The 57,671-nt window shown below is 43.7% G+C and carries 45 protein-coding genes, 1 tRNA gene and 1 pseudogene (1 of these 47 running past the window's edge); 24 read left to right on the top strand and 23 right to left on the bottom strand.

Annotated elements, in window-relative coordinates; all coding sequences use genetic code 11:
- From AC1DXF_RS27035 to AC1DXF_RS27010, 6 genes are all read left to right on the top strand, one after another.
- Positions 1-168 carry the 3' portion of an NADAR family protein gene (locus AC1DXF_RS27035; RefSeq protein WP_477451805.1) on the top strand. Its footprint begins 591 nt before the window's first position, so 168 of the gene's 759 nt are visible here — the last part of the coding sequence; its start codon lies off the left edge, out of view; the stop codon is at positions 166-168.
- A 4-nt stretch (positions 169-172) separates the two neighbouring features.
- A complete protein-coding gene (locus AC1DXF_RS27030; protein ID WP_477451804.1) occupies positions 173-541 on the top strand; it encodes a DUF1801 domain-containing protein in 369 nt (122 codons plus the stop codon).
- Positions 542-567: 26 nt separating this feature from the next.
- The gene (locus AC1DXF_RS27025) at positions 568-1,308 is read left to right on the top strand and encodes a hypothetical protein (RefSeq protein ID WP_477451803.1); all 741 of its coding nucleotides are present in this window, start codon (positions 568-570) and stop codon (positions 1,306-1,308) included.
- 189 nt (positions 1,309-1,497) lie between these two features.
- Positions 1,498-1,998 (top strand): DUF3859 domain-containing protein, encoded by a 501-nt coding sequence (locus tag AC1DXF_RS27020; RefSeq protein ID WP_477451802.1) that lies wholly within the window; start codon positions 1,498-1,500, stop codon positions 1,996-1,998.
- A gap of 97 nt (positions 1,999-2,095) precedes the next feature.
- Positions 2,096-2,686, top strand: a complete 591-nt coding sequence (locus AC1DXF_RS27015; protein WP_477451801.1) for a GDSL-type esterase/lipase family protein — start codon at positions 2,096-2,098, stop codon at positions 2,684-2,686.
- 69 nt (positions 2,687-2,755) lie between these two features.
- A complete protein-coding gene (locus tag AC1DXF_RS27010) occupies positions 2,756-3,484 on the top strand; it encodes an esterase family protein (RefSeq protein WP_477451800.1) in 729 nt (242 codons plus the stop codon).
- A 183-nt stretch (positions 3,485-3,667) separates the two neighbouring features.
- Here AC1DXF_RS27010 and AC1DXF_RS27005 read toward each other — a convergent pair whose 3' ends face one another.
- Genes AC1DXF_RS27005 through AC1DXF_RS26995 form a run of 3 tightly spaced genes read right to left on the bottom strand, consistent with a single transcriptional unit; the run spans position 3,668 to position 8,720 of the window.
- Positions 3,668-5,932 (bottom strand): TonB-dependent receptor, encoded by a 2,265-nt coding sequence (locus tag AC1DXF_RS27005; protein ID WP_477451799.1) that lies wholly within the window; start codon positions 5,930-5,932, stop codon positions 3,668-3,670.
- A gap of 17 nt (positions 5,933-5,949) precedes the next feature.
- Positions 5,950-7,287 (bottom strand): HupE/UreJ family protein, encoded by a 1,338-nt coding sequence (locus tag AC1DXF_RS27000; RefSeq protein ID WP_477451798.1) that lies wholly within the window; start codon positions 7,285-7,287, stop codon positions 5,950-5,952.
- A 17-nt stretch (positions 7,288-7,304) separates the two neighbouring features.
- A complete protein-coding gene (locus AC1DXF_RS26995) occupies positions 7,305-8,720 on the bottom strand; it encodes a DUF3500 domain-containing protein (RefSeq protein ID WP_477451797.1) in 1,416 nt (471 codons plus the stop codon).
- Between the two features lie 278 nt (positions 8,721-8,998).
- Here AC1DXF_RS26995 and AC1DXF_RS26990 point away from each other — a divergent pair, with 278 nt between their 5' ends.
- Both AC1DXF_RS26990 and AC1DXF_RS26985 read left to right on the top strand, forming a co-directional pair.
- On the top strand, positions 8,999-10,141 hold the full coding sequence (locus AC1DXF_RS26990; protein ID WP_477451796.1) for a sensor histidine kinase: 1,143 nt from the start codon (positions 8,999-9,001) through the stop codon (positions 10,139-10,141).
- 2 nt (positions 10,142-10,143) lie between these two features.
- Complete coding sequence (locus tag AC1DXF_RS26985; RefSeq protein ID WP_477451795.1) at positions 10,144-10,851, top strand: LytR/AlgR family response regulator transcription factor; 708 nt, start codon at positions 10,144-10,146, stop codon at positions 10,849-10,851.
- A 192-nt stretch (positions 10,852-11,043) separates the two neighbouring features.
- Here the strand turns inward: AC1DXF_RS26985 and AC1DXF_RS26980 are convergent, their stop codons facing one another.
- From AC1DXF_RS26980 to AC1DXF_RS26950, 7 genes are all read right to left on the bottom strand, one after another.
- Positions 11,044-12,783: an alpha-L-arabinofuranosidase gene (locus tag AC1DXF_RS26980; protein WP_477451794.1), complete on the bottom strand. Its 1,740-nt coding sequence runs from the start codon at positions 12,781-12,783 to the stop codon at positions 11,044-11,046.
- Positions 12,784-12,847: 64 nt separating this feature from the next.
- Positions 12,848-13,759, bottom strand: coding sequence for an AraC family transcriptional regulator (locus tag AC1DXF_RS26975; RefSeq protein WP_477451793.1), 912 nt, complete (start codon positions 13,757-13,759; stop codon positions 12,848-12,850).
- A 70-nt stretch (positions 13,760-13,829) separates the two neighbouring features.
- Positions 13,830-14,372, bottom strand: a complete 543-nt coding sequence (locus AC1DXF_RS26970; RefSeq protein ID WP_477451792.1) for a hypothetical protein — start codon at positions 14,370-14,372, stop codon at positions 13,830-13,832.
- An 87-nt stretch (positions 14,373-14,459) separates the two neighbouring features.
- The gene (locus AC1DXF_RS26965; RefSeq protein ID WP_477451791.1) at positions 14,460-15,656 is read right to left on the bottom strand and encodes an IPT/TIG domain-containing protein; all 1,197 of its coding nucleotides are present in this window, start codon (positions 15,654-15,656) and stop codon (positions 14,460-14,462) included.
- A gap of 14 nt (positions 15,657-15,670) precedes the next feature.
- A complete protein-coding gene (locus AC1DXF_RS26960) occupies positions 15,671-17,305 on the bottom strand; it encodes a RagB/SusD family nutrient uptake outer membrane protein (RefSeq protein ID WP_477451790.1) in 1,635 nt (544 codons plus the stop codon).
- Positions 17,306-17,324: 19 nt separating this feature from the next.
- Complete coding sequence (locus AC1DXF_RS26955; protein WP_477451789.1) at positions 17,325-20,483, bottom strand: SusC/RagA family TonB-linked outer membrane protein; 3,159 nt, start codon at positions 20,481-20,483, stop codon at positions 17,325-17,327.
- A 1,048-nt stretch (positions 20,484-21,531) separates the two neighbouring features.
- Positions 21,532-25,686: a hybrid sensor histidine kinase/response regulator gene (locus AC1DXF_RS26950; protein ID WP_477451788.1), complete on the bottom strand. Its 4,155-nt coding sequence runs from the start codon at positions 25,684-25,686 to the stop codon at positions 21,532-21,534.
- 224 nt (positions 25,687-25,910) lie between these two features.
- Between AC1DXF_RS26950 and AC1DXF_RS26945 the strand changes: the two genes are divergently transcribed.
- Positions 25,911-25,982 (top strand) — tRNA-Arg (locus tag AC1DXF_RS26945).
- Between the two features lie 74 nt (positions 25,983-26,056).
- On the opposite strand, the gene AC1DXF_RS26940 is transcribed toward AC1DXF_RS26945, so the two are convergent.
- Positions 26,057-27,100 (bottom strand): ligand-binding sensor domain-containing protein, encoded by a 1,044-nt coding sequence (locus tag AC1DXF_RS26940; protein WP_477451787.1) that lies wholly within the window; start codon positions 27,098-27,100, stop codon positions 26,057-26,059.
- A gap of 538 nt (positions 27,101-27,638) precedes the next feature.
- Here AC1DXF_RS26940 and AC1DXF_RS26935 point away from each other — a divergent pair.
- Both AC1DXF_RS26935 and AC1DXF_RS26930 read left to right on the top strand, forming a co-directional pair.
- Positions 27,639-28,328 (top strand): VIT1/CCC1 transporter family protein, encoded by a 690-nt coding sequence (locus tag AC1DXF_RS26935; RefSeq protein ID WP_477451786.1) that lies wholly within the window; start codon positions 27,639-27,641, stop codon positions 28,326-28,328.
- Between the two features lie 370 nt (positions 28,329-28,698).
- Positions 28,699-30,741, top strand: a complete 2,043-nt coding sequence (locus AC1DXF_RS26930; protein WP_477451785.1) for a hybrid sensor histidine kinase/response regulator — start codon at positions 28,699-28,701, stop codon at positions 30,739-30,741.
- Between the two features lie 160 nt (positions 30,742-30,901).
- On the opposite strand, the gene ychF is transcribed toward AC1DXF_RS26930, so the two are convergent.
- Entirely contained in the window at positions 30,902-32,005 is a 1,104-nt protein-coding gene (gene ychF, locus AC1DXF_RS26925; RefSeq protein WP_477451784.1) for a redox-regulated ATPase YchF, read from the bottom strand.
- A gap of 231 nt (positions 32,006-32,236) precedes the next feature.
- Here ychF and mgtE point away from each other — a divergent pair, with 231 nt between their 5' ends.
- Together mgtE and AC1DXF_RS26915 are read left to right on the top strand one after the other, a co-directional pair.
- On the top strand, positions 32,237-33,607 hold the full coding sequence (gene mgtE / locus AC1DXF_RS26920; RefSeq protein ID WP_477451783.1) for a magnesium transporter: 1,371 nt from the start codon (positions 32,237-32,239) through the stop codon (positions 33,605-33,607).
- A gap of 84 nt (positions 33,608-33,691) precedes the next feature.
- A complete protein-coding gene (locus AC1DXF_RS26915) occupies positions 33,692-34,189 on the top strand; it encodes a DUF5362 family protein (RefSeq protein ID WP_477451782.1) in 498 nt (165 codons plus the stop codon).
- A gap of 77 nt (positions 34,190-34,266) precedes the next feature.
- On the opposite strand, the gene AC1DXF_RS26910 is transcribed toward AC1DXF_RS26915, so the two are convergent.
- Together AC1DXF_RS26910 and AC1DXF_RS26905 are read right to left on the bottom strand one after the other, a co-directional pair.
- Positions 34,267-34,599: a DUF3276 family protein gene (locus AC1DXF_RS26910; RefSeq protein ID WP_274213831.1), complete on the bottom strand. Its 333-nt coding sequence runs from the start codon at positions 34,597-34,599 to the stop codon at positions 34,267-34,269.
- A gap of 170 nt (positions 34,600-34,769) precedes the next feature.
- A complete protein-coding gene (locus AC1DXF_RS26905; protein ID WP_477451781.1) occupies positions 34,770-36,557 on the bottom strand; it encodes an ABC transporter ATP-binding protein in 1,788 nt (595 codons plus the stop codon).
- 250 nt (positions 36,558-36,807) lie between these two features.
- Between AC1DXF_RS26905 and AC1DXF_RS26900 the strand changes: the two genes are divergently transcribed.
- Positions 36,808-37,032 carry a DUF6965 family protein gene (locus tag AC1DXF_RS26900; protein ID WP_477451780.1) on the top strand — a complete coding sequence of 75 codons (225 nt, stop codon included), beginning with the start codon at positions 36,808-36,810 and terminating at the stop codon, positions 37,030-37,032.
- A gap of 131 nt (positions 37,033-37,163) precedes the next feature.
- On the opposite strand, the gene AC1DXF_RS26895 is transcribed toward AC1DXF_RS26900, so the two are convergent.
- Positions 37,164-37,658, bottom strand: a complete 495-nt coding sequence (locus AC1DXF_RS26895) for a nuclear transport factor 2 family protein (protein ID WP_477451779.1) — start codon at positions 37,656-37,658, stop codon at positions 37,164-37,166.
- A gap of 433 nt (positions 37,659-38,091) precedes the next feature.
- On the opposite strand from AC1DXF_RS26895, the gene AC1DXF_RS26890 reads away from it, so the two are divergent.
- The 6 genes from AC1DXF_RS26890 to AC1DXF_RS26865 all read left to right on the top strand — a co-directional run bounded on the left by AC1DXF_RS26890 (position 38,092) and on the right by AC1DXF_RS26865 (position 46,625).
- Positions 38,092-38,223, top strand: a complete 132-nt coding sequence (locus AC1DXF_RS26890; protein ID WP_477451778.1) for a hypothetical protein — start codon at positions 38,092-38,094, stop codon at positions 38,221-38,223.
- A gap of 67 nt (positions 38,224-38,290) precedes the next feature.
- Positions 38,291-40,084, top strand: a complete 1,794-nt coding sequence (locus AC1DXF_RS26885) for a hypothetical protein (RefSeq protein ID WP_477451777.1) — start codon at positions 38,291-38,293, stop codon at positions 40,082-40,084.
- A gap of 684 nt (positions 40,085-40,768) precedes the next feature.
- A complete protein-coding gene (locus AC1DXF_RS26880; protein ID WP_477451776.1) occupies positions 40,769-42,556 on the top strand; it encodes a hypothetical protein in 1,788 nt (595 codons plus the stop codon).
- 25 nt (positions 42,557-42,581) lie between these two features.
- Positions 42,582-43,802, top strand: a complete 1,221-nt coding sequence (locus AC1DXF_RS26875) for a hypothetical protein (protein WP_477451775.1) — start codon at positions 42,582-42,584, stop codon at positions 43,800-43,802.
- Between the two features lie 501 nt (positions 43,803-44,303).
- Positions 44,304-44,435, top strand: a complete 132-nt coding sequence (locus AC1DXF_RS26870) for a hypothetical protein (protein WP_477451774.1) — start codon at positions 44,304-44,306, stop codon at positions 44,433-44,435.
- 69 nt (positions 44,436-44,504) lie between these two features.
- A complete protein-coding gene (locus tag AC1DXF_RS26865) occupies positions 44,505-46,625 on the top strand; it encodes an autotransporter outer membrane beta-barrel domain-containing protein (RefSeq protein WP_477451773.1) in 2,121 nt (706 codons plus the stop codon).
- 214 nt (positions 46,626-46,839) lie between these two features.
- On the opposite strand, the gene AC1DXF_RS26860 is transcribed toward AC1DXF_RS26865, so the two are convergent.
- From AC1DXF_RS26860 to AC1DXF_RS26830, 7 genes are all read right to left on the bottom strand, one after another.
- Positions 46,840-48,048: an efflux RND transporter periplasmic adaptor subunit gene (locus AC1DXF_RS26860; RefSeq protein WP_477451772.1), complete on the bottom strand. Its 1,209-nt coding sequence runs from the start codon at positions 48,046-48,048 to the stop codon at positions 46,840-46,842.
- The gene (locus AC1DXF_RS26855) at positions 48,038-49,303 is read right to left on the bottom strand and encodes a heavy metal-binding domain-containing protein (protein WP_477451771.1); all 1,266 of its coding nucleotides are present in this window, start codon (positions 49,301-49,303) and stop codon (positions 48,038-48,040) included. Before AC1DXF_RS26855 ends, AC1DXF_RS26860 begins: the two co-directional genes overlap by 11 nt.
- Complete coding sequence (locus tag AC1DXF_RS26850) at positions 49,287-50,522, bottom strand: TolC family protein (RefSeq protein ID WP_477451770.1); 1,236 nt, start codon at positions 50,520-50,522, stop codon at positions 49,287-49,289. Before AC1DXF_RS26850 ends, AC1DXF_RS26855 begins: the two co-directional genes overlap by 17 nt.
- 3 nt (positions 50,523-50,525) lie before the next feature.
- Positions 50,526-52,418, bottom strand: coding sequence for an efflux RND transporter permease subunit (locus AC1DXF_RS26845; protein WP_477451769.1), 1,893 nt, complete (start codon positions 52,416-52,418; stop codon positions 50,526-50,528).
- Positions 52,415-53,689 carry an efflux RND transporter permease subunit gene (locus AC1DXF_RS26840; RefSeq protein WP_477451768.1) on the bottom strand — a complete coding sequence of 425 codons (1,275 nt, stop codon included), beginning with the start codon at positions 53,687-53,689 and terminating at the stop codon, positions 52,415-52,417. The genes AC1DXF_RS26845 and AC1DXF_RS26840 overlap by 4 nt, the downstream gene beginning before the upstream one ends.
- Positions 53,690-53,741: 52 nt before the next feature.
- Positions 53,742-53,987, bottom strand: a complete 246-nt coding sequence (locus tag AC1DXF_RS26835) for a heavy metal-binding domain-containing protein (RefSeq protein WP_439696620.1) — start codon at positions 53,985-53,987, stop codon at positions 53,742-53,744.
- Between the two features lie 136 nt (positions 53,988-54,123).
- On the bottom strand, positions 54,124-54,504 hold the full coding sequence (locus AC1DXF_RS26830) for an HYC_CC_PP family protein (RefSeq protein WP_477451767.1): 381 nt from the start codon (positions 54,502-54,504) through the stop codon (positions 54,124-54,126).
- A gap of 521 nt (positions 54,505-55,025) precedes the next feature.
- Here AC1DXF_RS26830 and AC1DXF_RS26825 point away from each other — a divergent pair.
- The 4 genes from AC1DXF_RS26825 to AC1DXF_RS26810 all read left to right on the top strand — a co-directional run bounded on the left by AC1DXF_RS26825 (position 55,026) and on the right by AC1DXF_RS26810 (position 57,064).
- Complete coding sequence (locus AC1DXF_RS26825) at positions 55,026-55,445, top strand: hypothetical protein (RefSeq protein ID WP_477451766.1); 420 nt, start codon at positions 55,026-55,028, stop codon at positions 55,443-55,445.
- Positions 55,446-55,537: 92 nt separating this feature from the next.
- Positions 55,538-55,861: a hypothetical protein gene (locus AC1DXF_RS26820; RefSeq protein ID WP_477451765.1), complete on the top strand. Its 324-nt coding sequence runs from the start codon at positions 55,538-55,540 to the stop codon at positions 55,859-55,861.
- A gap of 88 nt (positions 55,862-55,949) precedes the next feature.
- A complete protein-coding gene (locus AC1DXF_RS26815; protein ID WP_477451764.1) occupies positions 55,950-56,414 on the top strand; it encodes an SMI1/KNR4 family protein in 465 nt (154 codons plus the stop codon).
- A 155-nt stretch (positions 56,415-56,569) separates the two neighbouring features.
- Positions 56,570-57,064, top strand: a complete 495-nt coding sequence (locus AC1DXF_RS26810; protein WP_477451763.1) for a hypothetical protein — start codon at positions 56,570-56,572, stop codon at positions 57,062-57,064.
- A 411-nt stretch (positions 57,065-57,475) separates the two neighbouring features.
- Here AC1DXF_RS26810 and AC1DXF_RS26805 read toward each other — a convergent pair.
- Positions 57,476-57,671 (bottom strand): annotated as a pseudogene (locus tag AC1DXF_RS26805) (IS110 family transposase); the annotation flags it as partial.

Genomic DNA, 57,671 nt, shown 5'->3' with positions numbered 1-57,671 from the left:
TGGAAAGTGTTTCCGGGAGTTGAATCGATGGGCATGTTTTGGGGTATGGGAAAAGGCGAACACGTAGCGATGGAATATGCTCAATACTATTGGTCTTTGTCTGACAGGGATAAAACAATTTTAAAGCTAACCAGCCCTTCTCCCTACGATTGGAATTATTATGATTGATGACATGCTAACGCAACTGGATAATTTTTATCTGCAAAAAGATGAACCCGTAAAAAGCTGCCTGCTGGCCCTGCGCCAAATCATCCTGAAACAAGACGCCGATATAACCGCCGCCTGGAAATATGGAATGCCGTGTTTTTGCTACAAGGGCAAAATGTTTTGTTACCTGTGGGTGCATAAAAAATTGCTGCAACCTTATATCGGTATTGTTGAAGGCAAGCGTTTTGATCACCCGGGACTGATCCTCGAAAAACGGGCACGCATGAAAATTATGCTTTTTGATGCTGATGAGGATTTGCCGGTTGAAACTATTGAAGAAATTTTGAAGAAAGCTATTGATCTGTATAAAACGGGCGTAATAAAGACCAGGTAAATAAGTTATAGTGTTACTTAAACATCATGAAAAAAACCTTATTACTTCTTTTATCGATCTGCACTGTAGCCATCTCTTGCAAACCACAACACAAAACAGGATACGGATCTCCGTTGGTGGTATTGACAGAAACCGATCCATGGCTAATGGTTGTGGGGTCCGATTCACCTACCATCGCTATTTACGAAAACGGGCAAGTGATTTACAAAAAACCGGCAGATGATAAAGCCGAATACTACAAGGTTAATCTAAGCCACGAGGACCTGCTACAAACGATTAATAACCTGGGTATCAATGACTGTTTAAAGAGACTACCTAAACACATCGACGTTTCCAGAGCAACGGATCAGCCTACTGCTAAATTGTTCCTTAATCTCGATTCTGTGAAAATCATTAACGTTTATGGGCAGTTACGCCGGGCGCGCGATCGCGATAAAGCGCCAGCCTGTTTTATTAACGCTTTTAATAACCTTATCAAATATCAACATGACAGGGCTAAGGAATGGTTGCCGGATAGTATTGAGGTGATGCTGACAAACTACAGCTACTCTCCTGAGAAACCATTGGCCTGGCCAGCTGCGTGGCCCGACCTCAAAAACAAAACCACTATAAAAAGAGGCGACGATTTATTTAGCATTTACCTTGATAAAAAATACTATTCAGCTTTCATCAAGCTAAACTCGTCCTTAAAAGAAAACCAGGCTGTTTTAGTTAACGGACAAAAGTTTTCGGTTTCATACCGGATACCTTTTCCTAATTTGAAGTAACCTGCCTCCTGATGCCTAAATCATTAGGGGTTAAGTACACTTCTTATGGGTCAGTTCATCAGCTTCCAGGTTAAAATATACCAGGCCCCCCGCCGCCCGAACGCGCGGTCGTGGTAAATACCTGCTTGGTTAATATAGAAGATATATGAAAATACTATATTGCCCCCGAAATATATATAACCTTATATCATGACCAAAATCACATTGCTTGCATTTTTATTTCTTTCATTTTTGGGTTGCTTGAATGTTAGCGCTCAACAAACAGCCCCGCGGGTAAAGTTCACCGAAATAACCTTTGGCACGGCTACATCAACCACAGTTCTGAAAGAAGATATGGCCAACTCCCCTTCCGGCGATCATTCTGTGGTGGCAAACCAGGTGTTCACAAAAAAAACCGATAAGATTGAAGCCAAAAAGGGTATCGAGTTTGGTGTTGAATATAAATTGACAAGTAATAAAAATGATACCGCAAGGCTTGATATTGAATGGATCTTCCCTACGGCGATGACAGACCTGGAGAAAAAAACATCCTATAAAAGCTTAAGGTACCCTATTGATATGCCTTTAAATTCAATCAACGCAAGCACTTATGGGCTTGAAAATGATTTTGAGGTAATAAAAGGCACATGGCAACTTAATATCTATTATGCCGGCAAATTGATTTATGCCCGCAAATTTGAGCTTTATTAAGTAATGCAATTTTCATTTTGATGCAGGCACTGTAGGGTAATTAAATTAATTGAGTAATTTACAACCTTTAATTAATTGCACACGCTAAAATTGTTTAATGTACTGGTACGAAGAAGATATAAAGCAGCTTGAAAAAGTTAACAAGAACAGGGAATACGAGCCCGAAACTATTTTTTATGGCAGTTCGTCAATAAGAATGTGGACAAGCCTTAATGATGATTTTAAGGATTTAAAACCCGTTAACCTGGGTTTCGGCGGATCGACCCTGGCGGCATGCGTTTGGTTTTTTGAACGGGTAATGGAAAGCTACACCCCCAAACGGCTGGTAATATACGCTGGTGATAACGATCTTGGCGACGGACGCCATCCCGAAGAAGTTTTTATATTTTTTCAGCAACTGGTTGCCAAAGTACAACAACGTTATGGCGATTTGCCCTGCTATTATGTTTCATTAAAACCAAGCCTTAGCCGGTGGAACATTATTGATAAATTTAAGTACGCCAATAACCTTATCGAGACCGAAATTGTTAAAAACACCAATAACTGGCGGTTTATTAATGTATACAAAGAGATGGTTGACGCCAAGGGCTACCCTAAAAAAGAATATTTTGTAGGCGACGGGCTGCATCTAAGCCCGCTTGGTTACCAGTTATGGAAACAGGTTATTACAGCTAATATTAACAGGTAAGCATTACCATTTATTTAATTTTGATTAACATTTGTTTTGGAAATTTCGCAGCAAAAGGCCGGGCCACAAATGAACAGAGGATACCACAAATGGTTTAGCGCCAATTTGCATCGTACTATGGAGTTATTGGTATTTGGTCATGCCGGCAGGGCTGTGCTGTTTTTCCCTACCCGGATGGCACGGTTTTATGACTACGAAAACTGGGGGATAGTTGAAGCGCTGCAAACCAAAATTGAAAATGGCGAGCTGCAGCTTTTTTGTGTAGATAGTATTGATACCGAAAGTTTTTATAACCACTGGGTGCATCCCGCCACACGGATAGCGCGCCATTTGCAATACGAGCAGTATATTCTTACCGAGGTTATCCCCTTTATGCAAAGCCAAAATGGCGGTGACTGCCTTGAAGTTGCAGGGTGTAGCATGGGCTCGTTCCATGCCATCAACATAGCTATGAAACACCCGTCTGTTTTCAAAAAAGTAATATGCATGAGCGGGCGATATGATCTTACACTGCAAATAGACGATTTTAAAGATCTGTTTGATGGCTATCGCGATGAGGATGTTTACTTTAATATGCCCCAGCAATTTATGGCCAACCTACATGATGGGGCCATTTTAGACGCCATTCGTAAAGTCGAGATCATTATGGCGGTGGGCGAAACAGACCCCTTTGTACACAGCAACCGCGATTTTAGCGCCTTGCTTACGGGCAAAGAGATCCCACATCAGTTATACATTTGGGACAATTATGCGCATCGGCCACGATATTGGAAGCAAATGGTCAATTTGTACCTGTAAGGAAACACCATCTTCAAGTTTAGTCTACTACATATTCCCGGAGGCTTTTTTTAGTTAAAAATCAAAACTACGCTTGCAATAGTTGATATGGACAACCAGGCTACATCGCTATTTAAAAAAATAACTGAGATGCAGCAAAGCGGCGAACCTGGTTCCGGCAGTAAAAGCAATCAGGCTACATCGCTATTTAAAAAAATAACTGAGATGCAGCAAAGCGGCGAACTTCGTTCCGGCAGTAAAGGCAATCCCATCAACGGGTGCCTGGTTTTTTAAGCGGGTAACCGTTTCAAATTGGGTTTCTTTCCACTGCACATTAAACAGGTTATTTATAGTTAAGCCAATTTCGTATTTGGGCCTGGTGTAATTCAATACCAGGTCATTGATAAAATAACCTTTGGCAACCAGGCTATAGTCGGCATTTGCCGGGCGGTCATCCAGGTACCGGTAACGCAAACTGCCGTTGAAGCCGTTTTTAAATGTGTAAGTTATGCCGCCGGTACTGCTCCAAACCGGTGCTAAAGGAATATAATTTGCTCCGGCCGGGTCATCCAGCGACCTGCCATGGGCGTAATTTACATCTGCGTCGAAATACAAGGATTTAAATGGCTGGTATCGGCCAGACAGATCTAAACCAATGCGGCGGGTGCGGCCACTAAATTCTACCGAACCTCCATCGCCTGCGTATACATATTCTTTTTGCAGGTAACTATACCATAGGGCAGCGTTGAACAACAGTTTTTTGGCCGGTTTAAATACCATACCCAGATCGGCACCATATGCTGTGGGCAGGGTTTGCAAACCTCCCTGCGCCACTACCACCCGCGTATCATTAGAATGGAAGCCTTTGCCGGTTAATAAATACAGTTGGGTTTTATCGTTAACATGGTAGTAAAAATTTAGCTTGGGGCTAACTATATTATTATGGGCGGCATACACACCGATACCATTAAGCGTACTATCGGTGGCCAGCTTATTGTTATACCTGTAATAAAACTGATCAAACCTTAAACCGGTGTTCACCGAGAATTTTGAGCTGAACTGAAATGTTTCTCCCAGGTAGGCTCCGGCACTCAGTTCGGTAATATCACCCAATTTAACCGGATCGATAACCGTGAAGTTGTTGACCGTATGAGATAATTCTGAACCTTTAGTCATATCCAGCCGGGTATTAATACCCGCTTCCGTTGTCAGTTTAGTATTGCCAATATAGCCTTCATGCCGGTAGCTGCCATTATAGCCGTACAAATTGCGTGTTTCCCGCTGACGTATCTCGTCACCGTTAACTGTGTCTGCCAGGTAAAATGTAAAATTGGTATGCAGGTCAAATTTATAGCGCGAATAGTAGAGCTGGTTTTTGACGATGTCATGATTCGAAAGCCGGGTTAAAAGCTGGGCGTTCACATTGGTGCGCGATGTTACCCCGCCCTCGTTGGGGTCAAGCGCGCCGTAAAACCCAACGATACCCTTGCTTACCGCGCTTTCCGGGATCTGTCCGGATGCTTTCCAGGCACTGTAGAAAGTGGATGCGCTAAAGGTCAGCCAGTTGTTGGCATTTAGCCGGCCATGATATTTGGTAAAAAAGTTAAAGCGTTTAAAATGCTGCGGATTATCAAAATAACTATCGCTGTACCGGTATTCCGAAGCGGCATACCAGGACTGTTTATTGGCCTTAGCTTTTTGGCCAAGCAGGTTAACCATGCCAAGCACCCGGTAGGTATTAAACTGTCCGCCTTCTATTTTAACCTGGTTAGCGTCAATCGCGTTGGCAGTATTAAAGTTCACAAAGCCGGTCACGGCCAGGTCGCCTTTCTCCGCATTATACATCCCTTTTTGATAGTTGGTGCTTTCTATCGTTTCGGGGATAATAAAATGGCTGTCGGCATAACCCTGGCCATGTGCCTGCGAAACCATATTTACCGGCATATAATCAACGCTCAAATTGATATCGGTACCATGGTCATTGTCAAATCCCCGCAGGAAAATCTGTTCGGCTTTACCGCCACCCTGGTGCTGGCCTATGAACAGGCCTGGCACTATACGTAACATTTCCTGCGAGTTAGCTACTCCCCTCATTTTTATGTCTGTTTCGCTGATGATTTTATAAGGGTTGGCCGCATCGGCGGTTATAACCACATCGCTCAGCTGTGTTGGCTGCTGGCTAATAACAACTACCTGTCCGTTACTAAAATCGCTTAGCGACAACGTTTCTTTATGATAGCCAATTGCAGATATGGAAATGGTTTTAACCGATGCAGGTATGTTTTGGTATACGAAGCGGCCTGTTTCATCAGTAATACCGGTTTTGTTTCCGGGTTGCAATATTATAGTTACACCTTTTAACGGAACCCGTGTGGCGCTATCAATTACCCTGCCTGTTAAATGAGCGGTTTGCGAAAACGAGTGTTGGCTACAAATCAACAGAACAGCAATAAGCAGGTAATAACGCATACGATGGACAAGGTTTACTAAATAAACAGTGCTTTTTTCATTCGGGCCGATAAAAACACGGTAATAGAAAATACTGCAACAGCAAACACTAACCACAATTCGTAACCGGTAAATTTCAGTATTACCTGCGTAATCAGGTTAGGTTGATTAAAAGCCCTTTCGGCCATCCAGGCCAAAGCCGCTATCCCGGCCAGTATGGCCGCGCCCGTTTTGAAAAAGGGATAAACCGATGTCCTGCTCATCAGTATCAGCCATGGAACGATTATGGCGATTACAAACAACTGCATCAGTTCGATACCAATATTAAAACCAAGGATGCTCAGCGTCAATGTGAGGGCGCTTAAATTAAGATTGGACAAAACCGAAGCAAATGCCAATCCGTGTATAAGACCGAAACCCGCTGCCACCCGGGCCTCCCTACCTGGAAATATAGGATAGACGGCGTGTATGGCCGAAACCAGGATAGAAATGGCAATCAATACTTCTACCGGTTGCGCGGGAAGGCTGATCCAGCCTAAAGCCCCCAATAGTAAGGTAATAGAATGACCGATAGTAAACGCCGTTACAATTTTTAATAAATTCCTGAGGCTGCATTTAACACCGCCAAAACCACCCCATTGTTTTTTATGAGGTAAGAGCATGGATGGCAGCAATAGCACGATCAGGAACAACAGGTGATCGGTTCCCTCCTTGATGTGCTGCATGCCTAAAGCAAGCATACTTTTGAAACCTTTAAACCAGCTTCCCTGCTGTAAATTTATTTCCAAAGGATATATCACATTATCTTTGGTGTTCCAGCTGATTACCATTGCATCTACCGAAGAGGTATTTAAATTTCCGGCCTCCCAATCGCTACGGATAGAAACGAGGGCGGCGTGGTTAACAACCTGGTGCATAATCACATCATAATCGAGCATAAACTTCCGGGTGCTTTCGCCCGGCAGCGGTATGATAGCAACTTTGGCAACTACTTCCCAATAATCTATGCCGTTCTCGATATATTTCCCTTTGTCCATCCCTAAAGCTTCTATTTCAACGTTCCATGGAGCAGTTTTTTGTGTGTAGGCATGAATGTGAGCTTTAAGATATTCTTTTAACTGAGGCCCAAATTTTTCAATAAGTGTTTCGGGGTTTTTAGATATATTGTTACCAAAAGCAAGTTCCAGTTCTGATAGGGGCATCTGGAGCTCAAGTGCAGCACTGTTGGGGCTTGCATCCAAAAAAACAAGCGTATTAGGCGTTTGATGCGCGGCCGCAATTGTTGGCCTTAATGCCGTAACAGCAAAAAAAGTTGCAAAAATAAACAGCCGCCAACTGTTTTTATGGCGACTGTTTATTGAAAAGATGTTACACATAATTTCTGTATTTTTTTTTATAAAGCTATATAATCACGGGTGTGGTCCCTCATAACAGTATGGTAGTGAATTCCTGAAAGCACCACACCTGTTTGGCAAATAAACTCTATCCAAACGCTTGGCCCATCTATCCTGACATAATCGGTATTAGTTGTTAAAAATGAGCTGGCCGTACCGGCAACGGCAGATGTATTGCTGGCATAAGTAACGTAAGTATTTGCAAGCTCATTTTGATAAATGGTAGTAAAAGCAGCTGCTGCAGTGGCATCCACATCATTGATCCATGGCATCATGGCTGCCAGCACTTTTGCCTGCGCGGCGCTGCTCAACGCACTTACTTTAATTCCCTGTTTGGTAGTTGGGAATGTATTTGTGGTAGAACCTGGAACCATTAAACAGTCGGAAAAAGTACTGGATATTTTTGCCGAAGCCAGTTCTGCACTTGTGAAAGAGCCAAGCATTTCCTGCATCGCAGTATGCTCTGATTCCAATGGGCCGCTATAAGTAGTTCCGCTTAAAGTAAATGAACCTTTTGGCTCTACTCCCTGGTGCAAAGGTGTAATACTGGTAACGCTTCCGTTATCATAAGTAATATTTTGCGCGTAGTGGTGGCCACCAATCTGTAGCATCCATTTTCCGGTTGTACTTGGAGTGCCCAAAAATGCGATAATATAGTTACCGGAAGAATAGCCGGAAGCAGTTTGCCCCAGGTAATCGTCGGCAGCCATAACTTGTGAAAACTCGTCATAACCTTCACCGCTACTTGTACCGAAGGCTGCCGCTGCAACAGCCTTAGCTGCCGCTAATTGTGTGCTGGTTAAGCTGCTAAATGCCAATCCGTTTCTGCACGAAACCCCGCATGGTAAATTCGACCATCTTTTGGCATTGCTAAGGTTCAGCGTAAGTACAACAGTTGCTTGCTGTGAAGTACTAAGCGTTGCTAAAAAAGCATTAGCTAAGCATACCACTTTTGATGCGGTGGTAGCCGATGTAGAGCAACCTGTGGTTGTTGTACCTGCACTATTTACAGTGACTGAAAAGCTGCAAGTTTGCCCGCCGAAAGTAATAGCAAAAGAGGCGGTACCACTCGACGCCGGCGTACCCGCAATGGCATAGGTAATGTTGCCCGCCCCGCTGGCTAATGTACCCGCTGCTAAAGTTGCTGTTAACCCGGTAACCCCGGTTGATGAGATAGCGGTACCCGCGGCATAAGTTTTCCCGTTTCCGCCGGTATACGGAACCGTTGCTGTTCCGGTAAATGCGGTTGAGGCGTAGGCCGTTCCTGAAATTGTTGCACTGGCACAAGTTAATGTACTTACAGATGCCGTAGTTGTAGTGGTACCCGAATCGCTGCTGCTTTTTTTGCAGGCCTGGATTACCAGCAATACGCTTAGGCTGAGGGCCGGTAATAAGATAAATAATTTAGTTTTCATGAGTTAACTATTTGTTAAATAAATACACAGTTTTTTAAACACAGTGTAAACGTAGCGGCTAACCATAATTTAAAACAGGGTGTATAGATGAATGGCCTTTTTTTAGTGGTGAGCGGGCTATTGTTGGCCAAACCAATATCATTTCAAGTCATGTTGCAGGGTTCAATAAGGGGTTCAAACAACTGTTAAACTGCATATTTTGCCATTTCATCTATACATTCAAGTCAATCACCGATGTTTTTATTTCCATGCGTGACTGATTGTGTTACTTTACCCCTATGTCAAAAATTAAAGCTGTTTCCATCATCCTGCATTTCGCCGGCTGGATAATACTTATGGCCATCCCGCTCATATTTCTGCATCGCGGCGGCAGCTTTGACGGTGACATCGTCCTTTTACAAAGCCCCGACTATTGGTTATTCGGACTTACTTTTATGGTGGTTTTTTACAGCAACGCATACTTTTTTGTTCCGCGGCTGCTGCTCCGTAAAAAACATGTTTTTTTTGGAGTCGCTGTTTTTTTCCTGTTCTTCGGTGTTTATTGCATCCGGCCGTTTGACCGCTTGCTGCATATCAGGGAAAAAGAGGACGATAGCCGGCGACCTGGTAACCGGCCACCTTTCAATGGGCCCGGCCATGAAAGTTATCAGCATGTAGGGCCTTCGGAACAAGGCGCCAATTTGCCATCCTATCGCGATAGGCCTTTAAGCCGGTCGCCGTTTGGGCAGCCGCTGGATATTACCAGTTTTTTCATTTTTTTTACGGTAATTGCCTTGAGCACCGCCATTAAAACTATCCGGGAATGGCTGCTTACCGAGCAAAGGGCCGCCCGGGCCGAGGCGGATAAAGCAACCGCCGAGCTCTCTTTTTTAAAAGCGCAAATCAATCCGCATTTTTTGTTCAATACCATGAACAATATTTACACGCTGGTTTTAACCAGGGATGATCATGCTGCCGACAGTGTTTTGCGGCTTTCAAAAATCATGCGTTACGTTACCGAAGATATAACCGGGAATTTTGCCCCCCTGCAGCGCGAGGTTGATTGTATAGCCAGCTATATTGAACTACAACGTTTACGCACCGGTAACCTTACCGCTGTTAATTTTGAGGTAGAAGGCGACATAGAGGGAAAACAGATAGCCCCCCTGTTGCTGATGACCTTTATTGAAAATGTTTTCAAATACGGTGTTAGCAAACATGAAAGCACAACCATCCAAATCAAACTGGTTATCAGCGAAACTACCCTGTACTTTTATTGTAAAAACCGGATATTCGGTTTAAATAACAGCGATAACCACAGCACCGGGATAGGCATCAAAAATACCCGCAAACGTTTAGATCATTTATATACCGGCAGGTATATATTAAATATCAGCAACGATAACCAGGAGTACATTGTTCAGCTAACCTTACCAACTTAACTATGATCCTTAAATGTATAGCCATTGATGATGAACCTTTAGCGTTACGGCTTATTGGCGAATATGTATCGCGGTTTCCGGCACTGCAACTCATCCGCACATTCGAAGACGCAATTTCGGCGGCCGAATTCTTAAAAAACACAACCATCGACCTGCTTTTTCTGGATATCAACATGCCCGATATATCGGGCATCGACCTGCTCAGATCGCTGGCCGCAAAGCCCATGGTTATTTTCACAACCTCGTACCGGAAATATGCCTATGACGGCTTTCAACTGGAGGCGGTTGATTTTGTTGAAAAACCAATAGAACTTGACCGTTTTACCAGGGCTGTAGAAAAAGCGCTTGCATTTTATCAATATAAGAACCGGGCAAGTGAAAAACCGAATACTACAGACGATAGTCTGTATGTCCATTCCGAATACCGGATTGTAAAGATCAACCTGAACACCATCGAGTACATTGAAAGCATGGAAAACTATATCCGCATTCATTTAACCGACGAAAAACCTGTATTTACGTTAATGACATTAAAAGAGGTGTTGAAAAAGCTGCCTGCCGATAAATTTCAGCGCATCCATCGCAGCTATATTGTCCCGGTAAGTAAAATAAAATGCATCCAAAATCGGAAGGCACAACTAACGGATGTTGAATTGCCGGTGAGCGATGCGTATTATGAAGGCATCCGCGGTTTGGTTACGCCAGGCTAAAAGCAGCATGCGTAAAGCCAAGTTATTGATTATTGATTATTGATCAATCCAAATACGCTGATTAATAGATACCTGATTTGTACGACAGACTGTAGTACAAATCAGATATCTATTAATCTATTGGTTAAGGTAAAACGAGAATATCTTTTACTGCGAATTGCGGCATGTTTTAAACTAAACACCCGGTAATAGTTATTTCTTATCGCAAACCAGGAAAACCACGCCCATTGCGGGCACGTTAACTGTTATCCCTCCACTGGTAGTTGATGAATTCGCCGCCAGCGTTGCATAATTTGACGGACCGCCAACATCGCCGGCCGGGCCGTTGTTGTTAATGGTTACTTTGCCAGAGTACAACCCGTTATCGGTACCCCCTTTCAGGGTGTAATAGTAGTAGTTAGAGCCTGTATAGTAATTTTTGAAATTAATGTTAACTACCTTATCAGTACTGCCTTTATTTATCAGTGTAACGCCGGCCTCCCCCGAAGTAAACGACGATGCATAACTTACAATATCCGTACTCCCGGTTACTGCCGAACTGATCATCCTGTCGCCGAAGTATTTTTGAAAATAATACAGGTAATAAAACGCCGGGCGCGGGGTAAAGTTTGCTGTACCATCCTGGTTATAGCTAAATAAACCATGATCGTTACCATCGCTGCCGCCATTGGCCAAATCCCAGCGGCAGGCCATACTCACCTGGTTTTTAATCAATTCGCCCAGCACCAGCACAGCGTGCACACCATTTACATAGGATACCTGCTGCCTTGAACCGGCGGCAAATATATTCCACTCGTCCATAGCAACCGGTTTTGGCGCCACGCCCGCTTTTTGAACGGAACTGTTAACCCAGTTTAGCATCGAAGCTGTAACCGCCGATGGAGTTGCCAGGATGACTTCGGGTGTTGAATTTTGATTAAAAGGCGTATAATAATTATGCACCACAAAAAAATCGGGCGATGAGCCGGCGGCAGATAATACGCCCGCATTCCAATTTTGTACGCCTACCGAATTGTTTTGGTCATCCGCGTCGGTAAGCACAATACCAATTTTAATGGTGGCGCCTATGTCGCTGGCGGCTTTACGCATCGAATCGGCAAAAACCTTAAAATGGGCTCCGTATAGCTGGCCTGTCAGAATTTCGGGCTGGCCATCCTTATTTTTTGATATATCAATACGATACCCGGCTTCCCAGTTACCAAAATTTTCGTTGCCAACCTCCCATAATTTGGTCCGGCCCTTATCATTCCTAACCCATTGAGCGGCATAATGCGCAGCAGTTTCAACCGGGTGATCGCTCAAACCATAACGGGCATACCCATAATTTACAGTGATAATACCCGTGCTATTGGTTTTTTGTAACAGCGAATAGTAATTACTAAGGCTTATCGACCAGCTATCGGTTAGCAAACCGCTCCAATACCCGGTAGCGGGATCGGCAGTGCCATCGGCTTTTAATAACCGGGCAGGTACATCAGTGGGTGTGCCACCCGCAGGCAGATCATAAAAGTAAACATCAGATAAACTGCCCCCCGGCGCCCTGATAATATTGGGCGATAGATTGGTAATGTTTTTTACCAGGCCCGCATCGGTATATTGACCGGTAAATGGATTCATATTATTGCCAAACAAGTTTTTTGAAACTTTTGATACCACTTGTGCAAAATCCGCGGTTACAGTTATTGACGATGCAGTTGGTTTAGCCACGCTTTGCGTAGCCGGCTTTGTAAATGTCTTGGCCTGCCAGCTATCTAAAAAAAAGCCTTGCGAAACCGCGATGCCAGGGTCTGTTGGCGATGTAATTGGGCCGGTTGCCCCTACATTACCTGTATCAACAACTGTTGTTGTATCAGTCTTTTTATCCTTTTTGCATGCCGTTAAAGTTATAAGGGCCAATAATATTACATACACACTATTTATTATCAATTTCATTTTCCTGTTGTTTACCGTCGCGGTATTTATATGGCCATTTATCAGCCTTTGTTTGTATTTTTAATTAAGCTACCGATGCTTTTAAGCCAACGTGCGGGCTATGCATAAAACCTGCAACCATGTAGGTCGACCTGAACTCGTTGGGTGTAAACTGTTTTTTACGTTTAAATATCCTGTTGAAATTGGATATGTTGTTAAAGCCGCACTCATAGGCTATCTCGGCCACGGTGGTGGTGGAGTCAATGAGCATCCGCGATGCATGCCCTAACCTTATTTCGTTTAGGCTATCGGTAAAGGTTTTGCCGGTACGTTTTTTTATAAACCTGCTAAAAGAGGCTTCGGGCATGTGAACAACACGGGCAACTTCGGCAAGGGAAACTTTCCGGTTGTAATTGTTATTCATATGCTCAAATACTTTTTCGATACGGCGGCTGTTGTGATAAAATTTTTCGTTAATAAAGCTGGGGTCCGACAGGGTTTTCATATCTGCCGATGTTGACAGTTCATGCAATATGGATAGCAATTCTAAAACAGATGTAAAACCGCTTTGCTTATTTAGCGCCATGATGCGGTTTTTAACCGCCAAAATTGTTTCGGGCGAGAAAAGCACCCCCATTGGCGCACGCTGCAGCATTCCTTTTAAAAAACTAAGCTGATTACGGCGTAAAAATTTCTCGTCAAAAAGGTCTTTATGAAACTGAATTACAATTTCGGTTACCGCCTGGCTTTTACACTCGTTGGTAAACCAGCCATGGTAAAGGCCAGGGCCTATCAGCACCAGCTCCAAATCGTCAATAACCTCTATATGTCCGCCAACAACACGTTTTGCCCCTTTGGCGTTTAAAACCAAATGAAGCTCGTAATCGTCATGGTAGTGAAGCGGCCCTTCAAAATTATTATCAGCCTTCGCAAAAACAGTAAAGCAATCGCCTGCTGTCAGCGGGGTATTTTCGCGCATTACATTGCTTGTCGTCATAAATAATCTATATCACAAAATCAAAAACAAGTTAGTTAGCTAAGTATTTGCATAGGGATAATAAGCTGCTCTATTTTACTGCGGGCTCATCGGTCTGCACCTTAGCTGCAACATCATCTGCTATCATCGTCCCGGAGGCGTTGCCCATCGCTATCAATACTTTAAAACTCACAGCCTTTTGGGGTATTTTAATCACTTTGGTATAAAGCGTCCATTGCTCGTCGCCGGTTAGGCGGGCAATGTTTTCGCCGCCATCTATTTCTTTATCACCGCTATCTAAAAAAGCTACGCCGAATATGGCCCCGTTCCAATCATTTTTACCTTTAACTACATTTAATGTTTTTAACCAGGCGCTAAATTCGATGGATGTAGTTTTTTTAGGAATCCGGACGGTTTGATCAATCCCCAGCCATTTATCAGTGCCGGTGGCAATTATCGCGCAGCTGGCCTTCCCGCTTTTAAAATCCCAGGGGGTAATTTTGCCACCGTTATCGTTCCAACTGTCTAAATTATCCTCAAAGCCACCATTCCCGAGCAGATTTTTTTGAGCTGCGGCCGTGAATGCTGCAAGCATAAAAGCCAGGCCAAATAATAATCTGAAAATTTTATTCATGATCATTCGCGTTAACATTCTTGAAAATGCCATCATCTTTAAGGCAAATGCCGTTATTGATGATGGCTTTCAATGTATAAAGGGGTATTAAATTATGCCTACATCGTCCAGGTAAAACAAAGTGGTATTACCACTAAATTCCTGGAAAACAAGGGAGGTGAAATTTTTAGGAGCTGTGCCTCCTGTTGGTGTAAACGCAGCCATCGGAATATTAAAGTTTGTCCAAACGCCTTCTTTTACAACAATCGGAACCGCGATGTTAAAGTTGTAATCCAATATCACGTGGATAACTTTATTGTCGCTGCCTTTACCGCCGTATATAGCCATTTTGATACTTTTTACAACCGGGATATTACCTGGGGCCTGCAAAACAAAGCCATCATAACCGCCTGCATATTGTACTTTGATGGCTTTTGTTCCCCTTAAAACGGCAGTAGTGTTGTTATTATCGGGCGAGTTGCTCCAGCCGTAATCCGACCAGTTATTTTCAAAGCTATCTTCAAAACCAGCCTGGGTAAAGCCAAATGGTACAGTTGTGAATGTTTCGATATTGGAGATAGGATTGTACCCGTTAGAAGCCAGCGGCCCTGTTGTTGTACCACCACCTAACGATGCTGTTGTGGTAATTGATAATACATTGGCGCCCGTTAAGCCTGCCGGCACTTTCACAGTAGCCTGGGTAGACGTAAATGAAACTATTTGTGCTGATGTAGTACCAAATTTAACGCTGCTGAGTCCGTTAAATGTAGTTCCCTTAATCACGATCAAATCTCCTGCGTTACCGGCGGTAAAGTTCACCGATGTAATAGACGGGAAAGGCTGCTCGATGATAAAATCAAAATCAACCGAGCCATGCTGGGTAACTACCTTCAACTTATTAGGTGTGCTTGCGTCGCTAAAAGGCACATTTGTAGGTATAGTAATAATAAGGCTTTTATCTGTTGCCAGCGCAGTGTTAAAATAAATTTCGACACCATTAACGTAGATATGCGTTGCACTGCCCAGGTTTGTACCCAAAATCATATACGGCGTATATATTTTACCCGATGTAGTGGTTGAATCAAATGGCGTTGGCCTTTGCTCGTCATAAGTTAATGACGAGTCGAGGGTTAGCCGGTGTACAATTGATACCATGGTATCTTTGGTAAGTGTGCGCACACGGGTAATAGTGGGGGCGCCTGTTCCGTAATTGTTTTTATCCTTTTTACAGGATTGTACCGCAAGTGTTGTCAACACTACCAGCAGCAGGTACAGGGATACCGGTGTTTTAAATATATTTTTCATGTTAATGCTTTTTATTATTTGAATACGTAAGGAACCGGTGGATCTAATAATTTAGGGTCGGTTGCGGTTTCAGTTTGCGGATAAGGGAACACAAAGAATGAACTCTGCGCTACATTTTTCTGGCTGTATACAACCGGTGGGGTATCATTACTGAATGTGCCACGTTCCTGGTTACTTAATATGGCTACCGCTTTAGGGTGGTTTACGTTTAAAATGCCCTGCCAGCCATCCATACGACCCAAATCAAACCAATAATCAAATTCAAAGGCAAGTTCCATCCGGCGTTCGTGCAGGATATCGCTCTTGGTAAATGACGTTACCGTATTTAAACCAGCCCTGTTCCTGATCATGTTGTAATATTTTAAAGCAAGCGGATCGGTAGTGCTGCTGTTGCTGCCTAAAATAGCTTCTGCCTCAATCAGCAAAACTTCGGCGTAACGCATCAGGTAGGTATTATTTGCGGCCGATTGCGCCGCGCCTACCCCGCCATTGTCTGCGGGCGTACCTACTACATATTTTTTCATAGCCGCTTTGGTACCTTGTGAGTTAACATTACCCGGAACAGTAAAACCTCCATCGGCCTGGTCAATTTCGGGGTACTTATCGCCGGCCAGCATTATAGTGGCATGTTTGCGGTTATCGCCCGGCTCATAAGCTCTTTGAAAATCAATTGTCGGTCCCACTACAGAATAGCCATCGCCAGTGCCTGTAACACCACTTATTGCCCATGACGCCTGTATCGAGTTGCCATGGCCGTAAGATGCACCACCCGCCCATTGCAGCGCCGCAACAGATTCTTCGTTATTGTTGTTAACAGTTTTAAACAGGTCATCATAATATTTACCATCTATCAAACCGGTATAGCCGCCTGTAGCAATTTGGGTATCATTAATATAACCACGGTACAATTTAAATTCACCACTATTGATCACCTTCTCTGCCTCGGCGCGGGCTTTGGTATAATCTTCCATATACAGGTAAACCTTTGCTAATAGCGCCGATGCCGAACCGCTTGAAACATGCCCCTGTGCCTGGCTCGATCCGCTACGGATCATGGCGGTACAATTAGCCTCGGCAAATTTCAAATCGTTAATGATAAATTTATATACATCGGTAACCGGGTTGGTGTTCACCTGAAAATTGGTCACAAAATCTTCGCTGTTTTCGATGATAGGTACATTACCCCATAACCTTACGATGTGGAAGTAAGCTATAGCACGCATAAAATGCGCCTCGCCGAGGGCGTTGTTCTTCACAGCCGCATCAATTGATGCAGGCGCGTTAGGCAAGTTATTGATGAGTGCGTTTGACTGTGCAACAACCGTAAACAACGAGTTCCAGGCATCAGCAAGGCGGGGGTTAATATTGGTGAGCGAGAAGTTGAACAGGCTTATCACATCATCAGAGTAGGTACGCCCGTTACCGCCTGCCAATTCTGTAATTGCCCAGCCTGCTTTATTGTTCCAGTTAAACCACGGCGAGTTATACAGCGCATTGGTACTTGCGGCTACCTGGTCGTTTGTTTTGTAAAAGTTGTCTACGGTAATGGCGTCTTCCGGTGCCCTGTTAAAAAAATCCTTTTTACAACCGGTTACTGTGAATGTGCTCATCACCGTAACCCCTATAAAATATTTTATATATCTTTTCATGTTAAATTCTCTTTATGGGTTAAAATTCAGCGTTAACACCAAATGTTATCGTACGCGCAGATGGGTAGCGGCCCAGGTCCACATTTGTTAAAAATACGTTCTGGTTCATGGCGCCAACTTCGGGGTCCAAACCTTTGTATTTAGTAAATGTGTACAGGTTTTGGCCGCTTGCGTATACTTTAAGCCTGTTCAGTTTTATTTTGCGGGTCCATTTTTGCGGCAGGTTCCAGGCAAGGTTTACATTCTGGATCCTTAAGTACGAACCACTTTCTAAAAACCTGTCGGATGTGAACAGATTGGGGTTATCCAAACCGGCGCGCGGAGCGGGGATATTAGATGTTGGATTGCCTGGGCTCCAGAAATTGGCAGATGATTGCAGCTGGTTCACGTACAAACCCGATAAGCCCGCGGTTGTATAGCTTAACGCGTTTAATATTTTGGCACCATATGAGCCCGTGAGGAAAATATTAAGATCAACAGATTTATAGGAGAATGTATTGGTGATACCGTAAGTAAACTTAGGGTTAGGGTTGCCCAGGTAGGTTTGATCTTTTTCATCAATCAAACCGTCGTTATTTATATCCTTATACCTGATATCGCCTAACCATGTGCCTGTAGAGCTGTTTGCAATCGGCCTGCCAAACTGGGGTTTTGAACCGGCCAGCTCCGCGTCGCTTTTAAATAAGCCATCAGTTACATAACCATAAAACTCACCAACCGCTTGCCCTACTACAGTACGTGTAACGCTCCTGTTTAAGAAACCATTGGTAATATTGCCTGCAATAAACGGCGTTCCGTTGGCTAATGAAAGCACTTTGTTGTTATAGTGCGAGAATATTAAAGTGGTTGCCCATTTAAAATCTTTGCCTGCAATATTTTTGCTGTTGATAGAAAATTCGAACCCTTTGTTACTCAATTTACCGGCGTTAAAATATGGAGGATTTATTCCCCCGAGATAAGACCCTGCTGCTCCCTCACCTACTAAAAATGCCGGCAACGCTGCCTGAAAAAGGAAGTTTTTGGACGTTTTGTCGTAATAATCTGCTGACACATCTATCCGGTTATTAAACAAGCTGAAATCAACACCCAAATCGGTTTGGATACCCGATTCCCACGTGAGGTTAGCGTTTTTGATCTTGTCGATCAGGAAACCTGTTCCAAGGCCGGTTACCGATGGTTTTAACGCCGAGCCATACAGGTAGTTGGGTACGTTTTGGTTACCAACCTGTCCGTAACTGGCCCTTAATTTCACATTATCGGCAACACTTTTAATGCCGGCCATAAACGACTCTTCGGATAGGCGCCATGAAACCGCTACCGATGGAAAAAATCCTGTTTGATGGCCTTCGGCAAATTTCGATGACCTGTCTGAACGGCCGGTAGCCGTCAAGCTATATTTACTATTGAATGTATAAACTAAACGCGCGATACCCGATTGCATAGCCTGGCTACCCTTATATTCATCAATCCTGGCCGATTTGGCATCTCCCAGGTTGAGGGTTTGCAAATCGTTGCTATAAAAACTTTGCGCATAGGCACTTATGCCGTTCCATTGCGCCTCGTTAACCTCGTAACCCAGGGTAGCATATATATTGTGTTTTTTTGCAAATGTGTGGTTGTATGAAAAATACTCTTTCCATCCCCAGTAAATTTGCGTTTGCCATGATTCGGTTAAATTGGCAGTTTTGTTAATGTAACCACCCCAGGCATAGGTAGGATTAAACTGCAATGCTTTCGACCAGTTAAAATCGCCGTTAACTTCAGACCGCAAGGTTAAATCGCGGTATATTTTTATATCTGCATATAGGCTGCTATTAATATTGTGCCTAACCAGCGTATTGGTTAATGACAAAGCCTGCGCTACAGGATTTATAGAACCACCTGTAGCGTTATCGCCGGTAAGAATAGGGCCCGCGAATGAACCATCAGGATTCCTGACCGGTACATCCGGCGCGCTTAATAGCGCGGTGTATATAATACCGTTATTGTCGCTAAGCCCTCTGTTTTCTTCACTACGGGTTCCGCCTATTACAGCGCCAAACTTCAGCCATTCCTTAACCTGGGTATTGATGTTTGAGCGCAGGCTATAACGTTTGTAAGTGCTGCCCAGTATGGTGCCCTTTTGATCAAAAAAGCCGCCTGATACATAGTAGTCCAAGCCATCTTTACCGCCTGATACCGACAACTGGTGACTTTGTTGCGGCGCCGTTCTGAAAACTTCCTGCTGCCAATTGGTTCCCTGGCCTAAAAGTTCGGGCGAAGCAAATTCGGCCCGCCTGGCTACCTGTACGTTATCGGCAAGCGCGTTTTGTAAAACCGCGTATTGCTGCAGGTTCATCATCGGCAAAAATTTACCTTGCTGCTGAAAACCGTAGTAACCATCATAACCTATACGGGCGCTTCCGTTTTTACCGCGTTTGGTGGTAATAATAATTACACCGTTTGAGCCTCTTGAACCATAAATAGCTGTTGACGAAGCATCCTTCAAAACATCTATCGATTCGATATCGCTTGGGTTAAGCAGCGACAACGGGCTTACGGCAACTTCATCGTTATTACCTAAGGCAACAGAACGGCCACTGGTAGCCCGGTTAGTGGCATCGCCAAATATGGGTACACCATCAATAACGTACAATGGCTCGTTTGAACCCGATAGTGACGATATACCGCGGATGTGAACCGATGTTTGGCTACCCGGCGCGCCTGAATTTTGCGTAACCGTTACACCGGCAACCCTGCCCTGCAACAACTGATCGACACTTGATTGCGGAACGTTGGCAATATCTGATGCTTTTAATGATGATATGGCCCCGTTTACATCCTGCCGTTTTTGCTGGCCGTAGCCAATAACCACCACATCAGATAGCGCGGTAGACATGTTGACTAATACAACGTTAATAATCGTTTTTTTACCGATAACAACGTCCTGCGATTTCATCCCGATAAATGAGAAAGTAATCTCGGTAGCTCCATTTGGTATGCTGATGCTGTAGTTACCGTCTTTATCGGTTACAGCGGAGGCCTGGCTGTTTTTTACTCTGACAGATACTCCCGGCAAGGTGATACCCTTGTCGTCTGTTACTGTTCCTTTGATTACTGTAGCCTGGTTTTGCGCCCCTGCCCGGAAGCATACAAAAAGAGACAAAAACAGCAATGCCATTCGTAGAATTTTTCGCATAATAATTGGTTAATTGATAATTGATCTATTGTTTATTTTTGGTTGTACTAACTGGTACAAAAGCCTCCCTTAAGCCGCAAATAAATTATTGGGGGTAAACGCGGGGCCGAACTTCTTCAAACAGGCGTTTAAGTTTAACCCGGCAATAAATCACGGGTTACTCTTTTCCATTAAAATTTATAAACTACTTTTTAGGATTAACATGCAGCAGATGTGCTAAAGCAGCTGCTGCATATTGGTTTTGTTGAGGGTAAAATTATATGGTAAACAACGCCCGGTTGTGGATAAATAGGGGCACAAATGTCAACTATGATTAAAATATTAATTATCAGTAACTTAATTAAAATAAATGAAAGTATTTGTTAAAAAATGGCATAAAAAGGTTACAAATGTATCCCCCTAACGGTTTAGTATTACATTTTATACTGAAAGAATAGTATCACTTTGACAAGGTCGACGCGCAATTTTACCCGGAGTTTTCGGGATGACACTTTGTTGCTGATGCATAAAAGAAGCGTTACACTTTGATACACAGTATCGCCTTTGAAAAGGTTTATGATTTGATTGTTTGAACCTATAGGGAGTTCACTTAGAGGTCGTTTAAAATTAAAAAAAAGACCATCGAGTATCCATCAGGATGATCCTGAAAAAAAGGGGGATGACGTGTTGGCTTTAGAGCATCACAACAACCATGTCGAGCGCAGCGTGGCAATCGCGAACTATGCAAGTCCGCCCTACATAGTCGCAATTGCTTCGTTCCTTATAATGACGTATTTGTAAGTAACTGATTATCAAGTATGTTTTTTATGCAATCTATGTCATTGCGAGGAATGAAGCAATCACGAACTATACAGAGTGGACTTGCATAGTTCGCGATTGCCACGCTATCGCTCGCAATGACATGGTTGTTGTGAGTATCTAAAGCCAACACGTCATCCCCATTTTTTTTCAGGTTTACTTGATGGGCACCTCGCAACGACATAATTAAATTAAAATATACTAATAATCAGCAACTTACAAACATGTCATTATAAGGCACGACTCCACGTTAAGATTCTACCTCTTCGGCAGCTTCAGCATATTTTGAGGGGATGGTATTGTACTCGGCCTTAAACATCTTCACAAAATATTTCTGGCTCTTGAAGCCTACTTTATGGCAAATCTGCGAGATGGTTAAATGGCCGGTTTCCAATAGCTGGGCAGCGCGTTTCAGCCTCATGGATCTAACCAGTTCGTTAGGGGTTTTACCTGTCATGGCCAGGATTTTTTTATAGAGTGTATACCTGCTTACAAAAACTTCGTTACTCAGTTCCTCAACAGAAAAATTGGGATTGGAAATGTTATTATCAATCAAAATAAGCACCTTTTTTATAAACTGCTCATCCGGCGAATCGGTATGCATCTCAGTCGGGCTTACTTCTACCTGCTTGGTATAAGTTTTACGCATGCTTTCCTGCTGGCTCAGTATGTTCCTGATTTTTGATTGTAGTATCTCGAAATTAAAAGGTTTTGTCAGGTAATCTGTTGCGCCGGTTTCCAGTCCTTTTAATTGCTGGTCTTCGCCGGTTAAAGCGGTTAACAATATTACCGGGATGTGCGATGTACGTTTATCATTTTTTATTTTTAAGCAAAGGTCGATGCCATTCATCTCGGGCATGCTGATGTCGCTTACTATCAGGTTAGGATGTTGCGCCAGCGCCTTTTGCCAGCCTTTTTTCCCGTTTTCGGCCTCGATTACGTTGAACGCCGATTTTAAATTATCCTTAATATAAAACCTGAAATCTTCATTATCTTCAACCAATAACACGGTTGGCTTTTTGCCGTCGCGGCTTTCTTTATGGGAGTCAATTTTAGACAAACCATTTAACAGAGCAGGTTCAATGGGATGATCGGGAGGCAAAAGCGTGTCTGTAAAAACACTGATATCCAATTGCACCAGTGGCAACAAAACTGTAAAGCAGCTACCCTGGTCCACTTCGCTCTCTACATAAATTTCTCCTTCGTGCAGCTTTACAAACTCTTTGGTTATAGATAGGCCTATGCCGCTGCCCTGGTTAAGCATCGACCCAGGCAAGTCGTTCTGAAAAAACGGGTCGAAAATTTTGTCCAGCTTATCGGCAACAATACCAATGCCCGTATCAATAACCCTTATTTCTAATAACTGCTGTTCGGTTGCTTTTTTATCAATCAGGTTAATCAAAACGCTTACCTGGCCACCCTCATGTGTAAACTTATAGGCATTTGACAGCAGGTTGAACATGATGCGTTCTATTTTATCATGATCAAAACTTGTATAATAGGTCTCTATTTCAGAGTCGAAAATAAAGCGTATGCTTTTTTGATCGGCTACATCGGTAAATGCAAACGAAAGATCTTTAATAAAGCCAATGATGTCGCCGTTCATTTTATGCAGCTTTAACTCCTGGTACTCCATCTTCCTGAAATCAAGTAATTGGTTTACCAGGTTAAGCAGGCGTTTGGCGTTACGGTTTACCAGCATTAGCTGCCGTTGTACTTCCGGCTCGGCAATTTGTTTCAGGATCTTATCCACCGGGGCCATAATGAGCGATAGCGGGGTACGAAACTCGTGACTTACATTGGTAAAGAATTTAATTTTCATTAAATCCAACTCGTGCATGCGCTGGGCCTCCTCCCGCTCCTTTTCAATAGAAAATTGCAACCGTATTTTCTGGATGCCCCTTCTCCTTAAATATAACAATGAACCTACCGCCAGTAAGGTATATAAAATATAAGCCCAGGTGGTTTTCCAAAATGGCGGCGATATATTGATATTTAATGTAAGCTCGTGCCCATTCCAGCTTTCATTATTGCCCGCGCGTACCCTAAACACGTACCCACCTGGGTCCAGGTTGGTATAAGTGGCTTTCCGAACCTTGTTATCGGCATTTATCCAGCCCTTATCAAAGCCATCCATTTTATACTGGTACTTTATTTTATCGGGGTTAAAGTAATTAAGGGCGGCAAACTCAATAGCAAATACGTTGTCGTTATATTTAAGTTTAAGATCTTTTAAATCGACGATGGACTGTGTTAATATCACCGAGCCGTTCACTTTATCTCCTGCTTTTAACGACTGGTTAAAGATCTGTAAATCGGTAAATACCAAATTTGGCGGGTTTTTACTATCCAGGATATTTGAAGGCTTAAAAATATTAAAGCCATTACCACCGCCAAACAGCAACTCCCCTTCCCTGGTTTTGTACGATGAATTTTCAGTAAACTCACGCCCCTGCAAGCCTTCAGTTTCATTGTAATTAACAAAGCGAAATTTAAGTTTGGCTGCCGAACGATCGATAAAAATGCTTGATAAGCCATTTGGCGTACTTACCCAGATATTGTTGCGGCTAACCTCCTGCATATCTATTACCGTATTGTCGGGCAGGCCGTCAAGCTTGTTAATATTGGTAAATTTTCCGGTTTTATAATCAAATATGCTGATGCCTTCGCGGGTGCTTACCCAGATAAGGCCATCTTTATCTTCTAATATGTTATTGGTATTGTTATTAATAAGGCTGCTGGGGTCTTTGTCATCATGTAAATAATGCAAAAACCGGTGGCTTTTTTTCTCTAAAAGATCTAAACCATAGGCGGTAACAATCCATAAATTTTTGTGCCTGTCTTCAATTACCGAACTTATATAATTGGAATGGACAGAGTTTTCGCTCATATCCCCCTCGTACCTGTAAAGCGCGACCACATTCCGGTTTTTATCCAGAACATTTAAACCTGCCGATAAGGTACCCACCAAAAGGTTGTGGTCGCTATCTTCGGCTATGGCGCAAACCCTGTCTTCAGATATGCTGTTGGCGTTGGCATCGCTATGCCTGTAATGCTTAAATACTTTACCGTCAAAGCAATCAAGGCCGCCATAGTAGGTACCTATCCATAATTTTTGTTCGTGATCAATAAACAGCTTCACTACCACGTTATTGGTAAGGCTGTTTTTATCGGCCGCGTTGTGCAGGTATTGTTTAAAGCCGCCTGTCTTCCTGTCCCAGTAAATCAGCCCTCCGCCGTTGGTGCCTATCCATATATTACCCAGTTTGTCTTCGGCAAAATTATTGACGTCGCTAAACGGCAGGCTGCTTTTATCAGACAAGTGATGCGTGTAGCTTGCAAATTTGATAATGCTTTGGTGATAATAACTTATCCCCCGCTTATAACTGCCGCACCAGATAATGCCAATGTCATCCACATAAACGCAGGTTAGGCTATTTTGGCCAACTGTTTTATCATCATCTTCGCGGTTAAGCAGGTATTGAGTTTTAAAGTCCTGCTTGTTGAGTAAGTTCATACCGCCATGATCTGTTGCTATCCACATGCGGTTTTTATCGTCCTGGGTAACATCCGATATTACATCGGTGTTTATACTGCCGGTTGCCTTTAAAATATGCTTGAATATCTTGTTTTTGGGGCTTATATAAAACACACCTTTTGAGTAACTGGGCACAAAAGCCCAGACATCGTCCTGTTTATCTATAAAAATTTTGTAGGTCGAGCTTAAAGCTGCCGGTAATGGCCCCAGTTTTAAACGGTAATTAACCTTATAACTCTTCGGATCAAGCCGCTCCAATACGCCGGTACCCGATATGAGCCATATATTCCCTTTCGAATCAACCGAAAGATCGGTAACCAGGTTTGAATAAATTGAAGTGGTATCACCATCTTTATGAAGCAGGTTGATGGTTTCTTTTTTTACAGGGTCATACTTAAAAAGGCCCTGTTTGATATTATGTTCTAAAAACCAAAAATTGCCAAACCTGTCTTTTTTTATAGCTAAAATATACGTGTCGTACACTTTAATTTTGTACATAAAATCCCTCAGGTTCCTGCTGAATTTTTCGGTAGCGGGGTCGTAAATATTAAAACCTGTGCGGGTTTCTATCCACAATTTATTTTCGGGGCCTGGGTTAATGCTTACTATATAATCGTCGTCAAGCGTAGTAGAATCGCCGGCAACGTGCTTAAAGCTTTTAAAACTGTAGCCATCGTACTTATTTAAGCCCGATAGTGTACCAAACCACATAAAGCCTTTTTTATCCTTATAAATACAATTTACCTGGTTATGCGACAGGCCTGCATTGATATCGAGGTGCGAAAACCGGAACTGGGTATTTTGCGCTTTTACCGTAAGCAGCGTAAACTGCATCAAAAAAACAAACAGGAAAGCCTTAAGCTTCATGACGGTACAAGCGTATAAAATGGTTTATAACCCCGGATAAATAATCTTAAAGATAGCATTAAAACGGGTTAATAATAAAAAATAATTGCCTGCCGGCGGAAGCTGCATTTACAAAAAGGTGTTAAACAAATAAGCCTGCAATCCTGCCGGTCCTTCATTTTCTCTGTTAAAAGAAAACGGGATACCATAAAAGGATTAAATCAATTTTATATATTTGCGCCGCTGCTCCCGTAGTTCAACGGATAGAATTATGGTTTCCGGTACCATCGATATGAGTTCGAATCTCGTCGGGAGCACTAAAAGCGGATAACTTGAGTTATCCGCTTTTTTGCTTGTTTAGCTGATTTTAATATCGAAATACATATTATCCCTACCTCCCTTTACCCGTAAAGGCAGTTATGGCATTTCCATCATAACGATATACCCCGTCATCAGCGCCAAACCAAATACTTCCGTCATTTGCTTCTAAAACCCCGCAAATCATTCCTTCTCTTAATGTTATTTCGGTTACCGTTGGCTTTTTATCAGTCGAGAATCTTCCGTCATACCTGGAAAGCGCCCATGTTTTATTAGATAAGGACTTTCCGCCATAGCTGGGAAGTACCGGGGCCTGGTTATTATCCCTTTCCGAACTGATCCAGATATTACTTTTTTTATCTTCATAGATATACCCAACAAAACTCCTGTTGTAATTAATAAAGGTATTGCCGTCATAACGCCAAAGGCCATCATTGCCTCCGAGCCAGATATTGCCTCTTTTATCTTCGATTATAGAACGGACATTTATAAAAGGTTTACCATCACGGCTAATAACAGTAAATGCCTTACCATCATAAATGCAGGCATTACCCCCCATGCCAAACCAAAACTTGCCTGTTTTGTCTTCAGTTATTGAATTGATATCATTACCGGGCAGTCCTTCTCTCGTTGTAAAATTTTTAAAGGATTTGCCATTGTAGCGGCTTGCTCCGTTGCCGGTGCCAAACCAAATGTTACCGATTTTATCTTCAAAAATACAGGTAACGCCATTGCCCGCAAGCCCATCTTTTGTTGTAAAATTCCTAAACGATTTACCATCGTAAAAATAAACGCCTGAGCCAATCGAGCCGAACCAAAAGTTACCTTTCCTGTCTTCTAAAACGGAAAAGAAGCGTACGGAACTCACTTTACTGGTGACATTAGTAAAAGATTTTCCATCATATTTAAAAACACCTTCCCATGAAGTAATCCAAATATTGCCCTTTTTATCCTGCTTGACTGCACGTACTATTCCTTTGGGTCCCTGAATAGCGGATACACTTTTGGTTTCAACCGCATCTTGAGCGTCAACTTTGTGTTGAGCCTTCGCGTGAAAATTTACAACAGCCAACAGCATGATCATCAGGCCGTACAAAACACTTCTTTTATTTTTCATATCCTATCAAAGTTGATTCGGCAAAGTTACTCTGATATCTTTCCGGGCAGAGCATTTGGATTGCAAATAAAATTGTAAACGTTGTAAATAATTATTTGACACTATGCTTAACAGCCAAAATCTCCTGGCCGCAAAAAACAAGTACCTCTTTGGATTGATAATGATTTTGTTTATTTCTGGAATGTGCGCAGCTTTCAGTATGAAAACGAGAGAATCAGAAGTTAACGAGAGTCAGTTATCGCGTTGCCGAAATCAGGACGAGAAACTTGTTACAATAAGGAGGAACGATGATGCCCCCCTACCTAACCGAACGAATCTGCATAGTTCGAGGTTATTAATGTGTATTTTTATTTTTATAGGTATTAATGAGTTCCCTGCGGTCGTTTATCTTCGTACCTCGTAACGACGCTTTTTTTTCGTTATAGTTTGTTAATGAAATCGATTTTAAATAGCTTCTAAATCAAGAATAATTCTAACTTACATTCAGGCTTACTACTATAACTGAACAGTAGTATATTCGTTATTAAAACCAAAACAAATGCACCACGAACACCATGTAACCAGTTCGGAAACCATCAGGGACATTGTTATCGGCATGTCCGACGGTTTAACGGTTCCCTTCGCTTTGGCAGCTGGGTTAAGCGGGGCTATTAGTTCGTCAACCCTTGTGGTAACCGCGGGTATTGCCGAGATTGTTGCCGGATCAATTGCCATGGGCTTAGGCGGATACCTTGCCGGGCGCACGGAAGTAGACCATTACCAATCGGAACTAAAACGGGAGTATGAGGAAGTGGAGAAACTACCCGAGCAGGAAAAGGCCGAAGTAATGGAAGTGTTTGCCGGGTTCGGCCTATCTGAACCATTGCAACGGCAAATTGCCGATGAACTTGCTAAAGACAAAAAGCAATGGGTAGATTTTATGATGCGTTATGAACTTGGGCTTGAAGAACCTAATGCAAACCGCGCCACTAAAAGCGCTATCACCATTGGGCTATCCTACATTATTGGCGGCATTATTCCCTTATCGCCATACATCATTATCGACCAGGCACAAGAGGCCCTCTATTACTCGTGCGGGGTTACCTTAATCTGCCTGTTTATATTTGGTTATTTTAAAAGCAAGATGACCGGACAGCCGGCATTAAGCGGCGCTTTCAAAGTAGTGGTAATTGGCGCGCTTGCCGCCGGGGCCGCGTTCCTGATGGCAAAGCTGATTACGGGGAAATAAAATGCTATTTTGATAGCTCGCAGTTAATGGTGTCCGTTATATTCAAGACCAAAACACGATAGCCGGAGACTACAGGCATAATTAATTCGCCAGAACTTTGGAACGGCGGCAGCCCTGGGATGCGCTGCCTTATCCACCGCTTCTCTATAATGAATCACCATAAGCTGAATCCCTTTTTTTATACCCCAAAATAGCGGGAACTTACTCGAATAGATTCCGTATAAGCAAGCAGGATTAGTAATATTTAATTATAAATTAAATAAAATCAACAAATCATGTAGATGTTTAGCCACTTAACTCATTCTCATTCTACATTTTAATCGCGCTATACAATCTCATAGCTAATCCTTTCTCAATGATAATTTTGTTTTTGAAGAAAAAACTAAAAGATATTACGATATCTAATAAACTATATTTCACGGTTGGTATAATGGCGTTCCTGGTAACTCTGGAGGTATGTACCCTCTGGTTTGCAATAGGCACACTTTCATCCGTCAGGTCTATGATAAATGGTGAGGGGTTATGGTCAAAAGCGCAGAAAGACGCTGTATTTAGTTTGTTTGTCTATGCGCACTCGCACCAGGAAACAGATTACCAGGCTTTTCGCGAATTTTTAAAGGTTCCACTCGGTGACAATAAAACTCTCCACGAATTAAAAAAATCAAATCCTGATCTTCGGATCGCCCGTGATGGCTTTATAGAAGGCCGTAACCACGCTGATGATGTTGCTGGAATGATCGGCCTTATCACCCACTTTCACAACATTTCCTACATTAACAAGGCAATTGTTGCCTGGAGCGATGCAGAGCAGAATATGGGGCAACTAATTACCCTGAGCGATAAGCTGCACATTATGGTAAACTCGGGGGCAGTTTCGCAGCAGGAAATTGATAAGTTGATGTCACAGGCCAACAAGCTAAACAACAAACTTACCAAATCTGAAGATGATTTTTCGTTTATACTTGGCGAGGGCGCCCGTTGGCTCGAGCGCATTGTTTTGCGAATTTTGCTGACCCTGTCAATTACCATAGGTGCAACAAGTATATTGATAACAATTTCGGTGACCCGCGGTATCGAAAAGGGCATTAAAGCTATAGTAGACGGCGCGGTATTGGTTAGTAAGGGCTTATTGGGTACAAGAGTAAAAGTTTATTCGGGCGATGAAATTGGCATGCTCGCTACTTCTTTTAACCAGATGACTGATACGCTGGAACATAACATACACGATATAGGCGAGCTTACAGACAAAAAGGACAAACTTAACAGGGAAAAAGAAAAAGCCGAAACCTCGGAGAGGACCAAACAGCTTTTCCTGGCCAAAATGAGCCATGAGATTCGCACCCCAATGAATGCCATTCTTGGCTTCGCAAAGCTACTCGAGGAAACTATTAAAGGCGAAGAGGAACAGGAATATATACGGATCATTATTAAATCGGGCGATAATCTGTTGGTTATTTTAAATGACATCCTCGATTTTGCGAGGATGGAGGCCGGTAAAATTGTTTTTGAAAGCATACCAATCCACATAAGGGATATTGTCCACCTCAACATCAGGATGATGGAGTCGAAGAAAAAAAATCTCGAACTCACCTGCAGTGTCGACGAGAAAGTACCTGAAACAGTATTGGGAGATTCGGTGAGGTTGAACCAGATTTTGTTAAACCTTATCTCGAACGCTATAAAGTTCACCGAAAAAGGAGGGGTATTTATTACTGTAGTTTGTGCGAAGGAAAATGCCGATAACGTTTTAGTCGATTTCGGAGTTAGGGATACCGGCATAGGTATCCCTATAGAAAAGCAGGCGAAAATTTTCGAGAGTTTTGAACAGGCTACCAATGATACCGCCCGCAAATTCGGCGGAGCCGGACTGGGACTTAGCATTGTGAAGCAACTGGTAGAATTGCAGAAGGGGGTAATTTTTGTTCATAGCGAAGCCGGAATGGGTTCGGAGTTTCATTTCAGGTTGCCGTTTTTAAAATTTGATGCCGAAACGCAAACCATTTCCGCTATAAAAACCCAAACAACAACCCAAAGCGGAAATGGCATTAAAGTTTTAGTGGTAGAAGACAACGCGATAAACCAGCTGCTGGCGGTAAAAATACTCAAAAACCAAGGCTTTGAAACCGAAGTGGCCGAAAACGGATTAATTGCCTTAAGCAAATACGAGCATAACGATTTTGATATTATCCTGATGGATATACAAATGCCCGGGATGGATGGTTATGAAGCTACACAAAAAATACGCAAGCTAAAAACCTATAAAAAGAACATTCCTATTATTGCCATGACGGCACACACTATTAAAGGCGAACACGAGCATTGTATAAAAGTAGGAATGAATGATTTTATTTCGAAACCGTTTGATAAAAATGAATTGTATCAAAAGATTTTTGAACTTCTTAAAAAGCAATAAAACTGCCGCATTCAAATCGCGATAAAAAACGAATGGCGCTCGCGCGCTTCATAAAACACAATATGTCATCGCCCGCCAGTCGGGTCGGAGGGCAATAACATAATTTTATGCGCAGGCTGCAGCTGTCTTAATTCTTGATTCTAACCTCTTGCCTCTCTCGTTAAACGTTAAACCTGAAGTGCATAATATCGCCATCCTGCACAATGTAGGTTTTACCTTCAACGCCCAATTTACCGTTCTCTTTTATGGTAGCTTCAACGCCGTTAAATTTTACAAAGTCGTCGTATTTAATCACTTCGGCACGGATAAAGCCTTTTTCAAAATCGGTATGGATAACGCCTGCTGCCTGCGGCGCTGTAAAGCCCTGGGTAATTGTCCAGGCGCGTACTTCCTGTACACCGGCGGTAAAATAGGTGGCCAGGTTTAGCAAACGGTAGGCCGCTTTTATCAGTTTGTTAACGCCTGATTCTGTTAAACCCAAATCGTTCAAAAACATCTGGCGTTCTTCGTATGATTCCAGCTCGGCAATTTCGGCTTCAATTTGTGCAGATATGATCAGCACTTCGGCTTTCTCCTCAGCTACGGCGGCTTTCACCTGTTCAACGTAAGCATTACCTGTACTTACAGATCCTTCGTCAACATTACAAACGTACATCACCGGTTTAGCGGTAAGCAGCCAGATATCGGCTATATATTCTTTGTCTTCTTCGGCAACCGGTGCAGTACGCGCCGATTTACCTTGCAGCAAATGGTTTTTATAAACGGTTAAAACATCAAAGGTCTTTTTCGCTTCTTTGTCGCCACCGGTTTTGGCCATTTTCTCAACTTTCTGAATCTTTTTCTCGATAGAATCCAAATCCTTTAGCTGCAATTCGGTATCAATGATCTCTTTATCGCGGATCGGGTCAACCGAGCCATCAACATGGATCACGTTATCGTTATCAAAGCAACGCAATACGTGGATAATAGCGTTTGTAGCACGAATGTTGGCCAAAAACTGGTTACCCAATCCCTCGCCCTTGCTGGCTCCTTTTACAAGGCCGGCAATGTCAACAATTTCGATTACGTTGGGTACAATAGCCTTTGGCTGTACTATTTCGGTAAGCTTTGTTAAACGCTCATCCGGCACCGTAATTACGCCCACATTTGGCTCGATGGTGCAAAACGGAAAGTTAGCCGCCTGCGCCTTGGCATTTGATAAGCAATTAAAAAGTGTTGATTTACCCACATTTGGCAAACCTACTATCCCACATTGTAAACCCATTGTTTAGTTGATTAAGTTGATTGGGTGAGTGGTTGATTAAGTTAAAAATCAGAAATGGTTGGAGGTTTTAACTAACCTAATCAACCATTTAACCTAATCAACCACTCACTTTAAAAAGCGCAAAGATAACAGAATTTTTTGCCCGATTATTTGAAAAAATAAACGACTTTTGCCCTCGTTAAAAAACAGGGTCACATTAAATAATACGATGTAAAAAACGAGGGCATTTATATGGAAGAGATGGTTGAGCAAATAGAATTGTTACTGGAACAGGAAGACAATACCCAATTACAGGAATATTTGAACAACCTTAATATATCGGATGTTGAAGAACTGATTGACGAACTTCCTGAACAAGGCCCTTTATTTATAGAAATACTTACGCTTAACCGCGCTGTAAACGTATTCCGTATCCTTGATTTCCCAACGCAGGAACGGATTATCAAAAAGCTCTCGGGCCCGCGGGTTGCCGATTTGGTTAACGAATTACCCCCCGATGACCGCACCGCCCTTTTTGCCGAATTACACGGCGATGCTGTTAAAAAACTGATCCTGCACTTATCGCCCGAAAATCGCAAAGAAGCGCTATCTCTTTTAGGATACGAGGAAGACAGCGTTGGCCGTTTGATGACGCCGGATTATATTGCCGTAAAAAAGAACTGGGATGTTACAAGGGTGCTCTCGCATATCCGCCGCTATGGTAAAAACTCCGAAACCATTGACGTTATTTATGTTATAGACGAGAATGGAATTTTGCTGGATGATATCCGTATCCGCGAAATACTGTTAGTAAAACCCGAAACAAAGGTATCCGACCTGATGGACGGCCGCCTGATAGCCTTAAGCGCCAGCGATCCGCAGGAAGAGGCGATCAATATTTTCAGGATGAATAACCGCACCGCTTTGCCGGTAGTTGATAAGGAAAATATACTGTTAGGTATTGTAACGGTAGATGATATTTTATGGATAGCTAATGAAGAATACACAGAAGATATTCAAAAAATAGGTGGTACCGAGGCACTCGACGAGCCTTACCTGGATATCAATTTATTCCGGCTGGTAAAAAAACGTGTAGGCTGGCTCATTATCCTGTTCCTTGGCGAAATGCTTACAGCCACGGCTATGGGTTATTTTGAAGATTCGATAAAAAAAGCTGTAGTGCTTGCTTTGTTTATTCCGCTCATTATCTCAAGCGGCGGTAATGGCGGATCGCAGGCTTCTACACTTATTATACAAGCGATGGCTCTTGGCGAGGTTACCGTTGCGGACTGGTGGCGGGTAATGCGGCGCGAAATACTATCGGGCCTGATGTTAGGAGTAACATTGGGGCTTATTGGGTTTGCCAGAATTTATGTTTGGCATTTATTCTCCACCGTTTATGGCCCTCATTGGATACTTGTTGGTTTTACTGTTGGCAGCGCCCTTGTAGGGGTAGTTTTATGGGGATCATTAGCCGGATCGATGCTTCCGCTGATACTCAAAAAATGCGGCGCCGACCCTGCCACCTCATCCGCGCCATTTGTAGCCACCCTGGTTGATGTAACGGGCCTGATCATTTACTTCACAGTTGCCATCATTTTCATGAAGGGCACAATGCTGTAGTTTCGTCATATTTGACATTATTGTTTGGTTAAATATTTATATATCTTTAGTACTGTATAAATACTTAAACTTAAAACACTTATAATGGAAACTGAAGAAACCTACGTCACCCCTCCCGGCTCCGCCGACATCATTTTAACAGCCGAAGCCCAAAGTTATTTACTCTCGGCAGGCAAATGGGCTACCTTTTTAGGTATCCTGGGCTTTATTTTTTGCGGCCTGTTTGCATTGGTAGCCTTATCAATAGGTACTATTTTTTCAAAAATGGCCGAAACGATGCCCTACAACCCTGGCCTCAAAATGATGGCAGGTTTTGGTAGCGGCGTCACAGTTTTTTACTTGCTGATTGATTTGCTTTATTTTTTCTTCGCACTTTATATTTACCAGTTTGCTGTAAAAATAAAGGCAGGTGTAAACTTTAAGGATACCGCCCATATAACAGCCGGCCTGGGTAAGCTAAAATCTTTTTTTAAGCTATGGGGAATTGTAACCATAGTTTTCATTTGCGTTTACGTATTAGCGATAGTATGTTTTGTAGTATTTGCTGCAACTATGGCAAAAGATATGTCTGCAGGAATGTAATGGTACGTTATTAAAATAAAAACCCTGCCTTTGGGGCAGGGTTTAATTATATCAGTTTAGCGTTGATTCTTTTGTTGTTAAATTTCGAACGAGAAGTCTTCATCGGCAGATGCTTTGGCAACTTCCGGGTTTTCGTTGTATTCGTAGCGTTTTTCAACTACATCCTGGTTTGCCCTGATGTAATCAACTGTATCTTTTAAACCCTCGGCAAATTTTTCAAAATCCTCTTTGTACAAAAAAATCTTGTGCTTAATAAAAACCCCATCTTCCAAACGTTTTTTGCTTTCTGTTATCGTAACATAATAGTCGTTTGAGCGGGTTGCCTTTACATCAAAAAAATACGTTCTCTTCCCGGCTCTCACCTTTTTAGAAAATACCTCTTCACGTTCTCTATTGTCAAAATCTCCCATAAATATCCCAGTAATTAGTTTTGGTTGGCATAAATATAAATAAATTTTCAAAGTGCAAGTACTTTATTCGATTTTATTGAAATTTTTAGAACAAAATGGAGGTTTCTTTGTACAAAAGTTAATTTTTTTTATCCCAAAAGTGTAATGAAATTCAATATACCGGCCCCAATTTACGCGTCTTGCTCTTCTTCCAACAGCTGCTTTTCGTACAACTCAAAGTAGGTGCCTTTAAGCTGCATTAAGTATTCATGGTTACCATGTTCAACAATTTCGCCATTATCCATCACCATTATCTTATCGGCATTTTTTATGGTAGATATACGGTGCGCAATAATAATACTGGTTTTACCCTGCATAACACGGCCCAGGTTGTTTAATATCTCCTCTTCGGTACGGGTATCAACAGCCGATAGGCAATCATCAAATATCAATATCTGCGGATGCTTAAAAATGGCCCTGGCTATAGATACACGCTGTTTTTGCCCGCCTGATAAAGTTACGCCGCGCTCGCCAATTAATGTTGTAAAACCGTCTTCCAGTTCCATAATATTATTGTAAACAGCAGCATCCCGGGCGGCTTGTTCTACCACCGGCAAATCAAGCACATCGGCGCTAAAGGCAATATTGTTGGCAATAGTATCGCTAAACAGGAAAACCTCCTGCGGCACAAAGCCAACTTGCGAGCGATATCCCTCCAGGTTAAGCTGTTGCAGCGGAATATTATCAGCTAAAACCTGCCCGCCGGTAGCATCATACATGCGCATAACCAGGTTAGCTATGGTCGATTTGCCCGAACCAGTGCGCCCAATAATGGCTACCATTTGCCCCGGCTCAACCTTGAACGAAACATTTTTCAAAGCCTGGATGCCTGTATCAGGGTAAATGAACGATACATTATCAAACTCAAGCGCCCCTTTAATAGCATGTGCCGGTGCTTTTGACGATATGATCTCCGGCTGCTGATGCAAAAATTCATTAATCCGCTTTTGCGACGCAGCCGCCCGCTGCACCAGCGATGTTACCCAACCCAAAGCAATTACCGGGAAATTGAGCATATTCAGGTACACAATAAATTCGGCAATATTGCCCGATGTAATATTGCCCTTCATTACCTCTACCCCACCCACATACATGGTAATTACGTTACTTAGGCCAACCAGCAACAGCATAATGGGGTAAAACATAGCCTGCACTTTGGCCAGGGCCATGGAGTGCATTTTATAATTTTCACTCTCGGCAGCAAACCTTTGCCTTACGAAAGCTTCCCTGACATAGGATTTTATCACCCTGATACCAGAAAAATTTTCCTGCACAAAACTCGACAGGCCCGACAACCGCTCCTGGATCTGCTCGCTCCTGTAGTTAATTACATTATTCACATAATAAATAATCCCCGCCAGTACCGGCAGCGGCAATACCGACCATACAGCCAGCCGCACATTTACGGTAAGCATGGCATAAATTACCATTACAAACAACACCACGGTATTAATGGTATACATGATGCCCGGCCCAAGGTACATGCGTACCCTACTCACATCTTCGGTAACCCGGTTCATCAGGTCGCCGGTGTTGTGGCGGCGGTAGAAAGCCAGCGACAGGCGTTGGTAGTGATTATAGATTTCGTTCTTCAAATCATACTCTATATGCCTGGACATCAGGATAATGGTTTGGCGCATAAAAAACAGGAACAAGCCCCGCAGCAGCGCCAGCACAAGTACCAGCACACCAAACAACATCAGGCTGCTGCCAAAAATATCGTAGATCATACCCTGCCGGTTAAAGCCTGCAAAAAGGTGGTAAGCGCCAATATTTTCGGTAACCAGGTCGAAGGCTACACGGATAACCTGGGCGGGCAATACGCCAAAAATGTTGGATATAATTACAAACAACACTCCCGGGATTAGCCGCCAGCGGTATTTGTAAAAAAACTTATTGAGATATGCCAGGTCTTTCATTTATATACTCCGGAAGTTAGGAAAGTCGGCAAGTCCGAAAGTCTGCTTTTCCGCCTGACCAAAAGTATTAAAATTTGAGTGGATTGTTGGCGACCGAAAAGTAACATTGATGTAAGAAATTAACAGGCGAAAGGTAAAAGGCGAAAGGTGAAAGGTAAAAGGTGAAAGGTAAAAGGCAAAAGGCAAAAGGTGAAAGGTAAAAGGTGAAAAGGCCTGACTGATTACCGGATTGCTTTTTTACCTTTGCGGCATGACAGAGCAGGAGTTGACAGCTTATTTCGAAAATGCAAATTTACCCCAAACTTTAAGAATTGACCGGGCAACCACCCAACACGACGTGAAAGAAGCCGTGGCCCGCAACCTGGAAACCATGCGTACCGAAGCTAAACATGCCGGGGCCAGGCACCGCCTCATGCGCATTATCAACGCGCTCGAAAACCCTTACGATGGGCCGGGAATTCCCCGCCCGTGGTAACTGGCGCAATTGTCAAAAAAACGTCAAATAATGGATCATAAAAACCTGCTGATCTTAAGTTAACAGGACTAAGCCGTAAGTCGAAAAATAAATTTTGACTTAGAACTTAAGACTTTCGGCTAAAGACTATCTCAATGCCCGACGCTCACTACCCGGCTAACTTTCCATTGGCCGTCTTTTAACTGCCAAACGTGAACAAACTTCATAATGCCAATTACAGGCTTACCGTTTTCGGTATGGGTAAAACGGTGAGTGCCCATTTCAATGGCGCCGAAACCGGGCATGGGGTACACCTCCAGGCTTTCGGGCAGCAGGTCGCGGCGCAGGTCGGCGGCTTGTTTGTTTTCAAAAATGCCCTTAAAGCCGGCCATAGTGGCATCATAACCGGTAATACCTTTGCCATCATTATAAAACTCTACATCGGCAGTAAATAAACCCTTCATTACATCCAGGTTACGGTTGTTAAAGGCATCAAACATTACGCTATCCATATGCGCAATGGTTTTAAACAGGGCTGGGTCTTTCGGTTTAAAGGCTGTGGTTTGGGCCTTAGCAGTAAAACTGCCTGCAAGAATAATAAACATTGCCGAAAAACATATACAGAAAAATAAACGGAGCTTTGTCATGGTTAAAATGTTAATTATACCGGGTAGACGCCCGTGCCCAGGCTATTGTTACCGGTAAACAAAATTATTTACAGGCGCGACTACGTGTTTAAAGGCTAAGCGTTGAGAGATGGACGCTAAATTCTCCTTTGATACCATTAAAGCGCCCCCCTCCCCGCTCCATTTTTGAATTTTGACTTTTAACTTTTGACTTACCCAATGGCGCTGCCTGCGGCCCGGGCTATCCGTTCCAAGTCCTCGCAAGCCGGGGTTCAACATTCATTACCTGCTTCCCTTTTTCTTGCTCCAAAAATCCATTGTCAACACCCCCTATCCTGGCTTTCAATCATATAGGCATATTCAGCTATTAATTAGCCATGAAACTTATTTAACCGGGTTTCTTTCGCAATTCAACCCAGATGCCTATTTTAGCCTGACTAACAACCTTATTCAAATGAATACGCCCGTTAAATCTCCTGTAATCAAAATATTATCCGGCTTCAAAAACCGGGGCACAGGATATTTTCACCAACAGTACCCGGCCACCATCGCCCTGCTATCAGCACAAATTGCCCTTTTTAATTAATGCACTGTTCATGTGGACTTACCTAATTTAACCAAACCATCGCTCAATATTTCCATCCCCTTTTATCATGAAAAAATCAATCTTTATCATTACCCTGCTTCTTTTAGCTTCTGCATTTGCTCATGCTCAGTGGACTAACACCACTCCTGATATCAGCAATACCAATACGGGCAGCGTTACCATCGGATCGACAACCCCAACCACCATTCATGCGTCAGCCCTCCTGTTTCCTTCATCGATTCCTAAATTGGAGATTATAACCGGCACCGGCGGGACTACACCATTTGCCGAACTGATTACTGTTCGCCATCCGGGCGCTACCCCAGATGCTATTTCGCGCCAGTTGGGCATGCTATTTAAACTATCAAGCGAAAGCGCAACAGTCCAATCAGACAAAATGGGTGGCATACTGGTCGAGAGTGCCAACGCCTATGCCAATTCCACTACCATGAGCCTGGTTACGGCTAATATCCGTCGCCTAACTATCGATCAAAGTGGCAAAATAGGCATCGGTACAACCACTCCCTCTTACCCATTTCATTTGTACAACGCTACAGCACGAAGCATCAACAGCGGTTCGTATGCCGACTTTGGTCTTGAGTCGTATAATAACGCATCGTCGCTGGGATCGCGCCTGTACTTCGGACGGGCCCGGGGCACGGCAACAGCCCCTCTCGCAGCGATTAGTGGAGATTATATTGGCTGGCTTGATTTCTATGGGCATGATGGCACCAATTTCCAGCGCTCGGGCCAGCTTGTCCTTATGGCCAATGGCGCTCCATCAAGCGGCATTGTACCGGGGGCATTCCTGTTCAATTTGGCAGGCTCCGACGGCGTCACTTCCGAGCGGATGCGGATCACATCGGCAGGCAATGTCGGAATTGGCACCACAAACCCTACAAGTCGCTTCCAGATTTTCGAATCATCGGACAGTAAACCTGATGGAGTTGTTGCACCAACAAAATCTGTATTTAAACTTATGAGAAGCGGAACTTCTGATTATTCTTATAATGAAAGTGCTGAATTTAGGATAGGACATGGCGGACCAAGCCTATGGGGTAGTAAATTAGATCTGTTTGTGAATGGAGCGAGTAATATAAATGGCGCCCCTGATCAGCAAGTGATGACATGGTTATACAATGGCAACGTGGGAATTGGCACAACAAGCCCCGCTGCTCCTTTACACCTAAGCACCGTGATGACACCGGGCGCTGTTACCGAGGTGCTGCGTTTAGAACTCAGAGGAAATGGTGGAAACGAACTGGCCGGCGAAGGCGCGGCCATAAATTTTTACACACCCGTAACTCCTTCGCCCGATGTTTTGGGGGCACAAATATACACGTTTAGGGAAAGTGCTGTAAATGCTTACACAACTACTTCGTTGCGCTTTGCTACCAATAACTTAGGAACCGTATCAGATAAGCTTGTTATTTCGGGCAGCGGGAATGTGGGCATAGGTACCACAGATAATTCAGCCTGGAACCTCTCCAATTCACTTCATAAGCTAGCTGTTGGCGGTAGCATGATTGCAACCGCAGTAACCGTAAAAACTGTTGCCAACTGGCCCGATTACGTTTTCAAAAAAGATTACACGCTCCCCTCGCTAACCGACGTAAAAACCTACATCGACCAAAACCAGCACCTGCCCGAAATCCCATCGGCACAGCAAATTGAGAAAGATGGCGTTAACCTGGGCGAGATGAATAAGCTGCTACTTAAGAAAGTGGAGGAATTGACTTTGTATTTGATTGAAAGCAATAAGAATTTGATTGAAAGCAATAAGAAACAAACCGAACAGGAGGAAAGAATGAAGAAGATGGAGCAACAACTGGAATTACTGCAAAAGAGAGAAAAGCAATAAATCCGTTCGTTTCTCAATTTATTTTTATAAAGGCAAAAGTATAACCCGTTACCCTTGGCTGGTACACGCGCAATGTTACTAAGTTAAGCGACTATTTGCACCAAAGACCGTAAAGCAATTGGTTTATTTTTTCTTGTGGCCTGCATGCCGGGGTTGATGCCCGCGCATGCTGCGGGTTTCCTCTCCTATACACAACTCGTTTTAAATCAGCTAAGTATAATTTTAAGCCGACATCTTTTCAACTATAACCTTTAAATTTATAGCGTTCGCAGAAGTCATGATTCACAGAAACAAGGCGGGGTTCGTCATTCATTACCTGATTCTCCTTTTTTGCTCCAAAAATCCATTGTAGCCCCCAAAGTTCTGGTTTTTTACCGCGCAACTATAATCGAGTATTAATTTAGATATCAAACTATTTATCTGAATTTCTTTCGCAATTCAACCCAGATGCTTATTTTAGCGTGGCCCAACAACCTTATCCAAATGAATACGCCCGTTAAATCTCCTGTAATCAAAATATTATCCGGCTTCAAAAACCGGGGTATAGCATATTTTCACCGGCAGTACCTGGCCGCCATCGGTCTGCTATCAGCACAAATTGCCCTTTTTATTTTAATGCACTGTTAGTGTGCGCTTACATAATTTAACCAAACCATCACTCAATATTACCATCCCCTTTTAATCATGAAAAAATTAATCTTTGTTACTACCCTGCTTCTTTTAGCTTCTGCATTTGCTCACGCTCAGTGGACTAACACCACTCCTGATATCAGCAATACCAATACGGGCAGTGTTACCATCGGAGCAACAACCCCAACAACTATTAACGCGTCAGCCCTCCTGTTTCCGTCATCGATTCCTAAATTGGAGATTATAACCGGTACCGGGGGGACTACACCATTTGCCGACCTGATTACTATCCGCCGCCCGGGCGTTACCTCTGATGTTATTTCGCGCCAGTTGGGCATGCTATTTAAACTATCAAGCGAAAGCGCAACAGTCCAATCAGACAAAATGGGTGGCATACTGGTCGAGAGTGCCAACGCCTATGCCAATTCCCCTACCATGAGCCTGGTTACGGCCAATACCCGTCGCTTAACTATCGATTACTATGGTAAAATTGGCATCGGTACAGCCGCCCCTACTTACCCATTTCATTTGTACAACACTACAGCACGAAGCACCAATGACGGATCAACTGTCGACTTTGGCTTCGAATCGTTCAACAATTCCGTTCAAGGCTCGCGTTTGTATTTTGGGCGTTCCCGCGGCACAACAGCCTCGCCCCTGGCCATGCAAAACGGAGATTTTATTGGCTTTCTTGATTTTTATGGTCACGATGGTACCACGGCGCTGCGTTCGGGTCAGCTTATTTTTAAGGTAGATGGAGTTCCTGCAAGTGGTATTGTTCCCGGGGCATTTGCATTCAACACCGCTGGCGCTGATGGCGTTAATCTGGAACGGATGCGCATCAATTCGGCCGGTAATGTGGGTATTGGTACTACTAATCCCCTTTATTATAAACTGGATGTAAACGGGACTGCGAATTTTGGAGGTAGCAACAATGTACTGGGCAGAACAGTTATTTTAAAAGGAGTAGGGGGAGCATCTCCTAACGGAGCCGGAGGACTTCTGATACAGACAGCGACGGGAGGATTAGACGTATATGCTACATCTACCGATGATAACCCAGTATGGGATTTCAGAACATTTGTTTCAGAACAATTATCATTTAGCCCGGGCGCTACCGAGCGGATGCGGATCAATGCGGCGGGGAACGTAGGAATTGGCACAACAAGCCCCGCTACACCTTTGCACGTAAGTAAGCCGATGACGCAGGGCGCTGTTACCGAGATGCTGCGTTTAGAACTTAGAGGAAATGGTGGAGATGAACTGGCCGGCGAAGGCGCGGCCATAAATTTTTACACACCCGTAACTCCTTCGCCCGATGTTTTGGGGGCACAAGTATACACGTATAGAGAAAGCGCAGTAAATGTTACTCCAACTACCTCGTTGCGCTTTGCTACCAACAATGCAGGAACTGTATCAGATAAGCTTGTTATTTCGGGTAGCGGAAATGTGGGCATAGGCACCACAGATAACTCGGCCTGGAACCTCTCCAATTCACCTCATAAGCTAGCTGTTGGCGGTAGCATGATTGCAACCGCAGTTACGGTAAAAACTGTTGCCAACTGGCCCGATTATGTTTTCAAAAAAGATTACACGTTGCCTTCATTAACCGATGTAAAAACTTACATCGACCAAAACCAGCACCTGCCCGAAATCCCATCGGCACAGCAAATCGAAAAGGACGGCGTTAACCTGGGCGAAATGAACAAACTACTACTTAAAAAAGTGGAGGAATTGACGCTGTATTTGATTGAGAAGGATAAGCAAGACACAGAAAAAAACGCACTCCTACGATCGCTCCAGGCCCGGGTAAGTGAATTGGAAAAGAATAAATCGAAATAAATTAAAGCCTAAACCAAATAAAAAAATGAAAAAAAATCTATTATCCCTTGCCGTAATGCTTTTCGGTTGCCACTTTTCTTATGCCCAATGGACAACAACACTTGGCGGCCCAACCACTGTTGGTATTGGTAATTATGTTGGCATCGGTACAACCACCCCCGCTTACCCATTTCATATATACAATACTACAACACGAAGCACCAACAGCGGCTCTTACGCCGACTTTGGTATGGATTCCTATAACAATACCGGCTGGCAGGGATCGCGCCAGTATTTCGGACGGGCCCGGGGAACTGCAACCGCCCCTCTCGCAGTGCAAAATGGAGATAATATTGGCTGGCTTGATTTTTATGGCTACGACGGCACCACAGGTCAGCGTTCGGGCCAGCTTGTTCTTATAGCCAATGGCTCCCCATCAAGCGGCATTGTGCCCGGGGCATTCCTGTTCAATTTGGCTGGCTCCGATGGTGTCAATACCGAGCGGATGCGGATCAGTTCGGCAGGGAACGTAGGTATTACCGGGAAATTAGGCGTTAACATTTCAACTCCCGTTTCCACATTTCAGGTCAATAGTGTTTTCAATAAATTTTCGGTTGGCAGCGCCGGCGGCGCCGACCTGAACTATGGCACGGCTTATATTGGTTTCAACGCAGCCCGGATAGGAACCGGTTCGCCCTCATCAAACTGGATTATCGACGGAGACGGATACCATAATGGCGGTGGTGTAATTTATACCGATATTTCTGGAACGGTATACATTGCCCCTATTGCCTCAAATGGAACAACCACACAAACACTTGCCGATGCTGATATCAAAAGCAAAATAGCTTTCAGGGTTAGCGGCACCGGGAATGTGGGCATAAATACCACAGATAACTCAGCCTGGAACCTCTCCAATTCACTTTATAAGCTGGCTGTTGGCGGCAGCATGATTGCTACCGCAGTTACCGTAAAAACTGTTGCCAACTGGCCCGATTATGTTTTCAAAAAAGATTACACGTTGCCCTCGCTAACCGACGTAAAAACTTACATCGACCAAAACCAGCACCTGCCCGAAATCCCATCGGCACAGCAAATTGAGAAAGATGGGATCAACCTGGGCGAAATGAATAAACTATTAATGAAGAAAGTGGAGGAATTGACTTTGTATTTGATTGAAAGCAATAAGAAACAAACCGAACAGGAGGAAAGAATGAAGAAGATGGAGCAACAACTGGAATTACTGACAAAGAGAGAAAAGCAATAAATCCGTTCGTTTCTCAATTTATTTATATAAAGCAAAAGTATAACCCGTTACCCTTGGCTGGTACACGTGCAATGTTACTAAGTTAAGAGGTACTTTGCACCGAAGACCGTAAAGCAATTGGCTTATTTTTTTTCATGCGGCCTGCATGCCGGGAATTAATGCCTGCGCATGCTACGGGCTTTCCTCTGCTATCCCTAATGCGATTTATCATACTGTAAATCAACAAAGTATAATTTTAAGCCTGCATTTTTTTTAACCATCCCCCGAAAATTTATCGTGTCCACAGAAGTCGTAGCTCACAGAAACAAGATGGGGTTCAGCATTCATTAGCTAATTCTCTTTTTTCTTGTTCCAAAAATCCATTGGCAACATCCCCCAGTCCTGGTTTTTAACCGCGCAACTATATTCAAGTATTAATTTAGATATCAAACTATTCATCTGAATTTCTTTCGCAATTCAACCCAGATGCTTATTTTAGCGTGGCCCAACAACCTTATCCAAATGAATACACCCGTTAAATCTCCTGTAATCAAAATATTATCCGGCTTCAAAAACCGGGGCATAGGATATTTTCACCAACAGTACCCGGCCACCATCGCCCTGCTATCAGCACAAAATGCTCTTTTTAATTAATGCACTGTTCATGTGGACTTACCTAATTTAACCAAAATATCACTCAATATTACCATCCCCTTTTTAATCATGAAAAAAATAATCTTCATCATTACCCCACTTCTTTTGGTTTCTGCATTTGCACACGCACAGTGGACTACCAGCGGCAATAATATTTTCAACACTAATACCGGCAGTGTTACCATTGGGTCGGCAGCCCCGTACACCATTCATGCATCATCGGCCCTGTTTCCCTCGGTTACTCCTAAATTGGAGATTACAACAGGTATCGGCGGATCAACGCCGTTTGCCGAATTATTAACTGTTCGTCACCCGGGCGCTACCGCAGATATTATGTCGCGCCAGCTGGGCATCATATTTAAACTATCGAGCGAAAGCGCAGTAAGCGAAACCGACAAAATGGGCGGCCTGCTGTTCGAAAGCGCCAACGCGTACGCAAACGCCCCTACTATGAGCCTGGTTACGGCTAATACCCGCCGCTTAACTATCGATCAAAATGGTAAAATCGGCATCGGTACAACCGCTCCTTCTTACCCATTTCATATACATAACACTTTGACAAGAAGCACCAATAGTGGCTCATATGCTGATTTTGGCTTTGAGTCGTACAACAATACCGACTGGCAGGGCTCCCGCTTATATTTCGGCCGTTCGCGCGGTACATCGGCCGCTCCCCTGGGTTTGCAGAATGGTGACTGGATTGGCTTACTTGATTTTTATGGTAATGACGGCACTACAGCGCAACGCTCGGGCCAGATTATTGTACAGGTTGATGGAACTCCGGTAAGTGGAATTGTTCCAGGGGCATTACGGTTCACCACCGCAGGTGCCGATGGTGTAAATAGGGAGCGGATGAGGGTCAGTTCGGGCGGTAACGTAGGCATAGCTACTTCTGCTCCTATTTCCACGTTTCAGGTCAATAACGGCGCTTATAAGCTTTCGATTGGCAATGCCTCCGGTGTCGATCTGAATTATGGCACATCGTACATTGGCTTTAATGCTGCGCGTATAGGGAGCAGTTCACCTTCAAACTGGACGATTGAAGGAGACGGGGCCCATAACGGCAGCGGGGTAATTTTTGGCGATGTATTTGGAACAGTATCCATTGCACCTATTGCTTCAAACGGAGCAGGCACACAAACACTTACCGATGTTGATATTAAAAGCAAAGTAGCATTGAGGATTAGCGGAACCGGAAATGTGGGTATAGGTACAAATGACAATTCGGCCTGGACACCTGCAACAAACCTTCATATTGTCGGTACTGGCACTAATACCGACGCCGATAACGCGCACCTCATGAATGGTGGCGGGTTAATCATTCAAGCGAATACAGGTGCCCGGTCGGCCACTAGCGGCGCACAATTGGAATTTGCAATCCCAGCAAATACCGACGGAACCAACATATGGGGACAAGGAAGAATTATCACCGTAGCCGGTACAGCCACCGGTTCTAACGCTACCGGAAAAATGATTATTGGTACCAGGAGGTCGTTTAACAAAATGGGTACTGGCAATCAATGGTATTATGGCAATGACCTGGTTATTGACGGAACCGGAAATATAGGAATTGGTACAACAACACCAAATGATATGCTGGATGTAAAAGGGTTCTCTATTTTTGGCGCCTCGGTCGAAAAAATATCAGTAGGAAGCGGTTCTTTGGGTTTTAACAGAAAAGTTGCCACAGGAGTAATATACGACAATACCAGGTTTGGCTATCAGTTTCAACATACGGGGAGTACAACCGCTGGTTCAGATTATTTAGCTTTACAGGTTTATAATCCGGGTGGTGCCGGCATGAATTCAACTTCACTGGTGATTAATGGGTCATCGCAGGTAGGGGTTAACACATCTTACATACCCACGGGTTATCAGTTTGCCGTCAATGGTAGTGCTATAGCAACATCAATCACAGTGCAGTTGAGAAGTTCGTGGCCCGATTACGTTTTCAAAAAAGACTACACCCTGCCTTCGTTAACCGATGTAAAAACTTACATCGACCAAAACGAGCACCTGCCCGAAATCCCATCGGCACAGCAAATCAAAAAGGACGGCGTTAACCTTGGCGAAATGAATACGCTGTTGCTAAAAAAGGTGGAAGAGCTGACGCTGTATTTGATTGAGAAAGACAAGGAGGTAAAGCAACTGCAACAAGATGTTGAGGCATTAAAAAAACAAAAAAAATAATAGAACGCCAAAATAAAGTCAACCAGGACGCACGGGGGCATTTCGCGGGGACCTTCGCCGGTAAACATGTAAATAATAAATTTTCAACTCTTTTTGCTGCCGCAAGGTCCAGCCTTGTAGCCTGTTGATAGGTAAACGCCATGCTAAGTAATAAATACGCAACACCCGGATGTTAATCGCATCCGGGGTGTTGCGTATATCCCCCCTGCCCGCGTTAAGGATTTTTAAATATGGCTTCGCTGTTTAATAAATAAGCTCCGTTTGCTACTACCACATCGCCATTGTTTAGGCCGGAAAGTATGGGCACGTATTGCGGGTTGCCGGGGCCTACGGTAACTTTCCTGGGCGAAAAACTGCCGTCGGTGTTTTTTACCCATACCTTGCTGCCTTTGCCATCGGTTAAAACGGCCGATGCAGGTACTGCCAGCGATTGATTATTGCCTGTAGCCGCGCTTACATAAGCCAGCATGCCCGGCCTTAATAAGCCTTTGGGGTTTGGCACGCTGATGCGTACCAGGTCTATTCTGGAGGCATCTGAAATTTCGGGATTGATAAATGCTATTTTGCCGTCGATGGTTTGCCCGCCCAGGTCGGGGAATGATAGGGTTACCCGGTCGTTTACTTTATAGCTGCCGCTTTCACCTGCGTACAATTGGGCCTCCACCCACAAATTATTCAGCGATTGGGTTTTTAAAATGGTCATGCCTTCGGTAATATAGTCGCCCTCGTGTACCCCTATTTCGCTAACCGTTCCGCTTACATTGCTTAGTATAGTGGTTGTGGCCGCGGCTTTGCCTGAAGCCGCCAGGTTGTTGATCTGTGTTTGCGACAATCCCCATAACCGCAGCCTGCTTTCGGCCGAGGCAATCAGTTGTTTATAATCAACATCGGGGTTGTGCAGCAGCTTTTGTTGCTGCCGGGCCAGCAGGTATTCTTTTTCGGCCTCCTGCAAATCCTCGCTATAAAGGGTATAAACGGGCTGGCCTTTGGTTACCTGGTCACCAATGGCGCGTACAAAAAGCTGCTGTACCCGGCCGGCTGTCCTGGCGCTAAGTTCCCGGGCGGCGGTTTCGTCGGTAGTAACGGTACCCGTAAGCATTTTTTGGGCATCGGTATTTTTTGCGCCGATGGTATCTGTTTGTATGGCTGCTAACTGCTGTTGCGTAGCGGTTAGCGTTATGCTTATATGAGCGGCATTGGCGGCCGCGGCGGTAAGTTCAGCCTTAATCAGTTTCATGCCGCAAATGGGGCAATTACCGGGATGCTCCTCATGCACCTGCGGATGCATGGAGCAGGTGTAGTATGCTTTGGGCAGCACCGCTGTTTTCGCATCCGGCACCTGCGGCTTTTGCTTACAGGCGGCAATCAGGCAAACCGCCAACAGCAAAAAAAATGAATATCTTAAAAACTGGTTACTGTTCATGGCCTTGTACTTTAATAAAGCTTTCGCTATCGGTTAAATATTGCGCGTTGGAGGCCAGGCTATCGGTAAATACCAGCCCTTTGGTAACCTGGATGTAGTTGCCGTTTACCGGGCCTGTACTAACCTGGCTGGCCTGGTACACCGCCCCCTTTTTTTGCCATACCACCTGTGTTTGCCCAAGGTTAATAACCGCCTCCCTGGGTATCCATAAGCCGTCGACCCTGCCGGTTTGTATTTTTGCTTTTACCAGGCTGTTTACTTTAAGGCTATGATCCATATTATCCACATAAACCCGGATACTGGTGGTTTTATCGCCCTGCTGCAGGGTTGGCTCGATAAAATTCACTTTACCGCTGATGGTTTTACCGGGCATATCGGGCAGCCGCAACTCAACCGGCTGGTTTAATTTTAAAGCCGAAACTGATGACCGGTCTATTTTAACAATAGCCCACAGCCTGTGCGGGTTAACAACATTAAACAAGGTTTGCCCTTTGGTTACATACATGCCCTCTTTAACAGTTAGGGGCTGGTTAGCCGTAATATCATTTGGCATTTCGGTAGCGGGTGCTCCTGCCATCTGGCTATGCTGCGTGTCATGCACGTGGCCGGTATAAGGGCTGTACACGGGCAGGCTGTAAAAGGCTTTGCCGGTTTTAGCTACCTGGTTTACCTGTGCCATGGTCATGCCCAGCAGCAAGAGCTTTTGGCGGGCGGCGTTTACCAGTTCGGGCTCGGGCGCCGGGTTGCGGGTAAGGTATACCAGGTCTTGCTGGGCGGTAACCATATCCGGGCTATAAATATCAAAAATGCGCTCCCCGGCATGAATTTCCTGGAAGGCATATTTGATATACAATTTTTCTATCCGCCCCGAAAACCGGGATGCTATGTTGTTAAACGTACGGGTATCAAAATCAAGGTAACCATCGACATAAATTTCGGTGGCGATGGATTTTTGAACAGGCGTAATGGCAGTTACCGACGAAACAACGCTACTGTTAACCGGCTGTAAAACCGTGCCGAGGCTGATACCAGCCTCCTCACTGGCCTGGCCTGTTTTTTTCACCAGGGTCATGCCGCAAATGGGGCAACTGCCGGGATGATCCTCCATAATTTGGGGGTGCATGGGGCAGGTATATTTCACATCACTTTTGGCCTGGGTTTGTGCAGCTGGGGCCGGTTTTGGGTTGCCGCAGGCGCTCAATAGCATATATTCAACCAACAGCAGCACCGCAAAGATTTTATTTAGTGTTTTCATACTCCCTTTCATAAGCTACCTGTAATGTTAAAAGTTCCTGTAACCGGTCAAGGGCTGCCATGCGGGCTGCTTGCATGCTTTTTATGCCATCCAGTACGGTGGGCAGGTCGCCGGTATTTTGATCGTATGCCTGCAAAGCGGTTTTATAAGCGTTTTGCAGCGCGGGGATAATATGCTGGTTATAGTTGTTCAGCTGCCGCTTTTTGCTACCGATGTCGGTTCTTAAACCGGCTAACTGCCCCTGGGCCTGGTTAAGCAGATCGGTTTTTTTTTGTTGCAATGCTGCCACCTCATATCGGATGCCCTTCAGGTTGGCCTTATATTCCTTAGACGCCCAGGGCACAATGGGTATGGTAACTGATGCCATCAGCACGTATTGGTTGGCATACCCGCCATAGCTTTGCATATGTGCCGCCTGGATGCCGAAATCGGGCTTACGCTTGTTGTATTCAACCTGTGCGTTCAATTGCTGTAGTTCAATACTGCGGCTGATCCCTTTAATATCGCTGCGCTGCGCGGCCAGTGCAGCCGTATCAACTATGGCACCCTCATATTCCTGGTACATAACATTTGTATCTACGGTAAAAGCGGTTTGGCGGTCCCGGTCCATCAGGGTGTTCAGCATAATGTTACGCTGATTTATGTCGTTATTCAATTGTTCGCGGGTGTTATCCAGTTCAAACAGTTCGGCTTTGGCTTTGTAAATATTGGGCAGCTTTTCTTTACCATAGGAGAGCCGGATATTGGCATCCTTTAGCATGTATTGCAGCAGGCCTTCTGTATTTTGAAGCAAGACCAGTTTTTTTTCGAGCACCACCCGCTCATAATAATATTGCCTGGCCTGGGCCAGCAGCTGGTTTTTTATATAGCCTTTATCAGCCGCGGTTATTTTTGACATCCCCTGCATATAAGCCTCCTTTGCTTTCAGTTTGGCGGGGTTGGTAAACATTTGCTCGGCCTGTATCATCAGGGCCCCTCCATTGGGGTTTAGCCGGTATGGTGTTTGGTATTGCCCGGCGCTAATTTTTGGCGCGTCCAGGTTTCTGGCGCCCGTGGCGTAGGCATCCTGCGCGCTTATCGTGGCATCATATGCCAGCAAGGCCGGGTTGGCATTTATTTTGGCCAAAACACTATCCAGCGGCAAGTGCTCCTGCGCCTGCGCGGTTGCACAGGTAAGGCAGATGAGCAGGATATATATAATTTGATACTTCGTTTTCATAATTTATTCCTTTACATCCAATACTTCCAGCCTGCCATATTTTTTCAGCTCATACTCTTTCACCATCAAAAAAATGAGGGGTGTAACCAGCAAAATATGGGTAGAAGATGTTAATACGCCTCCTATCATAGGCAATACAATGGGCAGCATCACATCGCTGCCGGTGCCGGTTGCCCACAACACGGGCACCAGGCCAAATAAGGCAACACAAACGGTCATGAGCTTTGGCCGCAGCCGTTTTACCGCCCCGTTCATTACGTATTCGCGCAGATCGTTTTTGCTGATGTTTTCTTTTGAATTCCCTTTTAAGGCAACCAGCTGCTGCATGGCATCATTAAGGTATATCACCATTACAATCCCCGTTTCTACAGCGATACCAAACAAAGCGATAAAGCCAACAGCTACCGCTACTGATAAATGCACCCCGAAAAAGTATACCATGTAAGCCCCGCCTATTAAGGCGAAGGGAATACTGATCAGGCTGAAAAATGCCTCGCGGATGGAATGAAACGCAAAATACAGGCAGGCAAATATGATAATGAGCACAACCGGAAGAATCAGTTTTAAAGTACGCTCTGCCCGGATCAGGTTCTCATACTGGCCGCTCCATTCAATAAAATAGCCTTTAGGCAATAATTTAACCATCGCGTTTAACCTGGCCTGCGCTTCCTGAACGGTGCTGCCCAGGTCGCGGTCGCGCACGTTAAACAGGACTGAGCCGCGCAGCAGCGCATTTTCCGACTGGATCATGGCCGGACCATCGCTAATGTTAATATCCGCCACAGATGATAGCGGCACGGGACCAAAGGATGGTGTTTGTACCAGCGTGCGCTTAATATCCTCCAAATTACTCCGGTAATCCTGCGCCAGGCGAAGGTTTACGCTAAAGCGCCTGCGCCCTTCAATAGTTTGGGTAAGGTTCATGCCGCCCAGGGCGCTCTCTACCACTTCATTTACGTCATCAACGCTTAACCCATAGCGGCCTATGGCATCTTTGTTCACCCGGATATCCAGGTATTTGCCGCCCGTTATCGGGTCAACATATAAATCTTTTACCCCGCTTATGCCCTGCAAAGCCTGCTTCATTTGGTTGGATAAAGCATAAATGGTATCCAGGTTTTGCCCGTACACCTTTAGGCCCACATCGGTACGGATACCTGTAGAGAGCATATTGATGCGGTTAATAATAGGCTGTGTCCAGCCGTTTACCACGCCGGGAATTTGTAGTTTGGCGTTTAGCTCATTGATGATATCTTCCTTTTTAATTCCCTTGCGCCATTCGCTGCTGGGTTTTAACAGGATAATAGTTTCAACCATGCTGATGGGCGAATTATCGGTAGCCGTATTGGCCCGGCCGGCCTTGCCCAGCACATTTTTTACTTCGGGAATGCTTTTAATGATCCTGTCCTGAACCTGCAAAAGTTGCTTGGCTTCGGCGTTGGAGATATCGGGCAGGGTAACCGGCATAAACAGGATGGTACCTTCATCCAGCGGCGGCATAAATTCGCTGCCCAGGCTCAATAAAAGGGGGATGCTTACCAGCAAGGCAATTATATTAATGCCGATAGTAGTTTTACGCCAGGTTACACACCAGCTGAGTATTGGCCGGTATATTTTTTCTAACCCACGGTTTATGGGGTTATGGTCATCTGTTCTTAACTTCCCTTTCAGGAAAAACGAGATGAGTACAGGTGCCAGTGTTACCGCTAATATGGCATCAATGGCCAGGATAAAGGTTTTTGTCCAGGCCAGCGGGCCAAACAGCTTCCCCTCCTGCCCTTCCAATAAAAATACGGGCAAAAACGAAGCAACAATTATGAGGGTAGAGAAAAAAACACCGCGCCCCACCTGTTTACAGGATGCTTCTATGATCTTTATTCTTTCGGCTGTGGTCATGATTGCTCTTTTTGCTGTGCGATGGATAAATTGCGGTGCGAGTTTTCGACCATTACGATACCATTATCTACAATAACACCGATAGCCAACGCTATACCAGTTAAGGACATGATGTTGGAGGAGATCCCAAAGGCGTTGAGCAGTATAAAGCTGGCCGCTATAGTTATCGGGATTTGGATAATGATGCTCAAAGCACTGCGCCAGCTAAACAGGAACAGTATAACGATAATGGATACCGTAATCATTTCCTCAATCAGCGTATGCTTAACCGACTTAACGGCGCTTTCTATCAGTTCGCTCCGGTCATAGGCTATTTTAAACTTTACGCCCGGCGGCAGGCCTTTCTGAATATCGGCCATTTTATCCTTAACCGCGTGGATCACTTTATCGGCATTCTCGCCATAACGCATCACCACAATACCGCCAACCGCTTCGCCCTGGCCATCCTGGTCAAAAATGCCCAGTCGTTCGTCGCCACCCATTTGTACGGTAGCAATATCTTTTACCCGTACGGGGATGGTTTTAATAACGCCAACGGCTATGTTCTCCACATCCGCCAATGATTTAATATAGCCCAGCCCGCGTACAATATAGCCGGTGCCGTTCAATTCAAACTTGCGGCCGCCTACATCATTGTTATTGCTTTTAACCGCTTTAAGTACCTGCGATAAGGAAATATTATAATAGTTGAGTTTATGCGGATCGATGCTGATCTGGTATTGTTTTTCGAAACCACCGAAGGACGCTACCTCGCTTACGCCAGGCACGGTTTGCAGCCCCAATTTTACATACCAATCCTGCAGGGCGCGCTGTTCGCCCAGGTCGATGCCTTTGGCGTCAAGCGTGTACCATAATACGTGGCCAACGCCCGTACCATCTGGGCCCAGGGTGGGTGTAATACCTTGCGGCAGTAAACGCTGGGCGTAATTCAGGCGTTCCAGCACCCGGCTGCGCGCCCAGTATACATCGGCTTTATCATCAAAAACAATATAAACAAAGCTCATCCCGAACATGGACGTTGCCCTGATGGCTTTAACCTTCGGGATCCCCTGCAGGTTGCTCACCAGCGGATAAGTTACCTGGTCTTCCATAATTTGCGGACTGCGGCCCTGCCACTCGGTAAACACGATGACCTGGTTATCTGACAGATCGGGTATGGCATCAATGGGGTTTTCGTTTACCGCGTAGGCGCCCCAGGCAAAAAGGGCAAGCGCAATAAACAAAACGATATACCTGTTTTTTAACGACAGGCTAATAAGTTGATTAATCATCTTAATGGTTTTGATAAGCCCAGCCGCGGGTTGGCGGCCAGGCTTAAATGAATTACATTTTCATGGCTGCCGGTTTCTTTTTAGCAGGTGATTTTTTTACCAGGGCCATGCCACATTTTGGGCATTTGCCGGGTTTATCGCTTAATACCTCGGGGTGCATGGTACAGGTGTACTGCACTTTTGCCGGCTTGGCCTTTTTGGTGGTATCGGCGCTCATTTTACCGTTTGGTACATTGGCTGCAAAAACAGTTGCCGCAGAAAACAGGATGGCTACCGCCATCAGCATTACTTTTTTCATGGATCAAAAAAATTGAAAAGTGGATAAATAACACAGGCAAAACCTGCGCGTTGATTATAAATTAAGATGATGTATTTTAATTTAAAGGTTAGCCCCGTTACACATGGTAAGGACTAAAAAGAGAGAGGGAACAGGATCAGATCCTGTAAATGCAATTACGGGTATATATCGGTATAGCAGTGCTCCCCGGCGGGGCATTAGCCTGATAAGCGATAGCGGATGGTAATTCTTTAACGGTAATGACTGCTATCCAGTGGTTAATGGCAGGCAACAACACCGGCGATAAAACCTGCAACGTAAATAACGAGGCGTTTACGTGGGTATCCTTAATTTTAAAGCTTTGCTTTTCGTTTTTGCAACAACCGTCATCGGCTTTTTTATGGGCCTGGCTGTCATCGGCGCCATAAATGAGGGTAACGGCTGCCAACTTACCACAGCAATAAAAACGGTTAACCCCGATACCCACGCAGGATAACAGGTAAATAGCCGCGATTAAAATGAGTGCTGTGCGTTTCACAAATCTAAGGTATAAAATAATTGAGATATTAGCGATGAAGAGTTTAATATGACTATTAGTTAATATATATAATTGCGTTCACCGAATCATCGTAGATTTATATGGTATTGTAACTATGCTTGACTTTGTAATCGATTATAGTTGTAATAAATAATCCGAAAACACAAGGTGGACTTACAACGCCTTGGATAGATATTTAAAACTGTTACCATAAATAATAAGCGAGTATATGATCAGGAAAATTCACTTTCCAATTTTGTTTGTAATTGAACTTGTTGCGATATATTTTCTATCAGCACCAATGATCGAGAAGCCCGATCATTCACTAAATGTAATGGGAAGCAGGCTGCAATTAGCGTGCTTTATATTTATTGTCACTGTTTTAATTTTTGTGAGTGAAAAATACAGGAAACCAACAACAATCGGGCTGATGTTTTTATATATTGTATTTTTAATTGTGGTAGGGAGGTTAAATGTACTGTAGGGTTTGCGGTAACAGCGGAATTTTAAATAAAACGTGCGTGGCATTATTTTTCCTGTTAACATTCACTGTTATCGGTTGCAGAAATAAGGTTGACAACATCGTACCGCTAAATATCGTTCTTAAACATTACACCATGGCGGCAACAGAGAAAAATTGCACAATGGTAGTCTTGCTTAAAGCCTACCCTGTAAAAGACCGGGAGCAAAAAAAAGGATTTGCAAATCTTTATATCTGTGAGAAGCAAGACAGTAAAGAGTTGATTTTTATTTTTGAAACGGACAAAACAGCGCCTGGATATTTGGCTGATCCTGATATAAAAAACGAGGGGTTTTGTATATATTCCCAGGATGTTAATTTTCAACCTCCATCCAATGTAAGTGTAGATGTACCAAAAGGCTTCTCGATACCTAATGGATCAGCATACCTATTTGCAAGCCTCTACAGGCGTTTGGATTAGTAATAGCTGATCTGAGCGTCGCTGGTATGTGCGACCGATGTTTAGTTTGAAAGTTTTTTCTTTTAAGTAGGGCTATTATAAAGTGACTAAATATGGAACTTTTATTAGAAGACATAACGATTTTTACTATTACAGGCAGAAGACACCTTTATAAGTTAGGTGATATGGCTTATGGCCAGTGGCTTATATATCATGATGACTTACCGGTGTATTACTTTGATATTTTTGACGGAATATATAAAGATATTGACGAAGCTATTCAAAAAGACCCTTGTAAATATTTAAGAGAGAAGTTTCAAAGAGATAAAAAACAGCTTTCTTTAAGCCCCAATATAAAGGGAATTTGGTCGGCACGGGTAGCCAATAAATTGTTCGATATAGAAAAACTTCCTATCAACTTTTTTACTGACTCTTGAAGGTTATCAGAACAACCGGAAATTATGGAGAAAAACATCAAGGATACACACGCACGTGTGCACCAGTGGAGACCAAATTAATTAGACCATGGAACAGTATTTTATTTCGCACGGCACCCCAGTATCGGCTGCAGAAATTGAACATTTTATTCAAGAAAATGGTTTAGTTCTGCCTAAAGAATATAAAGACTTCATTAAGAAAGTCAATGGAGGTAAGACAGAGAAGGTTTCTTTCGAATTGGCAAATTTCGATTCGGAAAAAAAACAACTTGACCGTTACATCGATATCGAGGTATTTTTTTCCTTAACGGAGCTAAATAAAGTTTGGAATTATGTGAAAGACGAACTAAACGAGTATGGTCTTTTCCCAATTGCCGATGTTAAAGGAGGCATGATAATTTGTTGTAAACAACAGAGCGCCGATTTAGCTAAGATATATTTTTACGAAACAATTTCTGGAGCAACGAAACTTACCGAATCACTGCAGTTTTTCTTTGAATTATTAATTTCAGAAAGTGAAGTGGATTATAAAAAGTATGGCATGGACTATTGATAATCAAATTGTAAACTTTAATGGCTTAATTCTCCTAGCTGCCGCAAGGGCTTTTCGCTGTCGCCCCATGGTTAATTGGGATGGCCCTCTGACTGAAGGTCAAGGAATACTAAGTAATAAATATGCAACACCCGGATATCGCAATAAATTAACATATGGAAATAGCGAAACTCATCAATCAAATTATTCCGCCGTCAAATCGGGAGCATAGGGAAGGCTTTACGAACAGGCATATAATTGATCAGTTAAATGATTCTGAACGACAGATTGTAGAATCCTTGTTAATCGAAAAATTACTTGGCAACGATGAAAAAAAATTAGTCGACATATTAATAGTTGAAACATTGGCCTATATGAAATCAACTAAATCCCTGCCTGTATTGAATAATCTATTAATAACCAATTCTGATAATTTCGTCAAATTGATAATTGCAACTTCAATTTTTAAAATCAGTTTAGATTACGCAATGATCGATATAGCCATTGATCTATTTTTAACATTTAACGATAAGTTTCAAAAGATACCGGCATTTGTCTACTTAAAAAATTTCAATAATACCAGGACAGATGCTTTGATTCAAAAACATATCAACGACCCTGATTATTTAATCTCTTATAATGCAAAGAGACATTTAGGATTAGATAGGTAATTAACACAACAGCAGGACGTTGGTTTTATAATTGGTAATATAAATCTCGGATACCCGAAGCATTTTAAGCCTGCATTTTGTGCGTTTTCCAAGAGTTTTGGGTACCAAAGTGTGTGTACCGGTACGGGATGGTACACCCTGACACGGGGTGGCACACAACTGATGGTTAATATTTTTAAGTAAAACAAAACATTCTGAATTGTTACCCGCAGGTTAGTAGCAAATCCGCTGCCCGACATTTGAACAGGCAATTGGTATAACCCTACGCTGCCACAAGGGTTTCCCCAATGCTATTAAGTTAAGCTATTCAACCCCGTAGGGGTATAACATTTGTAGAAAAAATAGAAAAATAATGCTCCGTGCCGTATTCTAGGTTTACCATATTTCCAAATTTAATTTAAAATAAGCTTTTTAAGCTGATCTCTTATAGTTATCCACATACATTTCACCTCTTTTTACCAGAGAGAACATACGTAATATCAGCTTGAATTTTACATTATTCAGCACCAGTGAATAGTTTTTGCTTTGAAGTTTACGCTTTGCATAGGCGCTTATTTCCAGATCATGTGTGATGGCCGTTTTGGCTGCTTGCCGTTTTGGCTGCTTG

Source organism: Mucilaginibacter sp. P2_A5 (genome assembly GCF_056404995.1).
This window is presented reverse-complemented; position numbering and strand designations above follow the sequence as displayed.

Bases quoted from the DNA above. Each gene is read 5' to 3' on its own strand.
- AC1DXF_RS26860 (WP_477451772.1), bottom strand. From the start codon at position 48,048: ATGAACAGTAACCAGTTTTTAAGATATTCATTTTTTTTGCTGTTGGCG.
- AC1DXF_RS26850 (WP_477451770.1), bottom strand. From the start codon at position 50,522: ATGAAAACGAAGTATCAAATTATATATATCCTGCTCATCTGCCTTACC.
- AC1DXF_RS26960 (WP_477451790.1), bottom strand. From the start codon at position 17,305: ATGAAAAGATATATAAAATATTTTATAGGGGTTACGGTGATGAGCACA.
- AC1DXF_RS26895 (WP_477451779.1), bottom strand. From the start codon at position 37,658: ATGACAAAGCTCCGTTTATTTTTCTGTATATGTTTTTCGGCAATGTTT.
- mgtE (WP_477451783.1), top strand. From the start codon at position 32,237: ATGGAAGAGATGGTTGAGCAAATAGAATTGTTACTGGAACAGGAAGAC.
- AC1DXF_RS27005 (WP_477451799.1), bottom strand. From the start codon at position 5,932: ATGCGTTATTACCTGCTTATTGCTGTTCTGTTGATTTGTAGCCAACAC.
- AC1DXF_RS26995 (WP_477451797.1), bottom strand. From the start codon at position 8,720: ATGAAAACTAAATTATTTATCTTATTACCGGCCCTCAGCCTAAGCGTA.
- AC1DXF_RS27010 (WP_477451800.1), top strand. From the start codon at position 2,756: ATGAACAGAGGATACCACAAATGGTTTAGCGCCAATTTGCATCGTACT.
- AC1DXF_RS26985 (WP_477451795.1), top strand. From the start codon at position 10,144: ATGATCCTTAAATGTATAGCCATTGATGATGAACCTTTAGCGTTACGG.
- AC1DXF_RS26955 (WP_477451789.1), bottom strand. From the start codon at position 20,483: ATGCGAAAAATTCTACGAATGGCATTGCTGTTTTTGTCTCTTTTTGTA.
- AC1DXF_RS26845 (WP_477451769.1), bottom strand. From the start codon at position 52,418: ATGACCACAGCCGAAAGAATAAAGATCATAGAAGCATCCTGTAAACAG.
- AC1DXF_RS26890 (WP_477451778.1), top strand. From the start codon at position 38,092: ATGAATACGCCCGTTAAATCTCCTGTAATCAAAATATTATCCGGCTTC.
- AC1DXF_RS26870 (WP_477451774.1), top strand. From the start codon at position 44,304: ATGAATACACCCGTTAAATCTCCTGTAATCAAAATATTATCCGGCTTC.
- AC1DXF_RS26980 (WP_477451794.1), bottom strand. From the start codon at position 12,783: ATGAAATTGATAATAAATAGTGTGTATGTAATATTATTGGCCCTTATA.
- AC1DXF_RS27015 (WP_477451801.1), top strand. From the start codon at position 2,096: ATGTACTGGTACGAAGAAGATATAAAGCAGCTTGAAAAAGTTAACAAG.
- AC1DXF_RS27000 (WP_477451798.1), bottom strand. From the start codon at position 7,287: ATGTGTAACATCTTTTCAATAAACAGTCGCCATAAAAACAGTTGGCGG.
- AC1DXF_RS26975 (WP_477451793.1), bottom strand. From the start codon at position 13,759: ATGACGACAAGCAATGTAATGCGCGAAAATACCCCGCTGACAGCAGGC.
- AC1DXF_RS26910 (WP_274213831.1), bottom strand. From the start codon at position 34,599: ATGGGAGATTTTGACAATAGAGAACGTGAAGAGGTATTTTCTAAAAAG.
- AC1DXF_RS26840 (WP_477451768.1), bottom strand. From the start codon at position 53,689: ATGATTAATCAACTTATTAGCCTGTCGTTAAAAAACAGGTATATCGTT.
- AC1DXF_RS26935 (WP_477451786.1), top strand. From the start codon at position 27,639: ATGCACCACGAACACCATGTAACCAGTTCGGAAACCATCAGGGACATT.
- AC1DXF_RS27025 (WP_477451803.1), top strand. From the start codon at position 568: ATGAAAAAAACCTTATTACTTCTTTTATCGATCTGCACTGTAGCCATC.
- AC1DXF_RS26875 (WP_477451775.1), top strand. From the start codon at position 42,582: ATGAAAAAAAATCTATTATCCCTTGCCGTAATGCTTTTCGGTTGCCAC.
- ychF (WP_477451784.1), bottom strand. From the start codon at position 32,005: ATGGGTTTACAATGTGGGATAGTAGGTTTGCCAAATGTGGGTAAATCA.
- AC1DXF_RS27030 (WP_477451804.1), top strand. From the start codon at position 173: ATGCTAACGCAACTGGATAATTTTTATCTGCAAAAAGATGAACCCGTA.
- AC1DXF_RS26855 (WP_477451771.1), bottom strand. From the start codon at position 49,303: ATGAAAACACTAAATAAAATCTTTGCGGTGCTGCTGTTGGTTGAATAT.
- AC1DXF_RS26820 (WP_477451765.1), top strand. From the start codon at position 55,538: ATGGAACTTTTATTAGAAGACATAACGATTTTTACTATTACAGGCAGA.
- AC1DXF_RS26880 (WP_477451776.1), top strand. From the start codon at position 40,769: ATGAAAAAATTAATCTTTGTTACTACCCTGCTTCTTTTAGCTTCTGCA.
- AC1DXF_RS26965 (WP_477451791.1), bottom strand. From the start codon at position 15,656: ATGAAAAATATATTTAAAACACCGGTATCCCTGTACCTGCTGCTGGTA.
- AC1DXF_RS27020 (WP_477451802.1), top strand. From the start codon at position 1,498: ATGACCAAAATCACATTGCTTGCATTTTTATTTCTTTCATTTTTGGGT.
- AC1DXF_RS26865 (WP_477451773.1), top strand. From the start codon at position 44,505: ATGAAAAAAATAATCTTCATCATTACCCCACTTCTTTTGGTTTCTGCA.
- AC1DXF_RS26835 (WP_439696620.1), bottom strand. From the start codon at position 53,987: ATGAAAAAAGTAATGCTGATGGCGGTAGCCATCCTGTTTTCTGCGGCA.
- AC1DXF_RS26905 (WP_477451781.1), bottom strand. From the start codon at position 36,557: ATGAAAGACCTGGCATATCTCAATAAGTTTTTTTACAAATACCGCTGG.
- AC1DXF_RS26950 (WP_477451788.1), bottom strand. From the start codon at position 25,686: ATGAAGCTTAAGGCTTTCCTGTTTGTTTTTTTGATGCAGTTTACGCTG.
- AC1DXF_RS26940 (WP_477451787.1), bottom strand. From the start codon at position 27,100: ATGAAAAATAAAAGAAGTGTTTTGTACGGCCTGATGATCATGCTGTTG.
- AC1DXF_RS26915 (WP_477451782.1), top strand. From the start codon at position 33,692: ATGGAAACTGAAGAAACCTACGTCACCCCTCCCGGCTCCGCCGACATC.
- AC1DXF_RS26900 (WP_477451780.1), top strand. From the start codon at position 36,808: ATGACAGAGCAGGAGTTGACAGCTTATTTCGAAAATGCAAATTTACCC.
- AC1DXF_RS26815 (WP_477451764.1), top strand. From the start codon at position 55,950: ATGGAACAGTATTTTATTTCGCACGGCACCCCAGTATCGGCTGCAGAA.
- AC1DXF_RS26885 (WP_477451777.1), top strand. From the start codon at position 38,291: ATGAAAAAATCAATCTTTATCATTACCCTGCTTCTTTTAGCTTCTGCA.
- AC1DXF_RS26990 (WP_477451796.1), top strand. From the start codon at position 8,999: ATGTCAAAAATTAAAGCTGTTTCCATCATCCTGCATTTCGCCGGCTGG.
- AC1DXF_RS26810 (WP_477451763.1), top strand. From the start codon at position 56,570: ATGGAAATAGCGAAACTCATCAATCAAATTATTCCGCCGTCAAATCGG.
- AC1DXF_RS26970 (WP_477451792.1), bottom strand. From the start codon at position 14,372: ATGAATAAAATTTTCAGATTATTATTTGGCCTGGCTTTTATGCTTGCA.